Here is a 41,589-nt window from a genome sequence, read left to right on the forward strand (position 1 = left end):
GTATCTTTATATATTCGTAATAAACCTGAATCATCCGTATACTCTTCCCAATTTGTCAAAATTTCTTTTTGAGCAATACTAGGCTCTTCAAATAATGCTCTGCTTAAGCGAATAGATTCAATTTGTCTTGTAAAGTATTTATATTTATTTACTTCCTGCTTACCATTAGGCAAGTAAATTAAATACTGGTCATTGGGTTTATAAGAAAAATAAGTGGAGTACACTGTCTTTTCCGCATAAACATTGTCTTTCAATTTATTAAGCTGCTCTATATAAGTTGTATTTATCGATGTTTCATATACTTTCCCTGTTTCCTTAGACAGAAAATAAACATTTCCATCTTTATAAGAGAACAAGATCGTATCAAAATCAAAAGAATTATCTTGATCAATTCTTAAAATATCTTTGTATATGCGAAAAGGAACTTGCCCTGGAAATCTTATTTCTAGACCATTATTCTGCTCTTCTAAAAAAGTAGCTATACTAGGAATGGTGGAAGATATATTACGGAAATTCCCATAATCAAATTCTTTTAATCTATTTAGAATATGGTCTACTTCCTCCTTGGAAATTGTACCATAATGCTGCCCATCGATGTGTTGGTAAATTTCATCAGGTTTTATTACTTCACTGACTTCCTTTTTAGCCCCTAATGCCTCTTGCTTCATAGTAGAACCACTAGTATCCATCGCATCAAACTCTGCACCTTGGTCTGTCCAAAGGAGATAATATAATAACACGCTTAATGCTACCAGCAAGATTAAAATGCCACTTTTTACGTTCTCATATTTCATCCCCAATCATCCTCTTCCGATTGAATATACGGTAGGGTGAAAGATATTTTTGTTCCTTTTCCTTCTTTACTGGATGCCCAAATTCTTCCCCCATGTGCCTCTACCATTTCTTTCGCAATAGCAAGGCCAAGTCCTGTTCCGCCAAGCTTACGTGTTCTCGCTTTATCAACACGGTAGAAACGATCAAATATTTTATCAATGTTTTCTTTTGGAATACCTACGCCATTATCCGATACACTTACGATAATTTGCTGTTCTTGCTCCTTTATAGAAAAAGTAATTTTCCCACCTTCAGGAGAGTATTTCAAGGCATTAGAAATTATATTATCAAGAACCTGTGTCAATTTATCTTCATCAATTTCCACAAAGGCTGCTTTCTTGGGCAATTTTCTTATAAAAATAACATTTTGTTCCTTCGTCAATTCAAAACGATCAATAATGCGATTATAAAATACGATGAAATCAACAAGTTCCTTATTTAACTGATAATCACGACTATCCAATTTAGAAAGCTGTAATAAGTCATTTACAAGACGTATCATACGCTCTGTTTCCGTTTGTGTAACATTAAGGAATTTCGGAGCTAATTCGTCATCTTTCCATGCCCCATCATATAGAGCCTCTACATAACTGCGCATTGTTGTTAACGGCGTGCGCAATTCATGGGAAACATTTGCCACAAACTCTTTTCTTTCCATATCAATCTTTTCTTGTTCGGTAATATCGTGGAGAACCGTAATTAAACCATTTACAAATCCTGTTTCTTTTTGGATAACCGAAAAATTCGCCCGTAATACATATGGCTCATAATGGGTACTATAATCCAAAATAACCGATTCTCTTTCCTCGAGAAGTTCCTCAAATGTATACTTTCCATTAAGATCAAGAAGATTAACAATTGGTTCAGAAAGGACTGTTTCACGTGAAACATCCAGCATTTTTGCAGCTGGCTCATTAATAAGAATAATCCGTCCTTTTCTATCTGTCGCAATTACTCCGTCTGTCATATAGGCTAATACTGAAGATAGTTTTCTTCTTTCACTTTCTGTTGTAGCCTGTGACTCTTGAAGCTTCTTAGTCAAATTATTAAAAGTGATCGCCAGCTGGCCAATTTCATCAAATCCATACACTTTTACCTTTCGAGAGAAATTCCCCTTGGATAAAGCAAAGGCATGCTTTTGCATATCAGAGATTGGCTTAGTGATCGTTCTTGCTAACAGGACTCCCAAAATAGCGGTAACAACCAATGTAATAATGGTTCCTTTTTGGAAGATTTGATTGATCTTATCAATTTGTTTATACACATTCTCAATTTTCCCTACCAAATAAATGGCTCCGACTATTTCATCTCCATTTGTCTTTATAGGAGTAATCAGCTCATAGATTTTCTCGCCATTTTTCTGCTTGATCGGATTATCTGGCTGGGAAGAATTAGATAAAACTCGTCTTACCGAATAGTCGACCATTCTCTGGCCAACTAAATTTTGATTTTCCGGGTCCGAAGTTCCAACTATAATACCATTACTATTAACTACTCTAATTTCCTTAATATCAGAAGAATTATTATCACTTAGAATTCTTCTAATATCATCTTCTAACGTTGAATCCCCATTTTCGACGACTCTTTCCTTTACAAGCTGCTCTTCTAAATAAATCGATAAGATATTTACTTTCTCTTGAATCGATACTTTAAAACTATCCAATAAGGTTGTCTGTAAAGTCTTTACAAAATAGACTCCAATAATCTGAATAGAAATTAGAATAAGCAAAACAATTACTACCACAAGCTTCAAATGAATAGAACGAAAAAAACTCACTTTTTTCATTAATAAATTTACTCCTGCTCAGGATTTCTCAAATAGTATCCAACGCCTCTTCGTGTCACAATCCAAGTTGGATGACTAGGATTATCTTCAATTTTTTCTCTTAACCTTCTTACTGTTACATCTACTGTTCTTACGTCTCCATAGTAGTCGTAACCCCATACAGTTTGAAGCAAGTGCTCTCTCGTCATAACTTGTCCGATATGTTTTGCTAAATAGTAAAGCAATTCAAATTCACGATGAGTCAGCTCAATCATTTCACCTCTTTTTGATACGATATAAGCATCTGGGTGAATTATAAGGGAACCCACTTCAATTTCATTTGTTTCTTTCTCCTCTTCTGCAGCAGAAGAAACTTGCTGGTGTCTACGAAGATTTGCTTTAACACGTGCAATCAGCTCTCTCGTACTGAAAGGCTTTGTTACATAATCGTCAGCCCCTAATTCAAGGCCTAATACCTTATCTATCTCCGAGTCCTTAGCCGTTAACATAATAATCGGCATCTCATATTTCTTTCTAACCTCACGACATACTTCCATTCCATCTCTTTGTGGCAGCATAATATCTAATAATACTAAATCCGGCTGAAGTTCTTCTACCTTCTCTAGCGCCTCGTTGCCATCATAAGCACAATAAACTTCAAATCCTTCTTTCTTTAAATTAAATTGCAAAATATCTGCAATTGGTTTTTCATCATCTACAACTAGAATCTTTTTGTTCATTCCGCTATTCTCCTTATATCAAGTTTTATCTATGGTTATTTCATTCTTTTATTGTTTACTTCTAATGTCTACTTTACCATTTTAAATTTATATAATCACTTTTTTTCTATTATAAGTTTATCCCGCTTTCATCTCCCTTTACCAAGCGAAACCAAAAATAGTTAACAGGAAGACAAAAGTATATAAAGAACGGCTATTCACTAAATAGTCCCACATAAAAAAACAGTGAAGCTTTTCATTAGCCCACTGACCATTCCTTCCATCCCCGAATAAAAAATCTCTCTATTAAAGAGAGAATTACTTATTTTTCCTTATTAGTGTTTTATTCATATGCATGGGAACTAAAAGTATACATCATCAATACATACTAGGCTTCTATATGTCTTCTTTCTGCAGATAAAGATTAATGAGAGCATTATTTTACAATAAGAAAAAATACATAGATAGATGGATAAATTATTGAAACCTTTTAGACGAGTTAATCGTCTATATATATGAGTTTCATTTTCCCTTAATTTTGGCAAGGATATCCTTTTTAATAGAATGGATCCCTTGTCCTTTTTTTGTCTATAGCATCCTCTTACATACGTTTTTTCTAAATTAAATAAAACTCTTCTGTCTCTACTCCATTCACTTCATTATTTTATAAAGTTCCTTACAAAGAAGACATATACATTAACTTTATCATACTTTTATAAGGAAAAATGGTTTGCTATTATATTGTAATAAAATTGTTGTTAAATTTATATGTTCTGTGGGGATTTGTAATAATCGCGGATTTCTTCACATTTATTTACGGGGAAATAATTTGGCATAAGAAAAACCGGGCATAGCCCGGTCCTTTTCATGGTTAGAGAATATCCGATAATTTGTACTCTATGCCATGTACCCCTTTATAATACTCAGGATACATTTCACCCCCACATTTTTCACATGCAAACATAGGAGGAGTTGTCGGATCTCCATCATCCATTAAATCGAAATCCCTTACCACGTTAATAGGAATCTCTTCTTTCTCATGACACGCCAAACAAACATAGCTGACGCTCTGTTGCTTGGACTGGTTTAGGCTTATGTTTTTCTTCTTTTTCTTTCCCTTTTTGCGGGTTTTTGATACCGGTGAGATCGTTAATCATCCTTTCTAAATAAGCTCTTGTAGTTTTGCATAAGGCTACCTTTATTTCTAATTTACCATTTTCAAGGCAGACTTCTCCCTTGTATTCATAGTAACATTCACACCTCTGACAAACGAGAGGGTCTTTCTTGCCACTGGCTACTATTCTTTCACGCCACGTCTGGCGACGTAAGGTTTTCTTAACTTTTACAACCCAACGTCTTGCTTTTTGTTGCCAAGTACTCAACACTTTTTTACACAAGTTTTTTGATCTTCTTGAATACATACCGTAATGCCGAATAGTTTTAAATTGCTCGTCTGGGATATGGCGAATTAAACGTGAAATAAATTCTTCGACACTTACGGTTTCGGATTTGTCTTTTCCGTCAGTTTTATCCTTATATTTGAACGTAACGAATTGCCCATCATATGCCTCAATCCGATTGATTCCAATCGCTGGTCGACGAATATAACGGCCAATATAACGAAGTTGTTCTTTTATTTTTCCCCTCTGTTTAGGTGCATACACATAGAAGCCTTCGCCATTATTGGTGAACGCCTTTTGAAGTCTTGGTTGGATTCTTTTCTTTTCTCTTGGTGAAACTCCGTTTCTAATTAATTTTAATACGACCGTTTGCCATTGTTTACGAAGCATCGTAAATGGCAAGAAATCATACTGCTTCCATTCTCCTTTTTCTGTTAATCCACCCATTGTAACTAACATATGTACGTGAGGATTGAAGTTGACCCTTGAACCAAAAGTGTGGAGTCCAGCAATAATCCCAGGTGTTACCTTTGCTTTCTTTTTGAAGAAGTCAGTAAGTAGTCTTGCAGAAGCATCCATTAAATCTTTTAATAGATGTCGGTGAAGGAGAAATACATCTCTTAGTCCTTCATCAATCGTAAAAATTACGTGCCGATGATTAACCTGAAGAACATCTTCAGTAAGTAACCTACTCCATTCTTCACTTTCTCCAACAGAGCACGTGGTACAAAATCGACCTTTACATCGGTAAGGAACCTTTCGCACATCATGACAACCTTCACACACAAATAACTTAAATCCATTTTTGATATCCCCACAATCTCGAAATTTCTCAACCTCCTTAATTACGATAGGGCGGATTTTAGCACCGTGTTTTCTTTTGAAAGCTTCCCAATGTTGGTGTTTATCAAAAAATATTCTTCTCAATATATTGGTCTCCATAAAATGAAAATACCACAGCTTAAATGACTGTGGTAGACCCAAATTTTTATACTTTCTTATCTTTTAAAAAAAACAACGAACAGTCGTTGTAATGGTAAATCAAGGTGGCTCAGGACGGAATCGAACCGCCGACACAAGGATTTTCAGTCCTTTGCTCTACCAACTGAGCTACTGAGCCAAACTATGTGACAGATGCTTACTAGCAGCACAGGTCGAAATTTTTACTTGTCTTCAATATGTATTAGATAAAAAATATATATTAAATATGCAAATGCATAGGAAGAAAAAATGGCGGTCCGGACGGGACTCGAACCCGCGACCTCCTGCGTGACAGGCAGGCATTCTAACCAACTGAACTACCGGACCATTTTTACTATTAATACCTTTAAAAAGATATTATGACCCATACGGGATTCGAACCCGTGTTACCGCCGTGAAAGGGCGGTGTCTTAACCGCTTGACCAATGGGCCGTGAATTATTACAAGAAATGGTGAGCCATGGAGGATTCGAACCTCCGACCCTCTGATTAAAAGTCAGATGCTCTACCGACTGAGCTAATGGCTCGTATTTTTTGTCATTTGCGACGCTTTTTATATTAGCATATTACTAAAATAAAAAGCAATACTTTTTTTAAAAGTTTTTTTAAAAAATATTTTTTAACTCCTACGTAACTATTTTTCCTCCGCAAGGTTACTAAAATTAAATACCCAACATAAAGAATGCTGTATACTTATCATACCCTCATGCCATTTCTGTAAACGAATCAAGCCAGCCTGCTTCTATTATCTAGTTAGAAAAGAAAAGGTCGTTCTAACACGTTTAGAACGACCTCTTACCATGTTTAGATTTGTCTCCAAGGGCTGTGTATCACATTTGTTTGTGTACGATCTGGACCAACTGAGAACATGGATAATGGGATCCCTGTTAACTGTGAAACTCTTTCTAAATAATGACGGGCATTTTCAGGAAGCTCACTTAATGTTTTACATCCAGTAATGTCCTCTGACCAGCCTGGTAATTCTTCATATACTGGCTCACAATCAGCTAGTACTTTAAGGCTTGCTGGGAACTCTTCCATTACTTCCCCTTTGTATTTATAAGCAACACAAATCTTTACTGTTTCAATTCCTGTTAAAACATCAATGGAATTCAGAGAAAGATCAGTAATACCGCTAACACGACGTGCATGACGTACAACGACACTATCAAACCAGCCGACACGGCGTGGTCTACCAGTTGTTGTTCCATATTCACGGCCAACTTCTCTAATATGATGTCCAATTTCGTCATTTAGTTCTGTTGGGAAAGGTCCATCCCCTACTCTTGATGTATAGGCTTTGGATACACCAACTACATGTTTAATTTTCGTTGGACCAACACCTGAACCAATTGTTACCCCTCCAGCCACTGGATTAGAAGATGTAACAAACGGATACGTACCTTGATCGATATCAAGCATTACCCCTTGAGCACCTTCAAATAATACTCTGCGGCCTTCATCTAATGCATCATTCAATACAACAGAAGTGTCACAAACATATTTCTTAATTTGCTGCCCATACTCATAATATTCATCTAAAATATCTTCTAATTTAAAGCCTTCCGTTTCATAAATACGCTCTAATAAACGGTTTTTTTCAATTAAATTTCTTGCAAGCTTTTCTTCAAATACTTCTTTATCTAATAAGTCAGCAATACGGATACCAGTACGCGCCGCTTTATCCATATAAGCTGGTCCAATTCCTTTTTTCGTTGTTCCAATTTTATTAGCACCTTTGCTTTCTTCCTCAACCTCATCTAATTTTAGATGATAGGGAAGAATAACATGTGCACGATTACTAATTCTCAAATTATCTGTATTGATATTACGGTCATGTAAATATTTTAATTCTTCAATGATCGCTTTTGGATCAACGACCATTCCGTTTCCAACCACACTAATTTTTTCTTTATAAAATATCCCAGATGGAATTAAGTGTAACTTATAAGTTTCTCCATTAAACTTAATTGTATGACCTGCATTGTTACCGCCTTGATAACGTGCAATCACTTCTGCATTTTCAGATAGGAAATCGGTAATTTTACCTTTTCCTTCGTCTCCCCATTGCGTTCCTACGACCACTACTGATGACATATCCTAGAGCACCTCCACAGGTTTCTATATCTTTTTATTATATCCTTAATCAACATTCCTATTTTATCAATTTTTCAAGATAAAAGTCAATAAAACACGAACAATCTTTTTGATATTTTAATATTATGTTCGTGAAAAGAGATTAATAAAAAACGATATAAGTTGAAGTATTTGCTCCGATTAAGGCTTCTATCCATCTGAAAAGGTAAAAAAAGACTAGTAGCTAGCAGTCTATTTAATATCTCTGACATTGTAGGATTATGACATAGTAGCTCCACTCATCTCTAACCCATTCATCTTGGATATCAGGAAGATCTTCTTGCTGCTTCCCCCATTTGCATAAGGAGCAAATTCATGTCCATAAAACCGGTCATATGTATATGGTACTAAAAGAGGGTCCTCAACATATAACGTGCTTACCTGATAATGGGCGATACTTCTTGCTATCAGATATGATACAAAAGTGGTTCCGTTTCTGGGGTATAAGCTTCCTATAACAATGTTTTTTTCTTTGGGGACTTTTTCTATTTCTGTTTTTGTCTACTTCCTTTTCTTCAATGAGGGTAGGAATGGGTTCTCCATCAATAGCAAGAGAGTAATTTAAAAAGCGTTCTACACTGGAAAAAGGAACTTTTCCTTTAAGCTGAGTGGTAAATTGGTCAATTTAGCTATACTTAAGGGTCGCAAAAGTGTCATAACTACAATTTTTCGATTATATGACACTTTTTTGAGACCCTTTCACTATAATAAGTTTTAAAGTTTTAACTTAAGTGTTCTTTAATAAATCAGTAATGCTTTCAAATTTAATTTTTACCATTATGCAAATCTTCTATAAGTTGAATCGCTTCGTCAATTTTACTAACACCAATTATATTTATCGAGAGGTTTAAATCGTCTTTTATTTCATTTGCTTCGATAATGTTCTTATTTGGAACTATTATAAACGTGAGACCACTTCTCTCTGCACTTAATATCTTTTCTTTTATATAACCTACCTCTTCGACCTTTCCACTTTTATTAACTGATCCAGTAACTCCGATTAATATATCATTCTGGAAATTCTGTTCAATTAGATAACTAGATAAGACTAACGCTAGGCCAGCACTGTTTCCTTGTGAATTTTTTCGTGACAAAAATTCTTTAATAAGAGTATTATCTGATCCTATATATGCTGAAATGTCCTGATAATATTGTTCAAATTCGGGATTTTTTAATCCTACTAACTCATAAATGAATTGGTTTTTACTGGTATATCGAATAAAGTTGGTAACAGGAACTATTTCATAAATCTCTTGATGATTAGTAGCATAAATATTTCTAACTTCTTTCTCATTTTGTATATTACTTACCGTATCTTCTTTAACCGATAAAAAATATATATTAGTACCACTAATTATTTCTTCTGGTTGATTGAAACTCGTAACTAGGAATTTGTACTCGTCAAAGAATATAATCGGAAATTCATATAATACTATCAAAAATGGGAGTAAAAATGGCATAACAAATACCCGGTTGGAATTACTTTTTTTCTTAAATTAGAATAGTGAATTATTAAAAATATAAACAAAAATAGTAAAGCAGTAACAAAAATAAATCCCGAAATGATATTAAAAAAGTAAAAAATTAAACTTGTCAAGTATAATAAAATTAATCTAGAAACAGGGGGAAATTCATAATCTTTTATGGATTTATTTTTTAACCTGTTCCTTACTTTTAACTTTTTGGGAGACAGTTTAGCAATTTTATTGTTAATTGAACTCATTAAAATTCCCCTCGTTATTTTATTATGAATATTTAATGGATCTTTGCATTAATAAAATTTCTTTTAGTCTACTGCTTTTCTATAGATATTTGTTTAAAAACCAAAATTAAATGGAGACATTTTTCCATTTTAATAATAACATACTCATAGAATATAAACTTTTTAAAAACAGTTTATCAGTCCTCATTGATTTAACCTTCTAATTATATTTGGAATGCTGTTTTTTAAATTTCCAGACTTATACTGCTGTATAAAATCACTGTAAAGTAACCGTAAAATATCTTCCACAACAAATTCATTATCAGGCTCCACCCCTTCTTCTTGCTACTCTTTTTACCATTTGCCTTTCCTCTTCCGAAAGAGGGATCTTCACATCTTTCTTTTTATCACTCCTTGTTTGTCTACCTTCTTCTTTGGTTATAGACCGTTTCTGAACATTCTCTTTAATAGATGGAATTTCTTTTGGACGGTTGCTGCTATTGAATATAGGATTTAGTAGTTCCATTTGTTTCATCTCTTCCTCTTCCCCCTCTGCTTCTTATATTTTGGTCTTTTATCTCAGTGTCAAATTGTTATATTGCTAGAGTATGAGAGGGGAGAGAGGATTAGAATGTATATAATCTAGAAATCTGGACAAACTTTAACTAGACGAATATTTACATAAGGTAGGAGGATAATATATGGCTAAATCGATTTTAAGGGGAGAAAAAATCCCGAAGGATCTTTTAAAACAATTTGAGAAATTAGGGAAGAAATCAACCAGTGTTACTAAGGTAAAGATAAGAAAAAACCATAACCATCTTAATTTTTTGGGTTAAGATGGTTATGGTTTTTTTCAAGGTGCTCGTCAAAAGAGAAATTAGATTTTCCTAATAAAACTCTTCTAATTAAGATGTTAGCTCCAATATCATTTTAACGTGCATATGTCGTACTAATTAGGAATTATTGTACATACGTAATAACATATCAAAAGTTACTTCTTTATCAGGTGCATGTAATTTTAATAAATAGATATAGTTTTTTAGCTACTAATCTTTTTTCCCTAAGCGCCTGTCGGCATTGCCCCATCTTCAAAGCGCCGTTCTAAATTGACGAATTTATTATATTCTTTAACAAAAGCTAATTGTACTGTTCCTGTTGGTCCATTACGCTGTTTCGCAATAATGATCTCTATAATATTCTTGCTTTCTGATTCCTTGTCATAGTAATCATCACGGTACAAGAATGCTACAATATCGGCATCCTGCTCAATACTTCCTGATTCCCGGATATCAGACATCATCGGACGCTTATCTTGTCTTTGCTCTACCCCACGTGATAGCTGCGACAAGGCGATTACAGGCACTTGAAGCTCACGTGCAAGCTGTTTTAAGGAACGGGAAATTTCCGAAACCTCTTGCTGTCTATTTTCGCCTGCTCGCCCACTTCCTAAAATAAGCTGAAGATAATCAATTAATATCATTCCTAAGCCATGCTCCTGCTTTAAGCGGCGACATTTAGCTCTTATATCGGTAATCTTTACCCCTGGTGTATCATCAATGAAAATACCAGCATTGGATAGACTCCCCATTGCCATTGTCAGCTTGCCCCAGTCCTCGTCCGTTAATGACCCTGTACGAAGACGCTGTGCATCTATATTACCTTCTGCACAAAGCATACGCATAACAAGTTGCTCTGCTCCCATCTCCAAACTGAAGATTGCTACATTTTCTCCTGTTTTTACGGCAACATTCTGAGCAATATTTAAGGCAAAGGCCGTTTTACCAACGGATGGTCTCGCTCCAACGATAATTAGATCATTGCGCTGGAATCCAGCCGTCATTTTATCAAGCTCAGCAAACCCTGTTGCTATCCCTGTTATATCGCCTTTACGATTATGCATCTCTTCAATATTATCGTATGTTCGCACGAGAACATCTTTGATATTATGAAACGCACCTGCATTTTTCCGCTGTGCTACTTCTAAAATATTCTTTTCCGCTTCACTTAGAAGGGCTTCTACTTCATCCTCGCGGGAATATCCGTCTTGGGCAATATTTGTTGCTGTTCGAATTAATCGGCGCAGCAATGACTTCTCTTCTACGATCTTCGCATAATATTCTATATTGGCAGCAGTTGGCACAGATGCTGCCAGCTCGCTCAAATAGCTAACTCCACCTGTATCTTCTAAGTTATTAGTAGCTGCTAATTCAGACGTCACAGTTATTAAATCGACTGCTTTTCCTTCATCATTTAATTTAAGCATCGTTGAATATATTCTTTGATGTGCGCCACGATAAAAGTCTTCCGGTATTAATATTTCAGAAGCTAGTGTTAAGCTTTGTGGTTCAAGAAATATGGCCCCTAATACGGCCTGTTCAGCCTCGATATTTTGAGGGGGCATTCGATCATTTAACATTTCACTCAATCTATAAAACCTCCTTAAATGAGAGGATATGATAATAAACATAGCCTAGGTGAAAAAAAGCAACAATCTATACAAAAAGATTCTTTCATTTGCCGAAAGAGATTTTTGTATCCGCTGTGCCCTTTTCATTTCTTTTAAATATTTTCTATTAAAAACAGTCAAACAAAAAATGTGACCAGCTCAACCTGTATCACATTTTCTTAAGCTTATTCTATTTTAACATGTTTAGCGGCAAATGGAACTTCCAATATTAGCTTAATTCTTTTACATGTACATTTAATGTTGCAGACACTTCATGATGAAGCTTTACTGGAACCTTTGTCACACCTAATGAACGAATAGCATCATTTAATTCAATTTTTCGTTTATCGATTTTAATTTGATGCTTTTTATTTAGCTCTTCAGCAATTTGCTTACTTGTAATCGACCCAAACAATCTGCCGCCTTCACCTGATTTAGCATGCAGCTCTACTGTTACTTTTTCTAGCTTTTCTTTTAATTCCTTTGCTCTATTAAGCTCTTCAATAGCTTCTTTCTCTTCTTTTTTCTTTTGTGCATTTAATGTACTAACAGCGGAAGCATTCGCCTCTACAGCCAAACCTTGTTTTAAAAGAAAGTTATGTGCATAGCCATCTGCTACGTTTTTAACTTCCCCTTTTTTCCCTTTTCCTTTTACATCTTTTAGAAAAATAACTTTCATTCTTTTCTTCTCCCTTCAAAATACTCATCAATCGCTAACTTAAGCCTTGCCTCTACTTCTTCCATCGGCATATTGGATAGCTGTGTAGCAGCGTTGGTCAAATGGCCACCACCATGGAGACTTTCCATAATAATTTGGACATTGATTTCTCCTAAGGAGCGTGCGCTAATTCCTATCATCGTTTCCCCTCTAGGTGCTATAACAAAGGAGGCGATGATACCATCCATTGTTAATAGTGTATCAGCTGTTTGGGCAATTAAAACACCATCTACTGCTTCTTCTTCCTTCGCTATTGCTATTGCAATTCCCTCTTTATAAAATTGAACATTTTCAATAATTCTTGCTCTTTTCACATAGTTTTCAATATCCTCTTTTAGGAATTTTTGAACAAGTACAGTGTCTGCTCCCTGCCCTCTTAAATAAGAAGCAGCATCAAATGTTCGTGCCCCTGTTCTAAGAGTAAAGCTTTTTGTATCCACAATAATTCCTGCTAAAAGGGCTGTTGCTTCTAACATTTCAATTTTAACAGTTTTCGGCTGATATTCTAGTAATTCTGTTACTAGTTCGGCAGTAGAGGAAGCATATGGTTCCATATAGACAAGAATCGGATTCTCTATAAATTCCTCTCCACGACGATGATGGTCAATCACTACTACATCTTCTATTTTATTCAATAAATGCTCTTCAATCACTAAAGAAGGCTTATGGGTATCAACTACTACTAGAAGTGTATCGCCTGTAGCCATTTCTAATGCTTGATCAGGTGTGATAAATTTCGTAAACAAGGTCTCTTGTTTTTTTATTTCTTCCATCAACCTTCGAACAGCTGTATCTATCTCTTGAAAATTAATGACTATATATGCTTCCTTTTGGTTCATCTGGGCTACTTTATGTATCCCAATCGCTGCGCCAATTGCATCCATATCCGGGTTTTTATGTCCCATAATAATGACTTTATCACTCTCTAAAACTAATTCCTTTAGAGCATGAGAAATTACACGTGCTCTAACCCTAGTTCGTTTTTCTACAGGATTTGTTTTACCTCCAAAAAACTTCACTTTTCCATTTGGCTGCTTTATCGCTACTTGATCTCCCCCTCTTCCTAAGGCTAAATCAAGACTGGATTGTGCAATATTTCCCAGCTCAGGCAAGGAAGATACACCAGATCCAACTCCAATACTAAGTGTTAAAGGTACATTTTGCTTCGTAGTTAATTCTCGAACATCATCTAATATTGTAAACTTGCCCTTTTCCAAATTTTGTAGAATATGTTCATTGAAAATAGCAATGAAACGATCAGAGGAAATCCGTTTTAATAAGACTCCATTATCTGTAGCCCATTTATTTAAAATGGCTGTGACTGTATTATTAATGCTACTTCTTGTCTGATCATCCATACCTTGCGTTAAGTCATCATAATTATCTAGAAAGATAATGGCAATTGCCGTACGTTCGTCTTCATACAGCTTTTCAATTTCCGTTTGCTCTGTCACATCGAAAAAGTATAATAGTCGTTCTTCCACTTTATGAATGACTCGGAACTTTCTTTCATGTAATGTAATGATTTCTGTTTCTACCTCTTGTTTAATTAATGGGATAATGGATGGAGAAACATCATATAAAGACCTTCCAACAAGTGTATCCTCTGTAAAACAAGATGCTAAAAAGGGATTTGTCCATTCGATATAATAATCATCATTTATAAGCATGATTCCTATTGGCATTTCCATTAATGCCTCTTCCCCTACTTTTTTAACACGGTAGGAAAGAGTGGTTATATATTCTTCCGTTTCCTTTCTCTGACGACTATCTATTCGTAAGATAAAATAAAAAGGAATAACAAAAAGAAATAACCCAATTAAGGAAAAGAACCAATTATAAAAAGAGAGGATTCCAAGCATGATAATGGTAATACCGATTAAACTTATTAATGGATACCGTATGGATCCTTTCTCTAAAAAAGTAGGCAATTTTTCTCCTCCTAAAACTCGTGAGATTTTCACATAATCCTTACTATGTATTCATTAAACCTGATACTATTATACCCCATAATACTAAATTAAAATATAAAAAGGTCTATCTCTGTTCGTTTACTCCATGATGGATGAATAAGATTTTCCACATAATTAATTTCTTATTATGGCATTAGAAAAAGAGATTCTACCAGAAAAAAGGGTTTGGGTTTGCATCTTCATCTAATATTTTACTATCATTTATCTACTTCTTCAATTTAGTGACAACATGAGTATAGAGAACAAAAAAAATAAAATGCAAGTGTTTTCATATAGATAATATAAAAACCCTATTAAACAAATGTCTAATAGGGTTTTTTATAGGCTAATTATTCTCCACTTACGTATGGTAGTAAAGCCATAGTACGAGCACGTTTAATAGCAATCGTTAATTTACGTTGATATTTAGCGCTTGTACCAGTTACACGACGAGGTAAAATTTTACCACGTTCTGAGATGAATTTTTTAAGTAAATCTACATCTTTATAATCGATGTGAGTGATACCGTTAGCTGTAAAGTAACATACTTTACGACGTTTTGCACGGCCACCTCTGCGTCCACCCATTGCCATGAGATTAACCTCCTTTTTATTATCAAAATTACTGTTTAGAACGGTAGATCATCATCTGAAATATCGATTTGACCGCTATTTGCAAATGGATCTTCATCCACTTTTGTATAATCTTGATTGTTTCTATTTGTTTGAGGTCGCTGATTCTGATAATTATTTGATCCTCCAAAAGGATTATCTTGTTCTCTTGGGGCCCCATAATTCATGTTGTCACTTCTATTATTACCAGAGCTGTTTCTAGGTTCTAAGAACTGAACACTTTCTGCTAATACTTCTGTTACATACACGCGTTTTCCGTCTTGTCCATCATAGCTACGAGTTTGAATACGACCATCAACACCTGCTAAACTTCCTTTTTTCAAGAAATTAGCAACGTTTTCTGCTGGTTTTCTCCAAATAACACAGTTAATGAAGTCTGCTTCTCTTTCCCCTTGCTGGTTCGTAAAAGTACGGTTAACCGCAAGTGTAAAAGATGCCACAGCAACTCCACTCGGTGTATAACGCAAGTCAGGATCCTTCGTTAGACGGCCAACAAGAACTACCCGATTCATCATCAGTTTCAACTCCCTTCCATTTTAAATGTTTCACGTGAAACATCACTTATCTATTATTATTTTGCTTCATCTTTAACTACGATGTGGCGAATGATATCTTCGTTGATCTTAGCTAAACGAGAGAATTCTTCAACCGCTACTGGTGCAGCGTTAACTTTTACTAATTGATAGTAACCATCGCGGAAATCATTGATTTCATATGCAAGGCGACGTTTACCCCACTCTTTTGATTCTGCTAATTCCGCTCCATTATCTGTAAGAATAGAGTTGAAACGCTCAACAAGAGCTTTCTTAGCCTCATCTTCAATATTTGGACGGATGATGTACATAATTTCGTACTTTTTCATCACTTTCACCTCCTTTTGGTCTAGACGGCCCATATTGGGCAAGGAGCAACTATACATTACTCACAATGTAAAAGTATAGCATACTTCATACTAAATAGCAATGCAGGAAAATGAGCTGATATCTTTTCTTTTTTATTATACAAATAATGAAAAGTACTAGCTCTTTTAAGCGTACTTTTGATTAATATTACGACTGGATTGTAAAACTTCATAGTAATCACTTATTAACCCATCAAAAATAGTATCCCATGATTGAGTTAAAGCATAATTTCTAGCTTCTACTCCCATTCTCAATCGCATCGTTTCATCTTCCAATAGCTCACTTATTGCATGAACAAAACTCTCAGCATTTTGCTGTTCACATATTCTTCCATTCACATCGTTTATTACAAACTCTTTTACCCCTCCTGCATTCGCAACCACAGCCGGAGTACCGCTAGACATGGCTTCTAAAACGACATTCCCAAAAGTTTCTGTAAAGGAAGGGAAAACAAAAAGATCTGCTCCTGCATATATCCTTGCCAACTCTTCCCCCTTTATATAACCAGTTAAGGTAATATTTTTTTGTACTCTCTCTTTTTCCCTCCAGGCTTCTTTGTTTGGTCCATCTCCAACAATTAGCCAATGGACCGAATCTTTGATATCAGAAGGAAAATGAATAATTTTATTTAATGTATCTAAATCTTTCTCTGGAGCTAACCTACCTACATACAATAAAATATATTTTTCTTTTATATGGTATTTCTTTCTTAGTTGTTCTTTAGCATCATGATTAGGCGCAAAAAGCTTTGAATCAATCCCTCTTCCCCAAACTTTTAAGCCATCAAAATGTAAGGACTCTAACTTTCTTTGTGTTTCTTTACTGGGAACAAATATTTTTTCCGTTGCTTGATGAAACCATTTTAAATATTTCCATAAAAATGGTTCTAGCAAGGAGGTATGGTAGTATTTAAGATATTGATCAAAGTTGGTGTGATAGGAGGATACCACTGGAATATTTAATTTCTTAGCAGCAAATAACCCGTAGAATCCCATCATATATGGTGTTGCTAGATGAATAAGGTCTGGTTGGAATTTTTTTAAACTATTTTCTATTTTCTTTGGATTGGTGATAACAGTTCGGCACTCAGGATAAAGAAAAAACGGAAGACTTGGAAATTGGTTTATATTAGGGTATGTAGTAGAAGTTTTATTTTCAGGAGAATAAACTTGATAAGCTATTTGTCTGTTGTCAAAATGATTAGTAAGTCTTTTTAAAGTCTGAGCAACACCATTTACTTGAGGAAAATAAGTGTCTGAAAAAATGGCAATTTTCAAAAGCCTCACTCCCTTTTTAGCAAACTATTTTATGTTATATTTATTTTAACAATCGAATGCTTGGAGAGTTTTAAAGAATTGTAAAAAGATTGTACAGTTATCTTCTTCCATATAAAAAATCACTCCCGCTATTCCTTAGCAGGAGTGATTTTCCTATTTATTGTATTAAACGTTGAAACGGAAGTGGATAATATCTCCATCTCTCACAACATATTCTTTACCTTCCAAGCGAACTTTACCAGCTTCCTTTGCTGCAACCATATTACCGCTCGCTAATAAATCCTCATAAGAAACGGTTTCGGCACGAATAAAGCCTCTTTCAAAATCGGAATGAATAATTCCTGCACATTGTGGTGCTTTCATTCCTTGTACAAATGTCCAAGCACGTACTTCTTGCACACCAGCAGTAAAGTATGTTGCTAGCCCAAGAAGATGATAAGCCGCACGAATTAACTGATCTAAACCAGATTCTTCAATGCCAAGCTCTTGTAAGAACATTTCTTTTTCTTCCCCTTCAAGCTCCGCAATTTCTTCTTCGATTTTTGCACAAATAATAATAACTTCTGCATTTTCATTTGCAGCAAATTCTTTTACTCGCTTTACATATTCATTATTTGCTGCATCAGCAATTTCATCTTCGCCTACATTCGCAACATATAATACCGGCTTAATGGTTAAGAGATGTAGCCCCTTAGCAATTTTTGCTTGTTCTTCTGTAAATTCTACGGTTCTTGCTGGTTTTTCTTCTTCAAAAGCAGCTTTTAATAGTTCTAATACTTCTAATTCCGCAACTGCTTCTTTATCTTTTTGTTTCGCCATTTTCCCAACTCGGGCAATTCTTTTTTCTACCGATTCTAAATCAGCAAGAATTAACTCTAGGTTGATTGTTTCTATATCAGAAATTGGATCTACTTTTCCTGAGACATGGGTAATATTATCATCAGCAAAACAACGTACTACTTGGCAAATTGCATCTACTTCACGAATATGAGATAAGAATTTATTACCAAGCCCTTCTCCTTTACTTGCCCCTTTTACAATTCCGGCAATATCTGTAAATTCAAAAGTAGTAGGTACTGTTTTTTTCGGTTGTACTAATTCTGTTAATTTTGTTAAACGATGATCAGGTACTTCTACAATTCCAACATTTGGATCAATTGTACAGAACGGATAGTTTGCTGATTCTGCACCTGCTTGTGTAATTGCATTAAATAATGTAGACTTACCAACATTGGGTAAACCAACTATTCCAGCAGTTAACGCCATTATGCCACTCCCTTATATAAACTTTCTACCTCTATCGTACAAAATAGAAAGTAATTTCATTATTATTATAAACCTCTAACAATTATAGTTTTAACGAGAGAAAAAGACAAGTAGTGTTCCTTTCTCATCAATAAAAAGACCACAAATATTATTTGCAGTCTTTTCTGAGAAAAATAGTCTATTCTTGTTCATGCTTTACTAATACCTTTTTCATTTTCCTTGCAAATTCTCTTCGCGGAATAAGAACACTATGCCCGCATCCCTCGCATTTAATGCGAATATCCATTCCTAATCGTATTATTTTCCAGCGGTTTGTACCGCAAGGATGGGCTTTTTTCATCTCAACTACATCATTTAGAGCAAATTCTTTCTGTTCCATAATACCTCCTAAAAAATGAATTACTGTGGTTGCGAATACATAACTAATTTTGGGACAGGACTTTCAATTCCATTTTCATCTAAAACATTTTTTATTTCTTTCCTTAATATCCTTGCAATAGCATGATGCTTCGTTGGCAATGTTTCAGCGACAACACGAATGGTTACTTCTGCTGCTTGAATATTTTGTACCCCTAATAATTCAGGAACACCAACAATATCTTCATATTGCTCTGGTAATTTTTCGATTAGTTCCTGTATTACTTTTTCTGCTCGATTAATATCACCTTGATAAGCAATACTTACATCGACAATCGCTTTACTATTATTGATGGAGAAATTCGTTACATCCACAATACTTCCATTCGGGATAATGTTTACCTCTCCAGTAAATCCTTTTATTTTTGTTGTACGTAATCCAATTTCCTCGACTACGCCCTCGTAAGTACCTATACGTACTTGGTCTCCTACAGAAAACTGGTCTTCAAAAATTATAAAAAACCCAGTAATAATATCTTTCACAAGACTTTGAGCTCCAAAACCAATAGCTAGGCCGACAATTCCCGCTCCTGCTAATAATGCTTTAACATCAATATGAAAGACAGATAATGCCATCATGATAGCTATGAAATAAACAACATAAGTAATCGTGTTTTCTAACAGCTTAATTAATGTTGCTTCTCTTCTTTCAGATACGCGTAAGGCAGAATGTGTTCTTACTTTAAATATATTCCGTACCGCAGCCTTCCCTATCCTGATGATAATTCCGCTTATTAGAAAAATAAGGACAAGTTTTAGTGCTCCAAAGCCGACATCCCTCCACAAATTCTCATTCATAAGACTATCTATACCTTCTTTTATATTCTTATCCATTTAGAACACCTCTAAATATAAACTTCTACTAGATTATTTTCCTTTTATCCTCTATTCATGCAACGTAATGGTTGAAACACTTTCTATAAAGTTACTTCAAATAAAAAATAATGCTAACTATTTTTCTATTTTACTCTTCAAAAGCCTTCATATTGGGTAAGTTTATTTTAACAGTTTTTCTATTTGCTTTGTAGTACGATATTTCCTAAAACAAAGGACTTTTGCCCTTATTACCATAAATTTTTCTCCTATTTGTCTCACTCTTTTTTCCTTTATTTTGATGGATATGTATAGAATATGGCTCTTTTCCATATACTGAATACTACAATAACTTTGCTTAAAAACAACTAATGGTTCGATAGATTTCCATCTTTGCTGGTTGGCCAAAACATCCATTAACTTAATAATTGCTTTCTCCTATAGATATTATCGAATCCTAAATAAAAGGAGTAGATTCAATGACCTTATATTCCAGCCTTTTCGAAAAAAATGAACTTCCCGTTAGAATAGCATATGATGAACAATTAGCCGCCTTTAAGATTGCAGATTCATTAGCTAAACATTTGCCATCCATTTCAATCAATCAGCCAATTGTCTTTATTTGTATTGGAACTGATCGTTCTACTGGAGATTCATTAGGTCCGCTTATTGGTACCTTGTTAAGTGAAAAGAATATTTCTCCTTTTCATGTTTATGGAACACTAGATGATCCAATACACGCTCTTAATTTAGAGGAAAAATTAAAAGAAGTGCATGAAAAACATAAAAATCCTTATATAATAGGGATTGATGCTTGTCTTGGTAGAATGAAAAGTGTAGGTATCGTACAAATTGGTGATGGGCCTGTAAAACCGGGTAGTGGTGTCAATAAAGAGCTTCCTCCTGTAGGAAATATTCATATTACAGGGATAGTAAATATTAGTGGTTTTATGGAATTCTTGGTTCTTCAGAATACTAGATTAAGCTTAGTATTAAATATGGCCAAAATCATTTCAAAAGGCATTTATCATACTAGCCTTCGCTATATGCATACTAGAGAATATCAGGTGAAGGAGGAACCCGTTTAATCCCATTCTATCTTTTCTAATATAAAAGCCCCCTAAAAAAGGCGTAGTTCACATCCTCTGTAAACTCCCCTTTCTTAGGTGGCTTTTTTACTTTTCATTTTCTAATTCAAATAATTGAAGAATACGCGCTAAGTCGTCTTCAGAGAAAAATTCAATTTCAATTTTCCCTTTATTTTTCTTCTGTTTAATATGAACAGTAGTACCAAATCTTTCACGCAGAAATGATTCTTGCTCTTTTAAAAAGACATTTTTCACAGGTGCTTTTTCTTTTTTTGTTTCACGTGGAACATTCTCATTTAGTTGCTGAATTAATTGTTCCAGCTGACGCACGTTTAATCCGTCTTTAATAATTTTATCAACTATTGCTGGAAGCTTATCTTTATTTTTCAGTCCTAATAAAGTTCTTCCATGTCCCATGGATATTTTACCATCAGAAATATAATTTTGAACAGCCTTTGGAAGAGTCAATAAGCGAACATGGTTGGCAATATGGGGTCTGCTTTTACCTAAACGCTTTGCAAGTTCCTCTTGAGTCAGCTTTAGCTTCTTCATTAAAGTCTGATAGGCATGTCCTTCTTCAATAGGTGATAAATCTTCTCTTTGAAGATTCTCTAGTACTGCTAATTCCATCATTTGTTGCTCTGTTAATTGACGGACAACTGCTGGAACTGTCTCTAGCTTAGCTTCTTTAGCTGCTCGATATCTACGTTCACCAACAACTATTTCATAGCCTTTAATACTCTTTCTAACGATTATCGGTTGAAGAATTCCATGTTCTAGTATAGAAAGCTTCAATTCTTCAATCGCTTCCTCATCAAAGAATTTTCTTGGCTGATAAGGATTCGGACGTAATTCATTTAGACTTATTTCTTGAACATTTTCTTCCTTCTCAACATCTATTTTAGGAAAAAAGGCATCTAATCCTTTTCCAAGTCCTTTAGCCACTAGTAACCACTTCCTTCGCAAGGTCCAAATATACTTCTGCACCACGTGACTTTGGATCGTAAATGATAATTGGTTCCCCATGACTCGGTGCTTCTGATAATCGAATATTTCTTGGAATAATTGTTTTATAGACTTTGTCTTGGAAATACTTTTTAACCTCTTCAATAACTTGTAAACCTAGATTTGTTCTAGCATCTAACATTGTTAGCAGCACACCCTCTATGGCCAAATCATGATTTAAATGTTTTTGAACAAGTCGAACTGTATTTAATAATTGACTTAATCCCTCTAACGCATAATATTCACATTGAACTGGAATTAATACCGCATCTGAAGCAGTTAATGCATTAATCGTTAATAACCCTAAAGAAGGAGGACAATCTATTAATACGTAGTCATAGTTATGTTTGACTTCATCTAATGCCCTTTTTAATCTAACTTCTCTCGAAATAGTAGAAACAAGTTCTATTTCTGCCCCAGCTAACTGAATAGTAGCTGGAATAACATCCAAATTCTCTACATTTGTCTGTTTAATCACCATACTTGCTTCTAGATCATCGACTAACACATCATAGATACAATGATCAACATCAGCTTTTTCAATACCTACACCACTAGTAGCATTTCCTTGTGGATCAATATCTACTAATAATACACTTTTCCCGATATATGCTAAACAAGAGCCAAGATTGACTGATGTAGTTGTTTTTCCAACTCCACCTTTTTGGTTAGCAACAGTAATAATTTTACCCATGATGTCACCTACCTTTTATTCCATACTAGCTACGAAATATAAATCGACGCAAGATGGCTACTTAATATAAAATGATTGAACCGTTTATAGCTCTTTTAAAACTATAAACCAATTTATTAGTAAAAAAACAGAATAGACTACAACATGGCTCATTTCCTACCTATTGTAATCACGTATATTATTTTATCATGAAAACTTCTAAATATCGTTATTTTTTCTTTTAATCTCGATTAATGATGGAAAATGAAAAGAAACTCCTACAATAAAATAAGGGGAAAAACCTTATTATTACAAGCATTTTTGGAGAATTTCTCTATTTGATTGGCCTAAAAATAATCATCGTAAATAAGCAATGGAGGTTTTAAATTTTTATTTGTGGTGTCCTTTGAGGAAAAAATCATCCTATAAAAAAGTGAGAATCAGCATTAATGGCTATTATTCTCACAAAAAATATGCTCTGTTAAATAAATATAATGACGAAAAGGAATTCTTAATACAAATGGAATTTAACAGAGCTCAAAATCTTCAAGGAAATATAAATAATTATGCTATATAAAATCTATTAACCTATTATTTCTTTTTCGGTATTTTAATTGTAAATTGGTAAAAATCTTCAAATTCTTCTTCTTGAGCATTCAGATTAATACCACTATCAGAAACCATATTTAATGATTGGCGGATTGTATTTACAGCTATCCGCATATCTTTACTAAAAGCCTTTCTTTTTGGCTTTGGCTTCTGCTTCGTCTGTTCGAGCATTCTCACTACACGCTCTTCTGTTTGCTTTACGTTTAAGCCCTTTTCAATGATTTCTTGTAAAAGCTGAATTTGTTTTTCGCGTTCTTTTAATGGAATCATCGAACGAGCATGACGCTCAGAAATCTCTTTATTTAATAAAGCTTCTTGAATTTCTTCTGGCAATTTAAGAAGTCTCAATTTATTCGCAACAGTCGATTGCCCTTTCCCTAATCTTTGCGCAAGGGCCTCCTGGGTAAGATTGTGCAGCTCTAATAATTTTCCATATGCAATTGCTTCTTCAATTGGAGAAAGCTCTTCTCTTTGAAGATTTTCAATAAGTGCAACAGACGCAGTTTCTGTATCACTCAAGTTTTTTATGATAGCTGGCGCTTCTTCCCAACCAAGCTTTTTCATTGCTCTCCATCTTCGTTCTCCAGCAATGATTTCAAATTTATCTTGCTCATACTCTCTAATTACTATTGGTTGAATAATACCATGGGTATGGATTGTACGAGCTAATTCTTCAATTTTTTCATCATCAAATACCGTTCTTGGTTGAAAACGGTTAGGAACAATCTGATGAATTGGGATTTTTCTAACTTCTTCACTGTTTCCCATATTCTCGATCTCCTCTTGAGCAGCATCTGCACCTAATTGACTAGCATCTTCTATTGGATCTCCCTTTTCGCCTAGTCCAAAAAATCGTGAGAAAGAAGGCTTCATCACCCTGCACCACCTTTACAAAACTCCCTATTAATTATTCTCTATATGAAACATTAATCCCTGCAAAGTCATCTAACTTATAGAAAGAAACTTCTCGAAATTTAATAGAATATGACAATTATAGGTATATTATATAGTAGATATGATAATTGATATAGTCCTAATCCTATGAATGATTATATCATTCTCTTTTCTCTTTCGTAATAGCTTAAAATTAATCGCCTATTTTTACTGTCTTCATAGTAAGATTCCACCCCTTATCATTCGACAAACTTCACTTTAAAGAGGGGTGGAAAAAAGAGTATCTTCGAAAGACGTGAATTAGCTTTAAGACAGCTAACATCTCATCCCGCTAAATTGCCTAGGCTTTCAGGCTTTCCCTACTCGATTGGTTCCTTATTAGGAGTTCCTGGTTTTCTAGGATACTTTTTAGGTGTTGGCTTTTCCTTTGCGATTGTGATGATATTTCTTTCGCTTTCTTCCATTGGCAACAAAAAGGCGTGTGTTGCATTCACCTTTCCTCCTAATAGGTTTACAGCCTTTTTTCCAGCTTCCAGTTCTTCTTTGGCACTTGCTGCTTTCATAGCAACAAAAGTACCTCCAACCTTTACTAGTGGTAGACAAAGTTCACTTAAGACGGAAAGTCTTGCTACAGCTCTGGCCGTAACAATATCAAATGTTTCACGATACTCTTTATTTTGGCCAAAGGTTTCTGCTCGATCATGAATAAAGTTAACCTCTTCTAACTCTAAAACGGACGCTAGATGCTCAAGAAAATGAATTCTTTTCTTCAAGGAGTCAACAATTGTTACCTTTAAATCAGGAAAGACAATTTTTAAAGGAATACTTGGAAAGCCAGCCCCAGCTCCCACATCACATAGCTGTGCAGGATGATGAAACCCTTCATAGTAAAATCCAGCAGTAATGGAATCATAAAAATGCTTCAAATAAACATCTGATTTTTCCGTAATAGCTGTTAAATTCATTTTTTCATTCCACTCTACCAATGTTTCATAGTAGAGCTCAAACTGATTTATTTGCTTTTCCGATAAAGTGATTCCTTTATCGGAGAGCATTTGAATAAATTCTTCCGTATTCATGCATGAACCCTTTCTATCCAGAGATTAAACTCGAGCAATTTTCCCTTGTTCTAAATAAACTAATAAAATGGATATATCTGCTGGATTTACCCCAGATATTCTTGATGCCTGCGCAATGGACAATGGTCGAACTTTTTTTAATTTCTGTACTGCTTCTGTTGCAAGACTAGAGATAGCATCATAATCAATGTTCTCAGGAATTTTTTTATTCTCCATTTTCTTTAGTCTTTCTACTTGCTGTAAGGATTTCTCAATATAGCCTTCATACTTTATCTGAATTTCTACTTGCTCTTTTATATCTTCCGTTAATTCTATCTCACTAGGTGCCAGTCCTTCAATATGACTATAATTCATTTCAGGTCGCTTTAATAAGTCTCCTGCTCTTATGCCATCTTTTAATTCACTGCCGCCTTGTTCTTTAATAACGTTTTGAACTTGTTCATTTGGCTTTAGCATAACTTCGCTTAAACGTTGCTTTTCTTTTTCAATTAATTGCTTTTTCTCCGAGAATTTTGCGTAACGTTCTTCAGAAATAAGACCAATTCTATAGCCAATATCCGTTAAACGCAAATCTGCATTATCATGGCGAAGTAATAAACGATATTCTGCTCGAGAAGTTAAAAGACGGTAAGGTTCATTTGTACCCTTTGTAACTAAATCATCAATTAAAACGCCAATATATGCATCAGAACGACTTAAAATAACTTCTTCTTTTTCTAAAGCATTTAAGCCTGCATTTATCCCAGCCATTAATCCTTGCCCTGCTGCCTCTTCGTATCCTGAAGTTCCATTAATTTGACCAGCAGTATAAAGATTTTTGATTTTCTTTGTTTCCAATGTTGGCCATAGCTGTGTTGGCACAATAGCATCATACTCAATTGCATATCCCGCACGCATCATTTGCACATTTTCTAATCCTGGTATCGTTCTTAGAATTTCCTGTTGAACATCTTCAGGCAAGCTTGTGGATAATCCTTGCACATAAACTTCTTGAGTGTTTTTTCCCTCTGGCTCTAAGAAAATTTGATGTCGCGGTTTATCGTTAAATCGAACCACTTTATCTTCAATTGATGGGCAATAACGTGGTCCAGTTCCTTTAATCATCCCTGAGTACATCGGAGAACGATGTAAGTTTGCATCAATAATTTGGTGTGTTGTTTCATTTGTATATGTTAGCCAGCAAGGAAGCTGTTCTGTAATAAATTTCGTTGTTTCATAAGAAAATGCTCTTGGAACATCATCTCCTGGCTGTATTTCTGTTTTAGAGTAGTCAATAGTATGACTATTTACACGAGGAGGTGTTCCTGTTTTAAAGCGAACTAAGTCAAAACCCAGCTCCTGTAAATGCTCTGATAATCGAATGGATGGCTGCTGGTTATTAGGACCGCTTGAATATTTAAGCTCCCCTAAAATAATTTCGCCGCGAAGATACGTTCCAGTAGTGACGACAATTGTTTTTGCACGATACGTAGCACCCGTTTTCGTAATGACACCTTTTGCAACTTGATCCTCTACTATTAATTCTTCTACCATCCCTTGAATTAATGTCAGATTAGGTTCATTTTCTAATGTCTTTTTCATTTCATGTTGATACATATATTTATCTGCCTGAGCTCTTAGTGCACGGACTGCAGGTCCTTTTCCTGTATTCAACATTCTCATCTGAATATAGGTCTTATCAATATTTTTACCCATTTCGCCGCCAAGAGCATCAATTTCTCTAACAACAATCCCTTTTGCCGGTCCCCCCACAGATGGATTACATGGCATAAAAGCAACCATATCTAAATTAATTGTTAACATTAATGTTTTGGCGCCTAGTCTTGCTGCCGCAAGTCCTGCTTCACAACCTGCATGGCCAGCACCAATAACAATTACATCATAATTTCCAGCTTCGTACTGCATCATGATGCCTCCTTCTTTCTAAGACTTTCTTTTAGCTTGATTTCGAGGCTCTGTACTATTTATGTTAATTCATTTATTTCCCCAAACAAAATTGCGAGAACAACTGATTAATTAAGCTTTCATGAACACTTTCACCAATAATCTCACCAAGTATTTCCCAGGTTCTTGTCAAATCAATTTGTACAATATCGATCGGTGTTCCAGTTTCTGCGCCTACTATTGCATCACTAATAGCATTTAATGCTTGATTCAATAAGGAAATATGTCTGGAGTTAGAAACATAGGTCATATCACTTGCTTCAATAGAACCTTCAAAGAATAGGCTAGATATTGCCTCTTCTAATTGATCTACACCATTTTCTTCTACTAAAGAAGTCGTAATGACTTTTCGATTACCGGCAAGTTCTTTTACTTTTTCTAAATCAATCTTTTGTGGTAAGTCTGTTTTATTAACTATTACAATAAAATCCATACCTTCTGTTGCCTTAAAAATATTCTTATCTTCTTCTGTTAAATCATCCGCATAATTTAAGACAAGCAAAATTAAATCTGCTTCTCGTAGTACCTTCCGAGATTTCTCTACCCCTATTCGCTCTACAATATCTTCTGTTTCTCGAATACCGGCAGTATCCAGCAAACGAAGAGGAACTCCGCGCACATTTACATATTCTTCAATGACATCTCTTGTTGTACCAGGGATATCTGTAACGATTGCTTTATTTTCTTGCACTAAACTATTTAATAAAGAGGATTTCCCTACATTTGGTCTTCCCACAATAACGGTCGCTAGACCTTCTCGCAGAATCTTTCCTTGTTGTGATGTTTGCAGTAATTTTTCAATCTCCGTCTTAATATACTTCGATTTCTCGAACATCACTTGCTGTGTCATCTCTTCCACATCATCATACTCTGGATAATCTATATTAACCTCTACTTGAGCTAATGTCTCTAAAATTTCTTGGCGCAAATGCTTGATTAATTTCGATAATCTTCCTTCCATTTGTCCAAGTGCTACATTCATCGCTCGATCTGTTTTGGCTCTTATTAAATCCATTACCGCTTCTGCCTGAGAAAGATCGATTCTTCCATTCAAAAAGGCTCTTTTTGTAAATTCTCCTGGTTCGGCAATTCTTGCACCATGAGAAGTAGTCAACTGCAATAAGCGATTCACCGAGGCAAGTCCACCATGGCAATTAATTTCGACAACATCTTCTTTTGTAAAAGTTTTCGGCCCTCTCATCAACGATACCATTACTTCTTCCACAACCTCATTTGTTGCTGGATCCATGATATGTCCATAATGTATCGTATGAGTTGCTACCTCACTTAACTTTTTATTTCCTATACTCTTAAAGAGCTTGTCTGCGATTTTTATTGAATCCGGTCCACTTAATCGAACGATTGCGATCGCTCCCTCGCCCATTGGCGTCGATATCGCAGCAATTGTATCTAATTCCATCTTTTTCACCTCAATTCAAAAAAATAATATCTATTTAAATGATTGTATTCACCTTTGACATGATTACAATAGATTAGATTAACATATCCACAAATGTAAAAAAAGAAAAAAATCCGCACACTTATCCACATTCATTTTTATCATTACTTACCATTTTATCTTATCCACATGTGAATAACAATAAAACGAAAAATAAAATTACAAAAGCAATGCCCTTCTTCTTACTAATTTTATGGATGCTTAGATCCAGTTTATTAGCTCCTATTACTTTTTTCTAAATCACTTTTATTCGATAGTTGCTTTTGTTCCTTCTTTCATGGCTCTGCCTCCAAAACTAAATAACCAACGAACCATCCATAATGGGAAATAACCACTAACTTCTTTTAAAGGTAAAAAAAGAGATTGCCTCTTTCTTGAGAGACAATCTCTTTTTCTATCTATTTTTCATCTTAATCGGTGCAATAATTATATGCCTTTTCGCATCTTCTCCCGAAGAGTAAGTTTTTATTCCTTTGAAAGATACCAAAGCAGTATGAATTGTTTTTCTTTCATCAGCGGGCATCGGTTCGAGCGGAATCTCTTTGCCTATTTTAACCGCTTTATAGGCAATTCTTTCCGCTAACTGAATTAACGCCTGTTTTCTTCGTTCACGGTAGCCTTCTGCATCTAATAATACTTTTAAGTATTCTTTTGATTCTCTATTAATGACCAATTGTGCTAGATATTGAATAGAATTAAGGGTCTGCCCTCTTTTACCGATTAATAGAGCAATTTTTTCACCAGATAATTCATACAATATATTTCTGCCATTTTGTTTTACTTGAATCTTAACAGGAACGCCCATTTTTTCGCAAACATCTTTGAGAAATTCCTCTACTAATTCCACTGGATTTACTTTTTTCTTTACAATTACCTTTGCGGATCTAGAACCAAAACCAAGAAATCCCTTTTTTCCTTCCTCAACAACAATGATTTCAACTTGATTCTTTGTTGTCTTAAGCTGAGCTAAAGCTGACTCCACTGCTGCGTCGACTGTTTGTCCTACGGCAGTAACTTCTTTCACTTCTTCGCTCCTCCTGCTTTGCTAGTTTGTCCAGCAGTTTTAATTTCAGGACCTTTGATAAAATACGTTTGAACAATTGTAAAGATATTCCCTACTACCCAGTAAAGAGATAATGCTGCCGGGAAATTAATAGCAAATACTAAAATCATCACTGGCATAATCCAAACCATCATTTGCATTTGCGGATTTGGCGGTGCTCCTGCCATTGATAGTTTTGTTTGAATAAATGTTGTTACACCAGCTATTATCGGTAATAAATAGATTGGATCAGGCTGTCCTAAACTGAACCATAAGAAATCATGGGAAGCAATTTCTCTTGTACGAGAAATAGCATGATAAAATCCAATCAATATAGGCATTTGTACGATTAGAGGGAAACACCCCGCTAATGGATTTACTTTATTCTCTTGGAATAACTTCATTGTTTCTTCTTGAAGCTTTTGTTGTGTCTTTTGGTCTTTCGAGCTATATTTTTGCTGCAGCTCTTTCATCTGTGGCTGGATCGCCTGCATTGCCTTACTGTTTCTTGTTTGTTTAATCATAAGCGGTAAAATAACCAGTCGAACTAAAATAGTTACGATAATAATAGAGATACCATAACTACCCCCAGCGAATGCTGCTGTTTTAATAATCAATTGAGATAATGGATATACAATGTATTCATTCCAAATCCCTTCACTTTCAGAAGTTATTGGTTGATTAAACTCTGTACATCCTGTTAGAATGGTCATTAAAAAAAGTAGACCAACTATCAATAAAAATTTCTTATTCAAGCTGCAAATCCTCCTGTAATATAATTTTCGAATATTACTTAATAAGTATTGTAACCGATAAACGAATGGTAGGAAACGCTTTAATAGAATTTTCCCATTAATTCTTTTTTGAAAGAACTTTTGCTATTTTCAAAATATGGATAAGACTCTTTTTTACTTCTTCAAAAGACATATCAGCAACAGGCTTTCTTACAATTATGACATAATCATACTTATTTTCCAACATGTCATCTAATTCAAGAAATGCTTGTCTTACATAGCGTTTTATCTGGTTTCTTTTTACGGCATTGCCAATTTTTTTGCTAACAGATAAGCCAATACGAAAATGCACTTGTTCTTCTTTTTTCAATTTATAAATAACAAACTGTCGATTGGCAAAAGATTGCCCTTTTTTAAAAACAGACTGAAATTCTTTATTTTTCTTAATTCTAAATTCTTTTTTCAACGTTTATAACTCCTTCAATCCTCCAACTTACCTAATTTCTCAATAAAAGAAAGAATTAGATAGGCATCTTAACGTGAAGTAAACCAATCTATTGTAAAAAAAGGAAGGGTCTGTCCTTTTATGCAAGATCATTCCCTTCTCCTTTTAATTGAAAAAAGACCACTGACTTTTCAGTGGCCTAAGCTGATAATACTTTTCTTCCTTTGCGTCGACGGCGCGCTAAGACATTACGTCCATTTGAGCTGCTCATGCGGCTACGGAATCCGTGAACTTTACTTCTTTTACGTTTATTTGGTTGATAAGTTCTTTTCATTGTATATGACACCTCCCTGAGGAATAGCTGTTATAGACAGTCCTTACAATTATATAAACATAGGCAATTAATTGTCAACTATTCATTTTATTTATCTAATTTTATGGATCACTTTATTTAGTGATGTTCCTATCTTTTTAGGCCATTGCAATAGTATACCACATATTTTTCTATTCTACTTCATAATCCTTCCCAACATTTCTATTTCTTAACGAATAATTTTTACCAATTTCAATATTCAACAAAAATTTCATTTATCTAATTTTAAGCATTTTTAACTATCCTTTCGACGATTGTGGATAAATTTCGACGGTAATATTTTTTCCACAATAGTTATTTACAACTTTTCAACAAACTAATACCTTGTGGACATTTATTACTAACAACCTAATTGACTTGTGGATAAGATATTAAAAAGCATTGCAGTTCTTATAAATTTTTGTTATTATAGTTTTGTTTTCACATCTGAATAAAATCTGTGCATAACTCCATTATCCACAATCTGTGGATAAGTTGTGGACATCTTATTCTTTGTGACTGAACAGAGTTTTCCACAGATGGTGGATACTGTCGAAATACCACTAATCTTCCTTATAATATATTTTTCCACATTAGAAAAGGACAACTTTCCTGTTATCTTGCCTATTTATATCAATATAGCGCAAGATTTTGTCCAAAGTCACGATTGGATGATTCCTTTTGCAGGAATTTGACGACTAAATACAGGAATCAAAGAAAAAAATATCGACTTTTGCAAAAAAATTTTTAACACCTGTTTACGATTACTGCTTATCGCATCAATTGATTTTAAATTTTTTAGCAAAAGTATTTCTGAGCGATTTTATCTTAAGGCTTTAAGGCTCTTTTTTTGTTTTTAATATTTTTTCAGAAACGATAAATTGAGTAATTTTGACCATTCCTATTGAAAATTATCTTTTTCTATACGTTTTAAGATAGATCATCTGCTAGGATGAACAGAGCTAATACAATTAACTTTGAGAAAAGGAGGCGAGGATACTTGAAGAATATAACGGATCTCTGGAATAATGCCCTAAGTACAATCGAAACAAAGATTAGTAAACCTAGTTTTGATACATGGCTTAAGCCTACAAAGGCTAATTCCTTGCAAGGAGATCTTCTAGTTGTAACGGCACCTAATGAATTTGCCCGAGATTGGTTAGAAGAACGGTACTCTCAACTGATTGCTGAAATACTTTATGAAATTACAGGAGAGGAACTTCTTGTAAAATTTATTATTCCTCAAAATCAAAAAGAAGAGGAATTCGATCAGCAAATTTCTACCAAACAAAAGAAAAAAGAAGAAGAAGTTACGGAACAAACTATTTTAAATTCCAAATATACGTTTGACACTTTTGTAATTGGATCTGGAAATCGCTTTGCTCATGCAGCTTCCCTTGCTGTTGCCGAAGCACCTGCAAAAGCATATAACCCTCTATTTATTTATGGAGGAGTTGGACTTGGAAAAACTCACTTAATGCATGCAATTGGCCACTATGTTCTTGATCATAATCCATCTGCTAAAGTGGTTTATTTATCTTCTGAGAAATTCACAAACGAATTTATTAATAGTATCCGTGACAATAAAGGTGCTGAATTCCGTGATAAATATCGAAATGTTGACGTTCTTTTAATAGATGATATTCAATTTCTTGCTGGAAAAGAATCAACACAAGAAGAATTTTTCCATACATTTAACACGTTACATGAAGAAAGCAAACAAATTATTATCTCTAGTGATCGTCCTCCAAAGGAAATTCCAACACTAGAGGATCGCCTACGTTCTCGTTTTGAATGGGGACTTATTACAGATATTACGCCACCAGATTTAGAAACACGGATTGCTATCTTAAGAAAAAAAGCAAAAGCAGATGGGTTAGACATCCCAAATGAAGTAATGCTTTATATTGCTAATCAAATAGATTCAAATATTCGCGAGCTAGAAGGTGCACTTATTCGTGTTGTTGCATATTCTTCTTTAATTAATAAAGATATAAATGCTGATTTAGCAGCTGAAGCATTAAAAGATATAGTCCCAAGCTCTAAACCGCGAGTAATAACCATTCATGATATTCAAAAAGTAGTAGGAGAGCATTTTCATATCAAGTTAGAAGATTTCAAAGCCAAAAAACGAACGAAATCCATTGCATTCCCAAGACAAATTGCTATGTACTTATCAAGAGAATTGACGGATTTCTCCTTACCAAAAATCGGGGAAGAGTTCGGCGGTCGTGACCATACAACTGTTATTCATGCCCATGAAAAAATATCAAAATTGCTTTTAACTGACTCTCTTCTTCAAAAACAATTAAAAGAAATAAATGAACTCTTAAAAGTTTAGATAGAATAATGTGTATAACTTGCCTTACTTTAAACACAGTCTATCCACATGTTGATAGACTGTGTTTCCTTGCTTAAATATAGTTATCCACATACTAACAGGACCTACTACTTGTACTACTATTTTTTTTAAAATATATTATTAAAATAAGCATTTAGAACTTACATTCAAAAATTATTTAAATCGGAGGATTAATTAATGAAATTCATCATCCAAAAAGACCATCTTGTTCAAAGTGTTCAAGATGTAATGAAAGCAATTACTAGTAGAACAACAATTCCTATTCTAACTGGGATAAAAATTGTTGCGAGTGAAGAAGGAGTAACATTAACTGGAAGTGATTCTGATATTTCCATTGAATCTTTTATTCCTAAAGAAGAAGGAGATCAAGAAATAGTTGATATCCAACAGCCTGGTTCTATTGTTTTACAAGCTAAGTTTTTTAGTGAAATTGTAAAAAAACTCCCTACCAGCCAAGTTGAAATTATGGTTGATAATTTACAAACAACAATCCGTTCTGGTAAATCAGAGTTCAATTTAAATGGACTTGATTCTGAGGAATACCCGCATTTACCACAAATTTCGGAACAAAATTCTATTAAAGTTCCTACAGATTTACTAAAAAATATTATTAAACAAACTGTTTTTGCAGTGTCCACCTCAGAAACACGTCCAGTGTTGACAGGTGTAAACTGGAAAATAGAAAACAATGATTTAATCTGTATTGCAACAGATAGTCATCGACTAGCTTTAAGAAAAGCAAAAATAGAAACAGAGGAAGAACAATCATTTAATATTGTTATTCCAGGAAAAAGTTTAAATGAGTTGAATAGAATTTTAGATGATCATGATGAGCCTGTTGAAATTTTTGTTACGGAAAACCAGATTCTATTTAAAACGAAACATATTCTATTTTTCTCACGCTTGTTAGAAGGGAATTATCCTGATACCAATCGCTTAATACCTACTGAAAGCAAGACGGATATTGTTGTAAACTCTAAAGAATTTTTGCAATCCATTGATCGTGCTTCCTTACTTGCACGTGAAGGCCGAAATAATGTTGTTAAATTTTCAACCATGAGTGATAATGTGATAGAAATTTCTTCTTTTACTCCGGAAATTGGAAAAGTAATGGAGGAATTAGTGAGTGAATCAGTTAGTGGGGAAGAATTAAAAATTTCTTTCAGTGCTAAATTTATGATGGATGCGTTGAAAGTTCTTGAAGGATCAGAAGTGAAAATTAGTTTTACTGGAGCGATGCGGCCATTTGTTATTCATCCAACAAATGATGATTCTACATTGCAGCTTATATTACCGGTTAGAACCTATTAAAAGTTTTGGGTGTTCTGTTTAATGAACACCCAATTTTCTTTTTATAGAGAGGTTGCATGAATATACAAAACGATTAATAAGTAAGTTATGAGTGTGTTTTAACCTGCTCATTTCGACTATTCACGACTTATTTATAGAAATATTACACTTTTCTTTGTGTATCAATAAATTATTTAGTAGAATAGAAAGATACGATTAAAGTTGAGAGAGTGAAAAGATGAATAATCAAATTAAAATTGACACGGATTATATTACATTAGGTCAATTTCTAAAAGTAGCAGAGTTAATACAATCAGGTGGAATGGCAAAATGGTTCCTAGGAGAATACGAGGTATTTGTGAATGGGGAACAGGATCAGCGCAGAGGAAGAAAATTAAGAAGTGGTGACGAAATAAATATTCCTTCATTTGGCAAGTACACTGTTTTATAAAAGGGTGAAACCAAATGTATATTGATGAGTTGCTTTTGAGAAATTACCGGAATTATGAGGAACTGAATATTTCTTTCGAAAATAAAGTAAATGTAATTTTAGGAGAGAACGCACAAGGAAAAACCAATGTGATGGAATCTATCTATGTTCTAGCTATGGCTAAATCTCACCGAACCTCTAATGATAAAGAACTTATTCGTTGGGACAAAGAATATGCTAAAATAGAAGGTAGATTAGTTAAGGCACATGGGAAAATTCCCATGCAGTTAGTCGTGGCTAAAAAAGGGAAAAAGGCAAAGTTTAATCATATAGAGCAGCGAAAACTAAGTCAATATATCGGTAATATGAACGTAGTTATGTTCGCACCTGAAGATTTAAATCTAGTAAAAGGCAGCCCGCAAATTAGAAGAAGATTTATTGATATGGAAATAGGGCAAATATCACCAGTATATTTGCATGATATGAGCCAGTATCAAAAAATTTTACACCAGCGAAATACCTACCTAAAACAATTACAAACAAATAAACAAACAGACCATACAATGCTTGAAATACTAACCGAACAATTTATAGATATGGCAGTTAAAATTGTCGCAAAGCGTTTTGAATTCCTGCATCTGCTGGAAAAATGGGCGGTTCCGATTCATAAAGGAATATCTCGCGGGTTGGAAACACTAGAAATTCGCTATAAACCTTCCGTCGATGTATCAGAAGACCAAGATTTGTCGAAAATGAAGAGCATATACGAAGAAAAATTCCAACATTTAAAAAACCGGGAGATTGATCGAGGGATGACGTTATTCGGACCTCATCGTGATGATATGATGTTTTATGTGAATAATAGAGATGTACAAACCTTTGGTTCACAAGGACAGCAACGAACGACTGCATTATCAATAAAGATGGCGGAAATTGAATTAATTTATTCTGAGATTCGTGAGTATCCAATACTCCTGCTAGATGATGTCCTTTCTGAATTAGATGACTACCGGCAATCTCATTTATTAAATACCATTCAAGGGAAAGTGCAAACTTTTGTGACAACAACCAATGTTGATGGAATTGACCATCAAACGTTAAAAGAAGCTGCTACTTTTCAGGTTGAATCCGGAACGATTAAAAAGATTCAATAACTTTGAGGTGAAAAAGTGTACGTTCATATTGGAGAAAATATTCTTGTGCGAACTTCAGAAATTTTAACTATATTAGATAAACAGACAGTTGAGTCCTCTCCTATCTCAAAGGAATTTCTAGAACGACAAAAAGCAATGACCAATGGGAAAAGTTCCACTTATAAATCTATTGTGATAACGAAGGATACTATCTATTTTTCGCCGATTGCTTCTAATACGTTAAAAAAAAGAATAGTCCAGTTAACTATTCAAGAGTACTAATGATGCAAAATTAAATGAAAAAATTTTTTGATGTCAATAGAAAGTTAGGTGATCGATATGTCAACGGAACAAAATCCAGTTGAACAACAATCTTATGATGAGAGTCAGATACAGGTTTTAGAAGGCTTAGAGGCTGTTAGAAAAAGACCAGGAATGTATATCGGGTCAACAAGTGGCCGAGGTCTGCATCACTTAGTGTGGGAAATTGTCGATAACAGTATTGATGAAGCGTTAGCTGGTTTCTGTAATGAAATAAATATTATTATCGAACAAGATAATAGTATTACGGTTAAAGATAATGGTCGTGGTATTCCCGTTGGTATTCAGGAAAAAATGGGAAGACCAGCTGTAGAAGTAATCATGACAGTTCTCCATGCCGGAGGAAAGTTCGGCGGCGGCGGTTATAAAGTGTCTGGTGGACTTCATGGGGTAGGTGCTTCGGTAGTAAACGCACTTTCGACAGAATTAGAAGTTTTTGTACATCGGGATGGAAATATTTATTACCAAAAATACCAAAAAGGGGTTCCTGCTGCTGATTTAGAAATTATTGGTGAAACGGATACTACTGGAACCACTACACACTTTAAGCCAGACGGCGAAATTTTCAAGGAAACATTAGAATATGACTATGAAACATTAGCTAATCGCGTTAGAGAGCTTGCTTTCTTAAATCGTGATATTCGTATTACGATTGAAGATAAACGTGAAGGATTGGAAAAAAGAAAAGAATACCATTATGAAGGTGGTATAAAATCATACGTAGAGCATCTAAATCGTAATAAAGAGGTCCTTTTTGAAGAACCAATTTATATTGAAGGAGAAAAAGACGGGATAACAGTTGAAATCTCTTTCCAGTATAATGACGGGTATACCGGTAATATTCATTCATTTGCAAATAATATTAATACGCATGAAGGTGGAACTCATGAAGCTGGCTTTAAGACAGCCCTCACCCGTGTAATTAATGATTATGCAAGAAAGAATAACTTATTAAAGGAATCAGATACGAATCTTTCGGGTGAAGACGTAAGAGAAGGTCTTGTTGCAATCGTCTCTGTTAAACATCCAGATCCACAGTTTGAAGGACAAACAAAAACCAAACTAGGAAATTCAGAAGTTCGTACCATTACAGATACTGTTTTTTCTGAACACCTTGAGAAGTTCCTTTTAGAAAATCCTACGGTGGCTCGTAAAATTGTTGACAAAGGTCAAATGGCTTTAAGAGCAAGGATTGCTGCGAAAAAAGCAAGAGAATTAACTCGTCGTAAAAGTGCTCTCGAAGTTTCGAGCTTACCAGGAAAATTGGCGGATTGTTCTTCAAGAGACCCGAAAATTAGTGAACTATTCATAGTAGAGGGAGATTCTGCTGGTGGTTCTGCAAAATCAGGTAGAGATCGTCATTTCCAAGCAATCCTGCCGCTAAGAGGTAAAATACTTAATGTTGAAAAAGCTAGACTAGATCGGATTTTATCTAACAATGAGGTTCGTTCCATGATTACTGCAATTGGAACAGGAATTGGGGATGATTATGATATATCCAAAGCGAGATATCATAAAATTGTTATTATGACAGATGCCGATGTTGATGGTGCTCATATTCGAACATTATTATTAACCTTTTTCTACCGTTATATGAGAAAGATTGTAGAAGCTGGTTATATTTATATCGCGCAACCGCCACTATACAGCATTAAACAAGGGAAAAAGCTAGAATATGCATATAGTGATAAACAATTACAAGAAGTTCTAGCTACATTACCAGCTACCCCTAAACCGAATATACAGCGTTATAAAGGATTAGGAGAAATGAATGCAGAGCAGTTATGGGATACAACAATGGATCCTGAACACCGAGTACTTTTACAAGTAAGTTTAGATGACGCCATTGAGGCAGATGAAACATTTGAAATGCTAATGGGTGATAAAGTAGAGCCACGCAGAAACTTTATTGAAGAAAATGCGACCTACGTTAAAAACCTAGATGTTTAAAGATAGGAAAAGAAATTTGGTGCTGATTAGATTGGCACCTTGTGTGTTTCTTTAGAAGTTAGTTATTCCTATTAATCATAAGGAATTCGATTAGATATTCTTTTTCTAAAAACACTTTTTGTCAGGAAGAAGATGATCTAATTGTTTCTTAAGGAGGTTCCTTTACATGGCTGATATGCCAAATTCTCAAATTAAAGATAGAAATATAAGTAAAGAAATGCGTGATTCCTTTTTAGATTACGCGATGAGCGTTATTGTTTCTCGTGCTCTTCCAGATGTACGAGATGGACTAAAACCTGTACACCGACGTATTTTATATGCGATGCATGATCTTGGAATGCATTCTGACAAGCCGTTTAAGAAATCGGCCCGTATTGTTGGGGAAGTTATCGGGAAGTATCATCCACATGGTGATAGTGCTGTTTATGAGACAATGGTTCGTATGGCTCAGGATTTTAACTATCGCTATATGCTTGTTGATGGGCATGGTAACTTTGGATCTGTAGATGGTGACTCTGCCGCAGCGATGCGTTATACGGAAGCAAGAATGTCAAAAATAGCAATGGAGCTATTACGTGATATTAATAAAGATACAATTGATTACAAGCCAAACTTTGATGGAGAAGAAAAGGAACCAGTAGTATTACCTTCTCGATTCCCTAACTTACTAGTGAATGGTACAAGTGGGATAGCGGTCGGAATGGCTACAAACATCCCTCCACATCAATTAGGAGAAGTAATAGATGGAGTCCTTGCTGTAAGTAAGAATGCTGATATTACCATTCCTGAATTAATGGAAATTATTCCAGGACCCGATTTTCCAACTTACGGAATGATCGTAGGTAGAAGCGGAATTAGAAAGGCCTATGAGACTGGCAGAGGTTCCATTATATTAAGAGCACGAGTGGAAATTGAAGTGAAGCCTAGTGGTAAGGAAGTTATTATTGTGAAAGAGATTCCTTATCAAGTCAATAAAGCAAGACTAGTAGAGCGTATTGCTGAATTAGTCCGCGATAAAAAAATTGATGGAATCACTGATTTACGAGATGAATCGGATCGTAATGGAATGCGCATTGTAATTGAAGTGCGAAAAGACGCAAATGCCAATGTTTTATTAAATAATCTATATAAGCATACGGCTATGCAGACGAGCTTTGGTATTAATCTCCTTGCACTGGTTGATGGGCAGCCAAAGGTACTTAACTTAAAACAATGTTTAGCTCATTATCTGGATCATCAAAAAGTTATTATTCGCAGAAGAACAGAATTTGAATTAAGAAAAGCTGAAGCTAGAGCTCATATACTAGAAGGGCTGCGCATCGCTTTAGATCACTTAGATGAAGTAATTAGCTTAATTCGTAGTTCCCGAACCACGGATATAGCGCGTGAAGGATTAATGACGAACTTTAATCTTTCGGAAAAACAAGCTCAAGCTATTCTGGATATGCGTTTACAAAGATTAACTGGATTAGAAAGAGAAAAAATCGAAGATGAATATCAAGAATTAGTTAAGTTAATTGCTGAATTAAAAGCTATTCTAGCGGATGAAGAAAAAATCTTAGAAATTATTCGTGAAGAGCTTCTAGAAGTAAAAGAGCGATTTAACGATACACGTCGTACGGAAATTATTGCTGGTGGAATTGAAAACATCGAAGATGAAGATTTGATTCCAGAAGAAAATATCATTATAACCTTAACTCATAATGGTTATATTAAGAGACTGCCAGCATCTACTTATCGAGCACAAAGACGTGGAGGAAGAGGAATTCAGGGCATGGGTACGAATGAGGATGACTTCGTTGAACAGTTAAGCTCAACATCTACTCATGACACTATTCTATTCTTTACTAATAAAGGGAAAGTATACAGATTAAAAGGGTATGAAATACCGGAATTCAGCCGTACTGCTAAAGGTATTCCAATCATTAACCTTTTAGGTGTGGAAAAGGATGAGTGGGTCAATGCAATTATTCCTGTTTCAGAATTTGTAGATGATTGGTATTTATTCTTCACTACAAAAGAAGGAATATCTAAACGTTCTCCATTATCATCTTTTGCTAATATAAGAAATAATGGACTAATTGCTGTTAACTTAAGAGAAGGCGATGAGTTAATCTCTGTACGTTTAACAGATGGTTCAAAGGAAATTATTATTGGTACGAAAAACGGCTTGCTTATTCGCTTCCCAGAGACAGATGTACGTTCTATGGGTAGAACAGCAACTGGCGTAAAAGGTATTACTCTATCATCTGAAGATGAAGTGGTAGGTATGGAAGTTCTTGAAGAAAATTCAGAAATACTGATTGTAACTAAGAAAGGTTACGGAAAAAGAACACCGATAGATGAATATAGAGTTCAAGGTAGAGGCGGAAAAGGTATTAAGACATGCAACATTACCGATAAAAACGGAAATCTTGTATCGATGAAAGTCGTTACCGGTGAAGAAGATGTAATGATTATCACAACAGGTGGCGTTTTAATCAGAATGGCAGTAAGCGATATTTCTACAATGGGTAGAAGCACTCAAGGAGTCCGACTGATTAAATTAAATGAAAGTGACAATGAATTTGTTGCAACTGTTGCGAAGGTAGAAAAAGAAGATGAAGAAGTGGAAGATGTGGAAGATGTGGAAATGACTGAAGAAGGTCAACAAGCATCTTCAGAGAATGACACGGATTCAAACGAATAATGAATAATATGGTGGAGAGATGTCTTAAAGGAAAACCCTAGAGACATCTCTTTTTTTTATGAAAATCAATTCATATAATTTAAATATATAGTTAATTTTAGGAGTAAAGGATGAAATTAATGGGTTAC

The 41,589-nt window shown here is 34.7% G+C and carries 37 protein-coding genes and 4 tRNA genes (1 of these 41 cut by a window edge); 9 read left to right on the forward strand and 32 right to left on the reverse strand.

What is annotated here, in order from left to right; all coding sequences use genetic code 11:
- The 12 genes from NST77_RS20415 to NST77_RS20470 all read right to left on the reverse strand — a co-directional run.
- Positions 1-794, reverse strand: the 5' portion of a protein-coding gene (locus NST77_RS20415) for a two-component system activity regulator YycH (RefSeq protein ID WP_163185931.1). The gene continues 520 nt to the left of window position 1, outside the view; 794 of the gene's 1,314 nt are visible here — the first part of the coding sequence; the start codon lies at positions 792-794; its stop codon lies beyond the left edge, outside the window.
- A complete protein-coding gene (gene walK, locus NST77_RS20420; RefSeq protein WP_095333252.1) occupies positions 791-2,620 on the reverse strand; it encodes a cell wall metabolism sensor histidine kinase WalK in 1,830 nt (609 codons plus the stop codon). Before walK ends, NST77_RS20415 begins: the two co-directional genes overlap by 4 nt.
- A gap of 8 nt (positions 2,621-2,628) precedes the next feature.
- Positions 2,629-3,339 carry a response regulator YycF gene (gene yycF / locus NST77_RS20425; protein ID WP_047941026.1) on the reverse strand — a complete coding sequence of 237 codons (711 nt, stop codon included), beginning with the start codon at positions 3,337-3,339 and terminating at the stop codon, positions 2,629-2,631.
- A gap of 850 nt (positions 3,340-4,189) precedes the next feature.
- The gene (locus NST77_RS20430) at positions 4,190-4,333 is read right to left on the reverse strand and encodes a hypothetical protein (RefSeq protein ID WP_341122616.1); all 144 of its coding nucleotides are present in this window, start codon (positions 4,331-4,333) and stop codon (positions 4,190-4,192) included.
- Positions 4,334-4,355: 22 nt separating this feature from the next.
- Positions 4,356-5,660: an IS91 family transposase gene (locus NST77_RS20435; protein ID WP_083967595.1), complete on the reverse strand. Its 1,305-nt coding sequence runs from the start codon at positions 5,658-5,660 to the stop codon at positions 4,356-4,358.
- Positions 5,661-5,765: 105 nt separating this feature from the next.
- Positions 5,766-5,838: transfer RNA gene (locus NST77_RS20440), tRNA-Phe, on the reverse strand.
- A 111-nt stretch (positions 5,839-5,949) separates the two neighbouring features.
- Positions 5,950-6,026 (reverse strand) — tRNA-Asp (locus tag NST77_RS20445).
- Positions 6,027-6,059: 33 nt separating this feature from the next.
- Positions 6,060-6,131 (reverse strand) — tRNA-Glu (locus NST77_RS20450).
- Positions 6,132-6,149: 18 nt separating this feature from the next.
- Positions 6,150-6,225: transfer RNA gene (locus NST77_RS20455), tRNA-Lys, on the reverse strand.
- A gap of 277 nt (positions 6,226-6,502) precedes the next feature.
- Entirely contained in the window at positions 6,503-7,795 is a 1,293-nt protein-coding gene (locus NST77_RS20460; RefSeq protein ID WP_047944584.1) for an adenylosuccinate synthase, read from the reverse strand.
- An 803-nt stretch (positions 7,796-8,598) separates the two neighbouring features.
- A complete protein-coding gene (locus NST77_RS20465; RefSeq protein WP_341123495.1) occupies positions 8,599-9,294 on the reverse strand; it encodes a S16 family serine protease in 696 nt (231 codons plus the stop codon).
- A gap of 564 nt (positions 9,295-9,858) precedes the next feature.
- Positions 9,859-10,071 (reverse strand): hypothetical protein, encoded by a 213-nt coding sequence (locus NST77_RS20470; protein ID WP_123260164.1) that lies wholly within the window; start codon positions 10,069-10,071, stop codon positions 9,859-9,861.
- Between the two features lie 166 nt (positions 10,072-10,237).
- On the opposite strand from NST77_RS20470, the gene NST77_RS20475 reads away from it, so the two are divergent.
- Positions 10,238-10,375, forward strand: a complete 138-nt coding sequence (locus NST77_RS20475; protein ID WP_163185934.1) for a hypothetical protein — start codon at positions 10,238-10,240, stop codon at positions 10,373-10,375.
- 224 nt (positions 10,376-10,599) lie between these two features.
- Here NST77_RS20475 and dnaB read toward each other — a convergent pair whose 3' ends face one another.
- From dnaB to NST77_RS20525, 10 genes are all read right to left on the reverse strand, one after another.
- Positions 10,600-11,964, reverse strand: coding sequence for a replicative DNA helicase (gene dnaB / locus NST77_RS20480; protein ID WP_047944586.1), 1,365 nt, complete (start codon positions 11,962-11,964; stop codon positions 10,600-10,602).
- 250 nt (positions 11,965-12,214) lie between these two features.
- Complete coding sequence (rplI, locus tag NST77_RS20485) at positions 12,215-12,664, reverse strand: 50S ribosomal protein L9 (protein ID WP_095333249.1); 450 nt, start codon at positions 12,662-12,664, stop codon at positions 12,215-12,217.
- Positions 12,661-14,634: a DHH family phosphoesterase gene (locus NST77_RS20490; protein ID WP_095333247.1), complete on the reverse strand. Its 1,974-nt coding sequence runs from the start codon at positions 14,632-14,634 to the stop codon at positions 12,661-12,663. Before NST77_RS20490 ends, rplI begins: the two co-directional genes overlap by 4 nt.
- A 371-nt stretch (positions 14,635-15,005) precedes the next feature.
- Complete coding sequence (gene rpsR / locus NST77_RS20495; protein ID WP_047944615.1) at positions 15,006-15,242, reverse strand: 30S ribosomal protein S18; 237 nt, start codon at positions 15,240-15,242, stop codon at positions 15,006-15,008.
- Between the two features lie 41 nt (positions 15,243-15,283).
- Entirely contained in the window at positions 15,284-15,802 is a 519-nt protein-coding gene (gene ssb / locus NST77_RS20500; protein WP_047944589.1) for a single-stranded DNA-binding protein, read from the reverse strand.
- Positions 15,803-15,858: 56 nt separating this feature from the next.
- Positions 15,859-16,149, reverse strand: coding sequence for a 30S ribosomal protein S6 (gene rpsF, locus NST77_RS20505; RefSeq protein ID WP_047944590.1), 291 nt, complete (start codon positions 16,147-16,149; stop codon positions 15,859-15,861).
- Between the two features lie 165 nt (positions 16,150-16,314).
- Complete coding sequence (locus NST77_RS20510; RefSeq protein ID WP_341123496.1) at positions 16,315-17,466, reverse strand: glycosyltransferase family 4 protein; 1,152 nt, start codon at positions 17,464-17,466, stop codon at positions 16,315-16,317.
- A gap of 165 nt (positions 17,467-17,631) precedes the next feature.
- Entirely contained in the window at positions 17,632-18,732 is a 1,101-nt protein-coding gene (ychF, locus tag NST77_RS20515; protein ID WP_095333245.1) for a redox-regulated ATPase YchF, read from the reverse strand.
- Between the two features lie 178 nt (positions 18,733-18,910).
- The gene (locus NST77_RS20520; RefSeq protein WP_095333243.1) at positions 18,911-19,111 is read right to left on the reverse strand and encodes a DUF951 domain-containing protein; all 201 of its coding nucleotides are present in this window, start codon (positions 19,109-19,111) and stop codon (positions 18,911-18,913) included.
- 20 nt (positions 19,112-19,131) lie between these two features.
- Positions 19,132-19,983: a mechanosensitive ion channel family protein gene (locus NST77_RS20525; RefSeq protein ID WP_095333241.1), complete on the reverse strand. Its 852-nt coding sequence runs from the start codon at positions 19,981-19,983 to the stop codon at positions 19,132-19,134.
- A 458-nt stretch (positions 19,984-20,441) separates the two neighbouring features.
- Between NST77_RS20525 and yyaC the strand changes: the two genes are divergently transcribed.
- Positions 20,442-21,050, forward strand: coding sequence for a spore protease YyaC (gene yyaC, locus NST77_RS20530; RefSeq protein ID WP_123260162.1), 609 nt, complete (start codon positions 20,442-20,444; stop codon positions 21,048-21,050).
- An 87-nt stretch (positions 21,051-21,137) separates the two neighbouring features.
- Here yyaC and NST77_RS20535 read toward each other — a convergent pair whose 3' ends face one another.
- The 10 genes from NST77_RS20535 to rpmH form a co-directional block, all read right to left on the reverse strand.
- Complete coding sequence (locus NST77_RS20535) at positions 21,138-21,995, reverse strand: ParB/RepB/Spo0J family partition protein (protein ID WP_123260161.1); 858 nt, start codon at positions 21,993-21,995, stop codon at positions 21,138-21,140.
- Positions 21,988-22,749: a ParA family protein gene (locus NST77_RS20540; RefSeq protein ID WP_047944597.1), complete on the reverse strand. Its 762-nt coding sequence runs from the start codon at positions 22,747-22,749 to the stop codon at positions 21,988-21,990. Before NST77_RS20540 ends, NST77_RS20535 begins: the two co-directional genes overlap by 8 nt.
- Positions 22,750-23,319: 570 nt before the next feature.
- Positions 23,320-24,210, reverse strand: a complete 891-nt coding sequence (gene noc, locus NST77_RS20545) for a nucleoid occlusion protein (RefSeq protein WP_095333235.1) — start codon at positions 24,208-24,210, stop codon at positions 23,320-23,322.
- Between the two features lie 380 nt (positions 24,211-24,590).
- Positions 24,591-25,310 (reverse strand): 16S rRNA (guanine(527)-N(7))-methyltransferase RsmG, encoded by a 720-nt coding sequence (gene rsmG, locus NST77_RS20550; protein ID WP_249879495.1) that lies wholly within the window; start codon positions 25,308-25,310, stop codon positions 24,591-24,593.
- A gap of 24 nt (positions 25,311-25,334) precedes the next feature.
- Entirely contained in the window at positions 25,335-27,215 is a 1,881-nt protein-coding gene (mnmG, locus tag NST77_RS20555) for a tRNA uridine-5-carboxymethylaminomethyl(34) synthesis enzyme MnmG (protein WP_123258651.1), read from the reverse strand.
- Between the two features lie 73 nt (positions 27,216-27,288).
- Complete coding sequence (gene mnmE / locus NST77_RS20560) at positions 27,289-28,674, reverse strand: tRNA uridine-5-carboxymethylaminomethyl(34) synthesis GTPase MnmE (RefSeq protein WP_095333229.1); 1,386 nt, start codon at positions 28,672-28,674, stop codon at positions 27,289-27,291.
- Between the two features lie 433 nt (positions 28,675-29,107).
- Positions 29,108-29,737: an RNA-binding cell elongation regulator Jag/EloR gene (gene jag, locus NST77_RS20565; protein WP_341123498.1), complete on the reverse strand. Its 630-nt coding sequence runs from the start codon at positions 29,735-29,737 to the stop codon at positions 29,108-29,110.
- Entirely contained in the window at positions 29,734-30,468 is a 735-nt protein-coding gene (gene spoIIIJ / locus NST77_RS20570) for a YidC family membrane integrase SpoIIIJ (RefSeq protein ID WP_369988879.1), read from the reverse strand. The genes jag and spoIIIJ overlap by 4 nt, the downstream gene beginning before the upstream one ends.
- A gap of 139 nt (positions 30,469-30,607) precedes the next feature.
- The gene (gene rnpA, locus NST77_RS20575; RefSeq protein WP_047944605.1) at positions 30,608-30,955 is read right to left on the reverse strand and encodes a ribonuclease P protein component; all 348 of its coding nucleotides are present in this window, start codon (positions 30,953-30,955) and stop codon (positions 30,608-30,610) included.
- A 178-nt stretch (positions 30,956-31,133) separates the two neighbouring features.
- Positions 31,134-31,268, reverse strand: a complete 135-nt coding sequence (gene rpmH, locus NST77_RS20580) for a 50S ribosomal protein L34 (RefSeq protein ID WP_016201470.1) — start codon at positions 31,266-31,268, stop codon at positions 31,134-31,136.
- A 1,018-nt stretch (positions 31,269-32,286) separates the two neighbouring features.
- Between rpmH and dnaA the strand changes: the two genes are divergently transcribed.
- From dnaA to gyrA, 7 genes are all read left to right on the forward strand, one after another.
- Positions 32,287-33,627, forward strand: a complete 1,341-nt coding sequence (gene dnaA, locus NST77_RS20585) for a chromosomal replication initiator protein DnaA (protein ID WP_095333224.1) — start codon at positions 32,287-32,289, stop codon at positions 33,625-33,627.
- A 198-nt stretch (positions 33,628-33,825) separates the two neighbouring features.
- Positions 33,826-34,959, forward strand: a complete 1,134-nt coding sequence (gene dnaN, locus NST77_RS20590; protein ID WP_095333223.1) for a DNA polymerase III subunit beta — start codon at positions 33,826-33,828, stop codon at positions 34,957-34,959.
- A gap of 217 nt (positions 34,960-35,176) precedes the next feature.
- Complete coding sequence (yaaA, locus tag NST77_RS20595; protein WP_047944608.1) at positions 35,177-35,389, forward strand: S4 domain-containing protein YaaA; 213 nt, start codon at positions 35,177-35,179, stop codon at positions 35,387-35,389.
- Between the two features lie 14 nt (positions 35,390-35,403).
- Positions 35,404-36,522, forward strand: coding sequence for a DNA replication/repair protein RecF (recF, locus tag NST77_RS20600; protein WP_163185947.1), 1,119 nt, complete (start codon positions 35,404-35,406; stop codon positions 36,520-36,522).
- Between the two features lie 15 nt (positions 36,523-36,537).
- Complete coding sequence (gene remB / locus NST77_RS20605; protein WP_047944610.1) at positions 36,538-36,783, forward strand: extracellular matrix regulator RemB; 246 nt, start codon at positions 36,538-36,540, stop codon at positions 36,781-36,783.
- A gap of 57 nt (positions 36,784-36,840) precedes the next feature.
- On the forward strand, positions 36,841-38,772 hold the full coding sequence (gene gyrB, locus NST77_RS20610; RefSeq protein WP_095333220.1) for a DNA topoisomerase (ATP-hydrolyzing) subunit B: 1,932 nt from the start codon (positions 36,841-36,843) through the stop codon (positions 38,770-38,772).
- A 166-nt stretch (positions 38,773-38,938) separates the two neighbouring features.
- Positions 38,939-41,461: a DNA gyrase subunit A gene (gene gyrA, locus NST77_RS20615; RefSeq protein WP_095333219.1), complete on the forward strand. Its 2,523-nt coding sequence runs from the start codon at positions 38,939-38,941 to the stop codon at positions 41,459-41,461.
- Positions 41,462-41,589 lie beyond the last annotated feature (128 nt).

The organism is Niallia sp. FSL W8-0177 (genome assembly GCF_038006285.1).
In the GTDB taxonomy this organism is placed as follows: Bacteria; Bacillota; Bacilli; order Bacillales; family Cytobacillaceae; genus Niallia; species Niallia circulans_A.

Excerpts from the sequence above, each read along its gene's own strand:
- walK (WP_095333252.1), bottom strand. The coding sequence starts at position 2,620 with ATGAAAAAAGTGAGTTTTTTTCGTTCTATTCATTTGAAGCTTGTGGTA.
- yycF (WP_047941026.1), bottom strand. The coding sequence starts at position 3,339 with ATGAACAAAAAGATTCTAGTTGTAGATGATGAAAAACCAATTGCAGAT.
- NST77_RS20435 (WP_083967595.1), bottom strand. The coding sequence starts at position 5,660 with ATGGAGACCAATATATTGAGAAGAATATTTTTTGATAAACACCAACAT.
- NST77_RS20460 (WP_047944584.1), bottom strand. The coding sequence starts at position 7,795 with ATGTCATCAGTAGTGGTCGTAGGAACGCAATGGGGAGACGAAGGAAAA.
- NST77_RS20465 (WP_341123495.1), bottom strand. The coding sequence starts at position 9,294 with ATGCCATTTTTACTCCCATTTTTGATAGTATTATATGAATTTCCGATT.
- NST77_RS20470 (WP_123260164.1), bottom strand. The coding sequence starts at position 10,071 with ATGAAACAAATGGAACTACTAAATCCTATATTCAATAGCAGCAACCGT.
- NST77_RS20475 (WP_163185934.1), top strand. The coding sequence starts at position 10,238 with ATGGCTAAATCGATTTTAAGGGGAGAAAAAATCCCGAAGGATCTTTTA.
- rplI (WP_095333249.1), bottom strand. The coding sequence starts at position 12,664 with ATGAAAGTTATTTTTCTAAAAGATGTAAAAGGAAAAGGGAAAAAAGGG.
- rpsR (WP_047944615.1), bottom strand. The coding sequence starts at position 15,242 with ATGGGTGGACGCAGAGGTGGCCGTGCAAAACGTCGTAAAGTATGTTAC.
- ssb (WP_047944589.1), bottom strand. The coding sequence starts at position 15,802 with ATGATGAATCGGGTAGTTCTTGTTGGCCGTCTAACGAAGGATCCTGAC.
- rpsF (WP_047944590.1), bottom strand. The coding sequence starts at position 16,149 with ATGAAAAAGTACGAAATTATGTACATCATCCGTCCAAATATTGAAGAT.
- ychF (WP_095333245.1), bottom strand. The coding sequence starts at position 18,732 with ATGGCGTTAACTGCTGGAATAGTTGGTTTACCCAATGTTGGTAAGTCT.
- NST77_RS20520 (WP_095333243.1), bottom strand. The coding sequence starts at position 19,111 with ATGGAACAGAAAGAATTTGCTCTAAATGATGTAGTTGAGATGAAAAAA.
- NST77_RS20525 (WP_095333241.1), bottom strand. The coding sequence starts at position 19,983 with ATGGATAAGAATATAAAAGAAGGTATAGATAGTCTTATGAATGAGAAT.
- yyaC (WP_123260162.1), top strand. The coding sequence starts at position 20,442 with ATGACCTTATATTCCAGCCTTTTCGAAAAAAATGAACTTCCCGTTAGA.
- NST77_RS20540 (WP_047944597.1), bottom strand. The coding sequence starts at position 22,749 with ATGGGTAAAATTATTACTGTTGCTAACCAAAAAGGTGGAGTTGGAAAA.
- noc (WP_095333235.1), bottom strand. The coding sequence starts at position 24,210 with ATGAAGCCTTCTTTCTCACGATTTTTTGGACTAGGCGAAAAGGGAGAT.
- rsmG (WP_249879495.1), bottom strand. The coding sequence starts at position 25,310 with ATGAATACGGAAGAATTTATTCAAATGCTCTCCGATAAAGGAATCACT.
- mnmG (WP_123258651.1), bottom strand. The coding sequence starts at position 27,215 with ATGCAGTACGAAGCTGGAAATTATGATGTAATTGTTATTGGTGCTGGC.
- mnmE (WP_095333229.1), bottom strand. The coding sequence starts at position 28,674 with ATGGAATTAGATACAATTGCTGCGATATCGACGCCAATGGGCGAGGGA.
- spoIIIJ (WP_369988879.1), bottom strand. The coding sequence starts at position 30,468 with ATGACCATTCTAACAGGATGTACAGAGTTTAATCAACCAATAACTTCT.
- rpmH (WP_016201470.1), bottom strand. The coding sequence starts at position 31,268 with ATGAAAAGAACTTATCAACCAAATAAACGTAAAAGAAGTAAAGTTCAC.
- dnaN (WP_095333223.1), top strand. The coding sequence starts at position 33,826 with ATGAAATTCATCATCCAAAAAGACCATCTTGTTCAAAGTGTTCAAGAT.
- yaaA (WP_047944608.1), top strand. The coding sequence starts at position 35,177 with ATGAATAATCAAATTAAAATTGACACGGATTATATTACATTAGGTCAA.
- recF (WP_163185947.1), top strand. The coding sequence starts at position 35,404 with ATGTATATTGATGAGTTGCTTTTGAGAAATTACCGGAATTATGAGGAA.
- gyrB (WP_095333220.1), top strand. The coding sequence starts at position 36,841 with ATGTCAACGGAACAAAATCCAGTTGAACAACAATCTTATGATGAGAGT.
- gyrA (WP_095333219.1), top strand. The coding sequence starts at position 38,939 with ATGGCTGATATGCCAAATTCTCAAATTAAAGATAGAAATATAAGTAAA.